49 protein-coding genes and 1 pseudogene (1 of these 50 running past the window's edge) are annotated in these 57,671 nt (G+C 66.7%); 25 read left to right on the top strand and 25 right to left on the bottom strand.

The features are described from left to right. Nucleotides 1–75: the 3' end of a TetR/AcrR family transcriptional regulator gene (locus QM572_RS00880; RefSeq protein ID WP_415089030.1), read on the top strand. It extends 570 nt beyond the left edge of the window; only the last 75 of its 645 coding nucleotides appear in the window; the start codon falls outside the window, past its left edge; its stop codon occupies nt 73–75. Nucleotide 76: 1 nt separating this feature from the next. Here QM572_RS00880 and QM572_RS00875 read toward each other — a convergent pair whose 3' ends face one another. The 8 genes from QM572_RS00875 to QM572_RS00840 all read right to left on the bottom strand — a co-directional run bounded on the left by QM572_RS00875 (nt 77) and on the right by QM572_RS00840 (nt 8,557). Beyond that, complete coding sequence (locus QM572_RS00875) at nt 77–1,027, bottom strand: patatin-like phospholipase family protein (protein ID WP_415089028.1); 951 nt, start codon at nt 1,025–1,027, stop codon at nt 77–79. Continuing rightward, nucleotides 1,024–2,061, bottom strand: coding sequence for a 4-hydroxy-2-oxovalerate aldolase (dmpG, locus tag QM572_RS00870; protein ID WP_415089026.1), 1,038 nt, complete (start codon nt 2,059–2,061; stop codon nt 1,024–1,026). Before dmpG ends, QM572_RS00875 begins: the two co-directional genes overlap by 4 nt. Beyond that, nucleotides 2,058–3,002 (bottom strand): acetaldehyde dehydrogenase (acetylating), encoded by a 945-nt coding sequence (locus tag QM572_RS00865; RefSeq protein WP_415089024.1) that lies wholly within the window; start codon nt 3,000–3,002, stop codon nt 2,058–2,060. Before QM572_RS00865 ends, dmpG begins: the two co-directional genes overlap by 4 nt. Before the next feature lie 123 nt (nt 3,003–3,125). Further along, nucleotides 3,126–3,938 carry a 2-keto-4-pentenoate hydratase gene (locus tag QM572_RS00860; protein ID WP_415089022.1) on the bottom strand — a complete coding sequence of 271 codons (813 nt, stop codon included), beginning with the start codon at nt 3,936–3,938 and terminating at the stop codon, nt 3,126–3,128. Then, the gene (locus QM572_RS00855; protein ID WP_415089020.1) at nt 3,935–4,966 is read right to left on the bottom strand and encodes an amidohydrolase family protein; all 1,032 of its coding nucleotides are present in this window, start codon (nt 4,964–4,966) and stop codon (nt 3,935–3,937) included. The genes QM572_RS00860 and QM572_RS00855 overlap by 4 nt, the downstream gene beginning before the upstream one ends. Next, complete coding sequence (locus QM572_RS00850) at nt 4,963–6,648, bottom strand: bifunctional 3-(3-hydroxy-phenyl)propionate/3-hydroxycinnamic acid hydroxylase (RefSeq protein WP_415089018.1); 1,686 nt, start codon at nt 6,646–6,648, stop codon at nt 4,963–4,965. Before QM572_RS00850 ends, QM572_RS00855 begins: the two co-directional genes overlap by 4 nt. Continuing rightward, nucleotides 6,645–7,658, bottom strand: a complete 1,014-nt coding sequence (locus tag QM572_RS00845; protein ID WP_415089016.1) for a VOC family protein — start codon at nt 7,656–7,658, stop codon at nt 6,645–6,647. Before QM572_RS00845 ends, QM572_RS00850 begins: the two co-directional genes overlap by 4 nt. After that, the gene (locus QM572_RS00840; protein WP_415089014.1) at nt 7,655–8,557 is read right to left on the bottom strand and encodes an alpha/beta fold hydrolase; all 903 of its coding nucleotides are present in this window, start codon (nt 8,555–8,557) and stop codon (nt 7,655–7,657) included. The genes QM572_RS00845 and QM572_RS00840 overlap by 4 nt, the downstream gene beginning before the upstream one ends. Before the next feature lie 210 nt (nt 8,558–8,767). On the opposite strand from QM572_RS00840, the gene mobF reads away from it, so the two are divergent. Beyond that, nucleotides 8,768–12,325, top strand: a complete 3,558-nt coding sequence (gene mobF / locus QM572_RS00835) for a MobF family relaxase (protein ID WP_415089012.1) — start codon at nt 8,768–8,770, stop codon at nt 12,323–12,325. 464 nt (nt 12,326–12,789) lie between these two features. On the opposite strand, the gene QM572_RS00830 is transcribed toward mobF, so the two are convergent. Both QM572_RS00830 and QM572_RS00825 read right to left on the bottom strand, forming a co-directional pair. Continuing rightward, the gene (locus tag QM572_RS00830; RefSeq protein WP_415089010.1) at nt 12,790–13,707 is read right to left on the bottom strand and encodes a DAPG hydrolase family protein; all 918 of its coding nucleotides are present in this window, start codon (nt 13,705–13,707) and stop codon (nt 12,790–12,792) included. 37 nt (nt 13,708–13,744) lie between these two features. Further along, nucleotides 13,745–15,331, bottom strand: a complete 1,587-nt coding sequence (locus tag QM572_RS00825; RefSeq protein WP_415089008.1) for an MFS transporter — start codon at nt 15,329–15,331, stop codon at nt 13,745–13,747. A gap of 948 nt (nt 15,332–16,279) precedes the next feature. Between QM572_RS00825 and QM572_RS00820 the strand changes: the two genes are divergently transcribed. Together QM572_RS00820 and QM572_RS00815 are read left to right on the top strand one after the other, a co-directional pair. Further along, entirely contained in the window at nt 16,280–17,923 is a 1,644-nt protein-coding gene (locus QM572_RS00820) for an FAD-dependent monooxygenase (protein WP_415089006.1), read from the top strand. A 267-nt stretch (nt 17,924–18,190) separates the two neighbouring features. Next, complete coding sequence (locus tag QM572_RS00815) at nt 18,191–18,550, top strand: alpha/beta fold hydrolase (RefSeq protein ID WP_415089004.1); 360 nt, start codon at nt 18,191–18,193, stop codon at nt 18,548–18,550. A 220-nt stretch (nt 18,551–18,770) separates the two neighbouring features. On the opposite strand, the gene QM572_RS00810 is transcribed toward QM572_RS00815, so the two are convergent. Beyond that, nucleotides 18,771–19,394 carry a TetR/AcrR family transcriptional regulator gene (locus QM572_RS00810; protein ID WP_415089002.1) on the bottom strand — a complete coding sequence of 208 codons (624 nt, stop codon included), beginning with the start codon at nt 19,392–19,394 and terminating at the stop codon, nt 18,771–18,773. Between the two features lie 119 nt (nt 19,395–19,513). Here QM572_RS00810 and QM572_RS00805 point away from each other — a divergent pair, with 119 nt between their 5' ends. The 5 genes from QM572_RS00805 to QM572_RS00785 are packed head-to-tail and all read left to right on the top strand — an operon-like array spanning nt 19,514 to nt 25,581. After that, entirely contained in the window at nt 19,514–20,716 is a 1,203-nt protein-coding gene (locus tag QM572_RS00805; RefSeq protein ID WP_415089000.1) for a VOC family protein, read from the top strand. Further along, nucleotides 20,713–21,675, top strand: a complete 963-nt coding sequence (locus QM572_RS00800) for a fumarylacetoacetate hydrolase family protein (protein WP_415088998.1) — start codon at nt 20,713–20,715, stop codon at nt 21,673–21,675. Before QM572_RS00805 ends, QM572_RS00800 begins: the two co-directional genes overlap by 4 nt. After that, nucleotides 21,672–23,672 carry an acyl-CoA synthetase gene (locus QM572_RS00795; protein ID WP_415088996.1) on the top strand — a complete coding sequence of 667 codons (2,001 nt, stop codon included), beginning with the start codon at nt 21,672–21,674 and terminating at the stop codon, nt 23,670–23,672. Before QM572_RS00800 ends, QM572_RS00795 begins: the two co-directional genes overlap by 4 nt. Next, nucleotides 23,669–24,022, top strand: coding sequence for a DoxX family protein (locus QM572_RS00790; protein WP_415088994.1), 354 nt, complete (start codon nt 23,669–23,671; stop codon nt 24,020–24,022). The genes QM572_RS00795 and QM572_RS00790 overlap by 4 nt, the downstream gene beginning before the upstream one ends. Nucleotides 24,023–24,024: 2 nt before the next feature. After that, the gene (locus QM572_RS00785; protein ID WP_415088992.1) at nt 24,025–25,581 is read left to right on the top strand and encodes a bifunctional 3-(3-hydroxy-phenyl)propionate/3-hydroxycinnamic acid hydroxylase; all 1,557 of its coding nucleotides are present in this window, start codon (nt 24,025–24,027) and stop codon (nt 25,579–25,581) included. Nucleotides 25,582–25,901: 320 nt separating this feature from the next. On the opposite strand, the gene QM572_RS00780 is transcribed toward QM572_RS00785, so the two are convergent. Continuing rightward, a complete protein-coding gene (locus tag QM572_RS00780; protein WP_415088990.1) occupies nt 25,902–27,086 on the bottom strand; it encodes an MFS transporter in 1,185 nt (394 codons plus the stop codon). Continuing rightward, nucleotides 27,083–27,751, bottom strand: coding sequence for a GntR family transcriptional regulator (locus QM572_RS00775; protein WP_415088987.1), 669 nt, complete (start codon nt 27,749–27,751; stop codon nt 27,083–27,085). Before QM572_RS00775 ends, QM572_RS00780 begins: the two co-directional genes overlap by 4 nt. 156 nt (nt 27,752–27,907) lie before the next feature. Here QM572_RS00775 and QM572_RS00770 point away from each other — a divergent pair, with 156 nt between their 5' ends. From QM572_RS00770 to QM572_RS00740, 7 genes are all read left to right on the top strand, one after another. Next, the gene (locus tag QM572_RS00770) at nt 27,908–29,011 is read left to right on the top strand and encodes an Ldh family oxidoreductase (protein ID WP_415088985.1); all 1,104 of its coding nucleotides are present in this window, start codon (nt 27,908–27,910) and stop codon (nt 29,009–29,011) included. Further along, entirely contained in the window at nt 29,008–29,310 is a 303-nt protein-coding gene (locus QM572_RS00765) for a putative quinol monooxygenase (RefSeq protein WP_415088983.1), read from the top strand. Before QM572_RS00770 ends, QM572_RS00765 begins: the two co-directional genes overlap by 4 nt. A gap of 16 nt (nt 29,311–29,326) precedes the next feature. Then, nucleotides 29,327–29,758, top strand: a complete 432-nt coding sequence (locus QM572_RS00760) for a cupin domain-containing protein (RefSeq protein ID WP_415088981.1) — start codon at nt 29,327–29,329, stop codon at nt 29,756–29,758. After that, the gene (locus QM572_RS00755) at nt 29,755–31,149 is read left to right on the top strand and encodes an aldehyde dehydrogenase family protein (protein WP_415088979.1); all 1,395 of its coding nucleotides are present in this window, start codon (nt 29,755–29,757) and stop codon (nt 31,147–31,149) included. Before QM572_RS00760 ends, QM572_RS00755 begins: the two co-directional genes overlap by 4 nt. Next, nucleotides 31,146–32,342 (top strand): phosphoglycerate dehydrogenase, encoded by a 1,197-nt coding sequence (serA, locus tag QM572_RS00750; RefSeq protein WP_415088977.1) that lies wholly within the window; start codon nt 31,146–31,148, stop codon nt 32,340–32,342. Before QM572_RS00755 ends, serA begins: the two co-directional genes overlap by 4 nt. Before the next feature lie 127 nt (nt 32,343–32,469). Continuing rightward, a complete protein-coding gene (locus QM572_RS00745) occupies nt 32,470–33,858 on the top strand; it encodes a CitMHS family transporter (protein ID WP_415088975.1) in 1,389 nt (462 codons plus the stop codon). Continuing rightward, nucleotides 33,855–34,253 (top strand): universal stress protein, encoded by a 399-nt coding sequence (locus QM572_RS00740; RefSeq protein WP_415088973.1) that lies wholly within the window; start codon nt 33,855–33,857, stop codon nt 34,251–34,253. The genes QM572_RS00745 and QM572_RS00740 overlap by 4 nt, the downstream gene beginning before the upstream one ends. Before the next feature lie 87 nt (nt 34,254–34,340). On the opposite strand, the gene QM572_RS00735 is transcribed toward QM572_RS00740, so the two are convergent. Next, nucleotides 34,341–34,841, bottom strand: a complete 501-nt coding sequence (locus QM572_RS00735) for a hypothetical protein (RefSeq protein ID WP_415088971.1) — start codon at nt 34,839–34,841, stop codon at nt 34,341–34,343. Nucleotides 34,842–35,219: 378 nt separating this feature from the next. Here QM572_RS00735 and QM572_RS00730 point away from each other — a divergent pair, with 378 nt between their 5' ends. Together QM572_RS00730 and QM572_RS00725 are read left to right on the top strand one after the other, a co-directional pair. Beyond that, on the top strand, nt 35,220–36,356 hold the full coding sequence (locus QM572_RS00730) for a lactonase family protein (RefSeq protein WP_415089161.1): 1,137 nt from the start codon (nt 35,220–35,222) through the stop codon (nt 36,354–36,356). Then, a complete protein-coding gene (locus tag QM572_RS00725) occupies nt 36,353–37,705 on the top strand; it encodes an SLC13 family permease (RefSeq protein WP_415088969.1) in 1,353 nt (450 codons plus the stop codon). The genes QM572_RS00730 and QM572_RS00725 overlap by 4 nt, the downstream gene beginning before the upstream one ends. A 283-nt stretch (nt 37,706–37,988) precedes the next feature. Here QM572_RS00725 and QM572_RS00720 read toward each other — a convergent pair whose 3' ends face one another. After that, entirely contained in the window at nt 37,989–39,515 is a 1,527-nt protein-coding gene (locus tag QM572_RS00720) for an SIR2 family protein (protein WP_415088967.1), read from the bottom strand. A gap of 153 nt (nt 39,516–39,668) precedes the next feature. Next, a complete protein-coding gene (tcmP, locus tag QM572_RS00715) occupies nt 39,669–40,778 on the bottom strand; it encodes a three-Cys-motif partner protein TcmP (RefSeq protein ID WP_415088965.1) in 1,110 nt (369 codons plus the stop codon). Nucleotides 40,779–41,235: 457 nt separating this feature from the next. Here tcmP and QM572_RS00710 point away from each other — a divergent pair, with 457 nt between their 5' ends. Next, the gene (locus QM572_RS00710) at nt 41,236–42,345 is read left to right on the top strand and encodes a three-Cys-motif partner protein TcmP (protein WP_415089158.1); all 1,110 of its coding nucleotides are present in this window, start codon (nt 41,236–41,238) and stop codon (nt 42,343–42,345) included. On the opposite strand, the gene QM572_RS00705 is transcribed toward QM572_RS00710, so the two are convergent. The 5 genes from QM572_RS00705 to QM572_RS00685 form a co-directional block, all read right to left on the bottom strand. Further along, nucleotides 42,342–43,088 carry a DUF5131 family protein gene (locus QM572_RS00705; RefSeq protein ID WP_415088963.1) on the bottom strand — a complete coding sequence of 249 codons (747 nt, stop codon included), beginning with the start codon at nt 43,086–43,088 and terminating at the stop codon, nt 42,342–42,344. The genes QM572_RS00710 and QM572_RS00705 overlap by 4 nt on opposite strands. A 232-nt stretch (nt 43,089–43,320) precedes the next feature. Next, on the bottom strand, nt 43,321–44,307 hold the full coding sequence (locus tag QM572_RS00700; RefSeq protein WP_415088961.1) for a hypothetical protein: 987 nt from the start codon (nt 44,305–44,307) through the stop codon (nt 43,321–43,323). Nucleotides 44,308–45,004: 697 nt separating this feature from the next. Continuing rightward, a complete protein-coding gene (locus tag QM572_RS00695; protein ID WP_415088959.1) occupies nt 45,005–45,907 on the bottom strand; it encodes a nucleotidyl transferase AbiEii/AbiGii toxin family protein in 903 nt (300 codons plus the stop codon). A gap of 112 nt (nt 45,908–46,019) precedes the next feature. Then, nucleotides 46,020–46,697: a DUF6088 family protein gene (locus tag QM572_RS00690; RefSeq protein WP_415088957.1), complete on the bottom strand. Its 678-nt coding sequence runs from the start codon at nt 46,695–46,697 to the stop codon at nt 46,020–46,022. 185 nt (nt 46,698–46,882) lie between these two features. Beyond that, the gene (locus QM572_RS00685; RefSeq protein ID WP_415089156.1) at nt 46,883–47,935 is read right to left on the bottom strand and encodes a helix-turn-helix domain-containing protein; all 1,053 of its coding nucleotides are present in this window, start codon (nt 47,933–47,935) and stop codon (nt 46,883–46,885) included. A 312-nt stretch (nt 47,936–48,247) separates the two neighbouring features. Here QM572_RS00685 and QM572_RS00680 point away from each other — a divergent pair, with 312 nt between their 5' ends. The 3 genes from QM572_RS00680 (at nt 48,248) to QM572_RS00670 (ending at nt 51,162) form a co-directional block, all read left to right on the top strand. After that, nucleotides 48,248–48,670 carry a hypothetical protein gene (locus QM572_RS00680; protein WP_415088956.1) on the top strand — a complete coding sequence of 141 codons (423 nt, stop codon included), beginning with the start codon at nt 48,248–48,250 and terminating at the stop codon, nt 48,668–48,670. An 8-nt stretch (nt 48,671–48,678) separates the two neighbouring features. Continuing rightward, nucleotides 48,679–49,791 carry a hypothetical protein gene (locus tag QM572_RS00675; RefSeq protein WP_415088954.1) on the top strand — a complete coding sequence of 371 codons (1,113 nt, stop codon included), beginning with the start codon at nt 48,679–48,681 and terminating at the stop codon, nt 49,789–49,791. A gap of 858 nt (nt 49,792–50,649) precedes the next feature. Beyond that, a complete protein-coding gene (locus QM572_RS00670; protein ID WP_415088952.1) occupies nt 50,650–51,162 on the top strand; it encodes a hypothetical protein in 513 nt (170 codons plus the stop codon). Nucleotides 51,163–51,316: 154 nt separating this feature from the next. On the opposite strand, the gene QM572_RS00665 is transcribed toward QM572_RS00670, so the two are convergent. The 4 genes from QM572_RS00665 to QM572_RS00650 form a co-directional block, all read right to left on the bottom strand. Next, nucleotides 51,317–51,661: a sigma factor-like helix-turn-helix DNA-binding protein gene (locus QM572_RS00665; protein ID WP_415088950.1), complete on the bottom strand. Its 345-nt coding sequence runs from the start codon at nt 51,659–51,661 to the stop codon at nt 51,317–51,319. 240 nt (nt 51,662–51,901) lie between these two features. Further along, on the bottom strand, nt 51,902–52,612 hold the full coding sequence (locus tag QM572_RS00660) for an anti-sigma factor domain-containing protein (protein WP_415088948.1): 711 nt from the start codon (nt 52,610–52,612) through the stop codon (nt 51,902–51,904). Beyond that, nucleotides 52,609–53,229 (bottom strand): ECF RNA polymerase sigma factor SigK, encoded by a 621-nt coding sequence (gene sigK, locus QM572_RS00655; RefSeq protein ID WP_415088946.1) that lies wholly within the window; start codon nt 53,227–53,229, stop codon nt 52,609–52,611. Before sigK ends, QM572_RS00660 begins: the two co-directional genes overlap by 4 nt. Nucleotides 53,230–53,270: 41 nt before the next feature. Beyond that, on the bottom strand, nt 53,271–53,912 hold the full coding sequence (locus QM572_RS00650) for a fasciclin domain-containing protein (protein WP_415088944.1): 642 nt from the start codon (nt 53,910–53,912) through the stop codon (nt 53,271–53,273). Nucleotides 53,913–54,097: 185 nt separating this feature from the next. Here QM572_RS00650 and QM572_RS00645 point away from each other — a divergent pair, with 185 nt between their 5' ends. The 3 genes and pseudogenes from QM572_RS00645 to QM572_RS00635 form a co-directional block, all read left to right on the top strand. Continuing rightward, on the top strand, nt 54,098–56,125 hold the full coding sequence (locus QM572_RS00645) for an FAD-dependent oxidoreductase (protein WP_415088941.1): 2,028 nt from the start codon (nt 54,098–54,100) through the stop codon (nt 56,123–56,125). Continuing rightward, nucleotides 56,122–57,408, top strand: coding sequence for a class I SAM-dependent methyltransferase (locus QM572_RS00640; protein ID WP_415088939.1), 1,287 nt, complete (start codon nt 56,122–56,124; stop codon nt 57,406–57,408). Before QM572_RS00645 ends, QM572_RS00640 begins: the two co-directional genes overlap by 4 nt. Further along, nucleotides 57,405–57,671: pseudogene (locus QM572_RS00635) on the top strand (SAM-dependent methyltransferase); the annotation flags it as partial. The gene QM572_RS00640 and the pseudogene QM572_RS00635, both read left to right, overlap by 4 nt.

Genomic DNA, 57,671 nt, shown 5'->3' with positions numbered 1-57,671 from the left:
AGCCTCGGCGTGGAGCCCCACGAAGCGCGTCAGATCTGTGGAAGTCCTCTCCCTGGCGTGCCGCAGCTGGCTTGACTCAGCGGGTCACCAGTCCTGCCAAAGAGGCGTGCGCTCGGACTCGAGCCTGCGCGAGGGCTTGTCGAAGCACGTCTTGGTCACGCTCCAGACGCGACGGGATCGTGTCGCCAGCGCTTGGGCTGAGCACCAACGTTCGTGCGTGAGGGTGCTCGTCACTGTGGGATAGTGCAGCGTTACTCAGGTAGGCAGCCGGCCGACCGCGGTAGGCAACGCCGAGGGCCGGGTTGTGGCGGTGGAGGTATCGCTCGACCAGCCCGTCCATCGGTGTCCTTCTAGGCGAAGTGGCGGGAGGCCGAGTCGCCAGCACCAAGACGTGCGTGGCGCCCAGGCCGGTCGCAGCTGCTACAGGAATCGGGTCGACGAGCCCGCCGTCGAGCCAACGGTCGCCACGTAGTGACACTGGTGCTCCGCCGACCAGAGGTAGCAGGCCGGAGGCCGCGAGTGATCCCAGGAAGTCGTCTTCATCATTGAAGTCCGTATGCGGGACCGCCTTCCCGGTACTGATGGAGGTAGCGACGAAAGCGATGGGGAAGTCGTAGCGATGGTCTGTGAGGCTGACCCCGAAGGCGTTCGAGGTGTGGTCGATCAGCCGATCCATGCGCACGACCGGCCGGTTGAGCAGCATTCGCCGCGAGTCAATGAAGTACCGGCTACTGAACGTGTCGACGTAAGCATCAGCGAAGGCCGCGATCTGACCTGCACGAAGCGCGGCGGCGTTGACCGCGCCCGCCGAGGTGCCCACCACCAAGTCGAAGGCGTCGATGAGACCGAGTTCCTCAACGACGGCCGCCATGCCGGCTGAGATCACGCCCCGGAGACCACCGCCTTCGAGCGCCAACGCGATCGTGTGAGCGTCACTGCGATGGCCACGCTTGGAGCCTGTGACGGTGCGTTGACGCAGCGCGTCCGAGACGCTGACCGAAGAGCGGGAGCAAGTCTCAACTGTCATCGACATTCGCCGGCGCTGGAAGGCTGAGCGGCCTTGTCGAGCGCGATGTCGATGATCATGTCCTCTTGGCCGCCGACGAGTTTGCGGGCACCGACCTCGGTGAGGATTGAGCGTACGTCTACGCCGTACTGCGCTGACGCCCGTTCGGCGTGGCGCAGGAAGGAGGAGTAGACGCCCGCGTATCCGAGAGTGAGGGCTTCTCGGTCCACTCGTACCGGTCGGTCCATCAGGGGGCGGACGAGGTCGTCGGCAGCGTCTTCGAGTGCGAACAGGTCGGCGTTGTGCTGCCAGCCTTCCAAGTTCGCGACCGCCACGAATGGTTCGATCGGACAGTTCCCTGCACCGGCGCCAAGCCCTGCCAGGGATGCGTCGACGCGGGTGACACCGTTAGCGACGGCGACGACGCTGTTGGCCACCGAGAGAGACAGGTTCTCGTGCGCGTGGATGCCGATCTCGGTGGCCGGGTCAAGGACATGCCTGTAGGCGCGAACGCGGTCGACGACCCCGCGCATCGTCAGGTGACCGCCGGAGTCGGTGACATAGACACAGTGAGCGCCGTAGGACTCCATCAGCCTGGCCTGTTGCGCGAGGTCTGCAGGGTCCGCCATGTGGCTCATCATCAGGAACCCGGAGACGTCCATGCCGAGTTCGCGGGCGTAGGCGATGTGCTGGGCGGCGACGTCGGCTTCGGTGCAGTGGGTGGCGACTCGGATCGAGCGCACGCCGATGTCGTAGGCGCGTTTGAGCTCGTGGGTAGTGCCGATGCCGGGCAAGATGAGCGTGGTCAGCCGGGCGTTGGTGATGCTGTCGGCGGCGGCTTCGAGCCAGTCCCAGTCGGTGTGGCTGCCGGGACCGTAGTTGAGGCTGCCTCCGGCGAGACCGTCGCCGTGGGCGACCTCCAGGGCGTCGACGCCGGCTGCGTCGAGGGCGGCGACGATGCGGCGTACGTCGTCGGTTGAGACTCGGTGGCGCAGGGCGTGCATCCCGTCGCGGAGGGTGACGTCTTGAAGGAAGACAGTGGTGCCGATGCTCATGCGTGCGGCTCCTTGGTACGTGCGGCGACGGACTCAGCGACCCGCAGTGCGGCCGAGGTCATGATGTCGAGGTTGCCTGCATAGGCGGGGAGGTAGTGTGCGGCGCCTTCGACTTCGAGGAACACGGTGACCTGGTGGGTCACCGGGTCCGTCCAGCCGTCCGGCAGCAGGGTGTGGATGGGTTCGTCCGGTTCGAGCTTGCGGAACTGGACTTCCTGCTTGAGTCGATAGCCGGGCACGTATGCGGCTACGCGCTCCACCATCTCGGCGACCGACTGCCGGATCGCGTCGTGGTCGGCGTCGCCGACGAGCGCGAGAACGGTGTCGCGCATGATGAGCGGTGGCTCGGCGGGGTTGAGGATGATGATGGCCTTGCCGCGTGCTGCGCCGCCGACCTTCTCGATGGCGGCCGAGGTGGTCTCGGTGAACTCGTCGATGTTCGCCCGCGTTCCCGGACCGGCGGACCGTGAGGCGATGGAGGCGACGATCTCGGCGTACGGCACCGGCGTCACAGAACGGATTGCCGCGACGACGGGGATCGTGGCCTGGCCGCCGCAGGTGACCATGTTGACGTTGTCTGCATCGAGGTGCTGATCGAGGTTGACCGGCGGCACGACATAGGGACCGATCGCGGCGGGGGTCAGGTCGATCAGTCGCTTCCCGTACGGTGCGAGCTTGGCCGCGTTGGCCTCGTGAGCCTTGGCCGAGGTGGCGTCGAAGACAATCTCGATGTCCGCGAAGTCGGGAGAGGCGATGAGGCCGTCCACGCCGGTGTCGATCGCTGCGACGTCATGACGTCGGGCACGAGCCAGTCCGTCCGAGGCCGGGTCGATCCCGACCATCGCGGCCATCTCCAAAGTGGATGAGAGGCGTAAGACCTTGAACATGAGATCGGTGCCGATGTTGCCCGACCCGATGACGGCGACCTTGATGCGGGTCATGGAAGGTTCTCCTTCAGAACGATGACGGGGACGACTTCCTCGTCGCTGTGGCCGGTAATGGACGCGCAGTGGAGCTGCCCGGCGCGGCTGCTACCCACGGCTGGGAGCTCGTGGTCCACACAGTTACTGCCCCGCCTCGGAGAACGTCGCGGTAACTGTTCCCAAGCCAGAGATGTCGGCAGACACGACATCGCCGGGATACACCGATGCCATCGGCCCGAGCGCACCCGACAACACCAGGTCGCCAGCCCGCAGCGGGTTCCCGACCTCCTGCGCCTTGCGTGCGAGCCACAGCAGAGCTAGCAGCGGATCTCCAAGACAGGCCGACCCATCGCCGGTGGAGGCCACCTCGTTGTTGACGCGCATCGTCATCGTCACGTCTCGGGGTTTGATGTGGTCCAAGGTGACGTGGTCGTTGCCGACCACGAACAGGCCGCTGGACCCGTTGTCGGCGATGGTGTCGGTGATGGTGATGTCCCAGTCGTCGATGCGACTATCGACAATCTCCAGAGCCGCGACGGCATAGGCGACTGCGTTGCGGACGCGGGCGTACGCATCCAGGCTCCTCAGGTCGACGTCCAGTCCGTTCCTGAGGCCGAAGGCCACCTCGGCTTCGACCTTGGGTTGCAGAAGTGTGGACGTGGAGATGGTCGAGCCCGACCTGTATTCCATATCGGCGAACAGGACGCCGAAGTCTGGTTGGTCGACACCGAGCTGCTTCTGCACTGCCGGGGAGGTCAGCCCAATCTTGCGGCCGACGATCCGTCCGCCGCGTGCCACCCGGAGGTCGGTGAGCTCGGCCTGCACCGCGTAGGCGACGGCGAGATCGCTGTCCCCAATTAGGTCGCGGACCGGGGCGCACGGCCTGATCTCGACGGCGGCGCGGTCGAGTCGCTGGACGGCCGCTGACGTGCTGGGCACGGCCGGGGCGCTCATCTTGTCCTCCGGCCGAATCGGCGCTTGGTACGGACCGGGGCGGCGGCGGCCGTTCCGCTGGTGGCAAGTCGGGGAAAGAGCTGCTCGGCATTGCTTCTGTCGATGCCGGAGCGCAGGGCGGGGTCGAGCGGGTAGTCCTCGTACTCGGCGTTGATGAATCCCACGGCCCGGTCGGGCATGAACGGGTAGTCGCTGCCGTAGACGACCTTGGTCGGATCGGCTGTGGCCAGCAAACTGGGCAGCGCTGCGGGTGTGGCCGAGATGGCGGTGTCGAACCAGAACCGTCGCAGCGTCTCATCCAGGCGCTCACGAACGGCTGCCTTACGTCGGACCAGTGCGGCAGCCTGGCTCAACTTGGACTCCTCGCGCAGTTGGGTGAGCAGGACCCGATATGCGATGTAGGGCAGCATCCCGCCCGCGTGGGCGAGGATGAACTTGATGTTCGGGTAGCGGTCAAGCGCGCCGGTGAGGATCAGCCCGATCGCGGCGCGAGTGGTGTCGAGCAGAAAGTCGGCCGTGAACGTCGGGATGCCCTCCACCGGCTCGGCGGGGAGCTCGCCCGGATGGACGAAGACGACGGCACCTCGTTCGTTGAGCAACGCCAGCAGCGGCTCGTTGCGCTTGTCATGGAGGTAGACGCCATCGGAGTTGGCGAGCAACACGACGCCGTCAGCGCCCGCGTCGAGCGTGCGCTGGGCCTCGCGGACCGCGCCGTCGACGTCGGGCAAGGTGAGTGTCGCGAAATAGCCGAACCGTGCGGGGTCATCAGCAACGAGGCCGGCGGTGTAGTCGTTCACCTCGCGTGCCAGGCGGCGCGCTTCGTCGGCGCTTCCGAACCAGACGCCCGGTGTGGACAGCGAGAGGATGGCGGTCGCGACCCCTGCCTGATCCATCAGCTTCGCCGCCGACCTCGGGCTCCACTGGGGCACCTCGATGCCGCCGGGCATCAGATGACGCGAGCGCAGCAAGTCCCCGTACGCCGGTGGGACCACATGGTGATGAACGTCAATGCGTCGTGGGCTGCTCACTGCGAAAGTCCCATCTGGCTGGTCAACGCCGTATCCAACACCTGCGGGTCGCGGGAGGCGCCGAAGACGAACTTGTCGGGACGAAGCACCACCAGCGAGCCAGGCTTGATCCCGGCGCGGCGTAGCCAGCCGGTTAGCTCGCCCGTCGTGTCCTCGAGGTCGATGAGTCCAATGCGGCGGCGCCCGTCGCCGACGGTTCCCTGTGGGCGCGATCCTGGTGCAAAGAGGGTCGTGTAGGTGGCATCGACGCGTTGCCATAGGGCCGTGTCGATCAGGTCGCGTGGGTCGACCTCGACGCCGATGACGGTCCAGCCGATCCCGACTGCGTCATCGAACCGGATGAGTCGTCCGTCGTAGCGGCGGACCTCGGGCTGGGGAAACAAGGTGCCCTCGACGCCGCGGTGACTGCGGGCAAGGCCGAGGTAGGCGCTCTTCTTGAACACCGGCTTCGGCTTCATCCCTGCGCGCCGGACCCAGGCGCCCAGGGCCGGAGTGCGCAGCGCGGCCCACATCCCGAGGTCACGAGCCTTGGCCGCACGCGGGTCATGGATCGAGACGAGTGACTTGTTGAAGACCGAGAGGTCGATCATCGCCTTCGCATGCGGAAAACGCTCGGTCTGGTAGGTGTCGAGGATGTCGAGCGATGCCCCGTGTTGCAGGATCGCCTGGATCTTCCACGAGAGGTTGTCGGCATCGCGCACGCCGGCGTTCATGCCCTGGCCGATGAACTGGGGTGTCATATGGGCCGCGTCGCCCGCCAACAGCACCCGGCCATCGCGCCAGCGGTCGGCCAGCACAGCGTTGAAGGTGTAGACAAGTTGGCGCAGCACCTCGACTTCGTCGGGGTTCACGTAGCGCCCGATCAGCGACCGGACGGTGGCGTCGTCCTCGAAGTGGGCTTTGTCGTCCTCGTCGCTCAGCGCGAACTCGAAACGGTGATGGCCACCGGGTTGGGGGCAGCTGACGGTCGGCATGGTCGGGCTGCACACGAAGTCGAAGTAGGGCAGGTGCCGGAAGGCGTCGATCAGGCCGCCGCCGGGTGCGTCCTTGGCCTTAAGGTCGACCACGAGCCACCTCTCGGGGTAGCTCTTGCCTCTCATCTCGATCCCGAGCTGGGTGCGTACGACGCTGCGGCCACCGTCGGCGCCGATGAGGAATGACGCGCGCACGCTCTCTGCTGTGGCCTCGTCCAGGGTGTTCTCGCGCTTGCCGTAGTCAGAACCAGTCGCGGCGGCGTGGACGACATCGACCCCGTCGTCGTCCTGAGTGAACTTGACGACTTCGCGGGCGCGCCTGATCTCGACGTTCGGGTAGCGGTCGAGTAGGTCGGCCATCCTCGTCTCCAGGAAGGGCTGGTAGAGGAAGTTGGTGATCGGCCACCACAGGGGGCGCTCATGGTTGCGGAACTGCGTCAGGATGCTCCCGTCCTCGCGCACCCACTGGACGATCGAATCGACGTTCATGTCGGCGTGGATCTCGTCGGCCACCCCGGCGGTCTGGAAGACCCGGAGCGCTTCGTCGTCGGTGTAGACCGCGCGGGCGAGACCGTAGAACTCTGGCTCCCGCTCAAAGATGAGGACGCGCATTCCTCGACGACCGAGGAGATGAGCCAAGGTAAGGCCGGTTGGGCCGAGACCGGCCACGACAACGTCGTAGGTGTCCTGGGTGTAGGTGGTGTTCATCGGGATGCCTCGCTGAGCTCGGGGACGGTCGTCTCGCGTGAACGGAAATGGCGGACTGACTGCTGGAACTGGCCCATCAGGGTCGCGGCGGCGTTGCCCTGTGGGGTGTGGCCCCAGATCGAGATCCCCTTATAGGTGGTGGGCTCCCAGGTCGACTCCAGCTCGGGGGTGATACGTACGGGGTTCCAACCGACCTCCAGCTCGAAGCCCGAAGGCGTGACGCTGTAGTAGGACAGTTCGCGGTCGTTGGTGTGCTGGCCGACGCTCCAGGCCATGTGGAACCCGAGTTCCTTGACGCGCTGGAAGGAGGCGAGCATGTCCTCCAAGGTCGCTACCTCGATGTTCATGTGCTGGATCGTGGTGCGGATCGGCTGGATCGGGACGCCGCGCAGGTTGGCGATCGCGATCGAGTGGTGTCGCTCGTTGACCCGCAGGAACTTGATCTTCAAGGTCAGGCCGTTGATGTTCTCGTCGATGAAATCGGTAATCCGAGCGTCGAAGACGGTGTTGAAGTAGTTGCGAAGCTGCTGTGGCTTGACGGTGGTGATTGCCAAGTGCCCCATCCCGGACTCACCGGTGACGAACGCTGTATTGAGCATCCGCAACGGCGAGGGTGTCGTCCACGCGGTGGTGAACACCTCGGTAGCGATGCCCTTAGGTCCGGGGAATCGCCACAGCCGCTCAACCCCGCGCAGGGCACACTCCTCGGCGCTTCCCTCGGTGATCGGCACACCCCGGTCGGCGACTCGGCGCAGAATCTCATCAAACGTCTGGTGGTCATCGACCTGCCAGCCGGCTGCGATTAGATCCTCGCGGGGTCCGTTCTGGATCAGGAACCGGCACTCGTGATCGTCGAGGCGGAACCGGAGCGTCTCGCGGTCGAGCTCGTCGACGTGGAGGCCGATGGCGTCGGCGCCGAAGCGATGCCATTCGTTGTGCTTGCGGGACTCGACCACGACGTAGCCGAGATGAACTGCACCGAAGACCTCAGTGCTCGACGGGGCGCTCATGCGTCGCCTCGGGTGAGGAAGTCGATCGTGAGCTGGTTGAACAGCTCAGCCTGCTCCCACTGCACCCAGTGGCCCGTCTGCGCGATCATGTAAAGATCGCAGGTCGGGATCGCCTCATAGAGCGCCTGACCGCCCGAAGGTCTGTTCACCCTGTCCTCGGCACCCCACAGCACCAGCGTCGGGGCCTTGAGCTTGTGGAGCCGCTTGTCGCGGGTGAAGTCCATCTTCAGCAACGTCCGAAGCGCTGTCGGTCCCGAGGGCCGACGAAGAGGCGGATTGGCCACCACTTCTGGGTCGATGCTGGCTTCGTAGCGCCGCTGGATCAGCTCGGCGGGCACCGAGTCCCCGTCGTAGACCAAGTAGTCCCGGACAAACCGGTCGAGCTTGTCGTACGACGGCCCGTCGCCGCCGTAGTAGTCCAGCAGTGCGTTCAAGCCCTTCGTGGGCAGGCCCCTGGTCGTCCCGACCCCGCCGGGTCCCATCAGCACGAGCCGGTCTACCTTGTCCGGTCGATCCAGCGCACACCGGAGAGCCGCCGCGCCGCCGTACGAGTTCCCGACCAGATGTGCTTTCTCGATGTCGAGAGCATCCAGAAGGCCACGTACGAACATCCCTAGGTCGCCGAACGGGTCGGCGCGGTCGACGCCCTTGGTCGAGCGTCCATAGCCCGGCATGTCGGGCACGATCACCCGGAAGTGTGCAGCCAGCGGCGCGACGTTCCGGCTGAAGTTCGACAGGCCAGAAGCTCCGGCGCCGCCGCCATGCAACAGCACCACGGCGGGACCAGTCCCCACTTCGGCCAGAAAGATTTCGCGAGCGCCTACGCGTACGAACCTTTCCTCGACGCCGGTCGTGCTCGTATCTGTAGCCATGTTTCCTCCGATGAGTGATGAAATCATCAGAAACGACTTTAGCATCATTTGGTGATGACGATCACCCGACCCCTCAGGAGCGTCGATCTTCGGTTATCGCAGGGGGCGGCTACACGCGTTCTGCCTTGGGCACCGTCCTCCGTATAAACGTCGCCCGACGTCGTGCGCGGCTCCATGCTCCGCGCCGATCAGGTCCGAGTGCCTGCTAAACGTCTGGCAGATCGAGGGGGCTTCAGTGTGCACCTGAGCTTCGTGACGGTTTCGATGCGCGTGATGAGCGCCGGAGATGGCTACGAGTACTTGCTGCGCTCAGTCGTGGCCGGGGACGGGAACCGCTCACTCTCGACGCCGCTGACCCGGTACTACGAAGAGGCAGGAACCCCTCCCGGCTACTGGCTCGGCACAGGCATTCACGTCTTCGGCGACGGCCAACTGACGCGCGGCGCGACGGTTGAGGAGGACCAACTCGCGTTGCTGCTGGGCCACGGCCGCGACCCGATCACGGGGGACCAGTTGGGCCGGGCGTTCCCGAAGTACCAGTCCATCGGCGAGCGGATCACCGCGCGAGTCGGCGAACTCGATGCCGGACTCACTGCCGAGCAACGCGACATCGAGGTCGCCGGGATCGAGGCTGAGGAGGCTGAGAGGGGGAGTGGCAAGCGTCGTGCCGTAGCGGGCTACGACTTCACGTTCTCGGTTCCGAAGTCGGTCTCGGTGCTGTGGGGCGTCGCAGACGCGGGCACACAGGAGATGCTGGTCGCGGCCCACCACGCCGCCATAGAAGGGGTGGTCGCGCTGTTGGAGCGCGAGGTTGCCGCCACTCGCGCAGGTGTTGCGGCCCATGACGGGGCGGTTGCACAGGTCGCCGTGGCGGGTATCGCGGCGACGGCGTACGACCATTGGGACTCCCGCTGCGGTGACCCGCAACTGCACACTCATGTCGTCGTCAGCAACAAAGTGAAGACCCTGTTGGACAGCAAGTGGCGCAGCCTGGACAGCCGCCCGATGCACGCCGCTGTGGTTGCTCTCTCAGAGCACTACAACGCGGTGCTGGCCGACAGGCTCACAGGCACCTTTGGGGTCGGCTGGGAGCAGCGAGCCCGTGGCGAAGACCGCAATCCATCTTGGGAGATCGTCGGGGTTCCTGACCGGCTCGTTACCGAGTTCTCCGCGCGCGGCCGAGCCATCGAGATCGAGAAGGAACGTCGCATCGCGGAGTACGTCGCCCGCTACGGACGACAACCCTCACGCACCACCGTCATCAAGCTCCGCGCGCAAGCCACACTCGCCACCCGCCCTGAGAAGCACGTCCATTCGCTCGCCGACCTAACGGCATCGTGGCGCACCCGCGCCGCCCGGCTACTCGATGAGGACCCGACGCAATGGGCACGCAACCTCACCACCGGGCCACCGGCACAGGTGTTGCGTGCCGGCGACGTGCCGCTCGACCTGATCGGCGACGTCGGCGCGCGAGTGCTCGCCAATGTCAGCGAGAAGCGCGCCACTTGGCGGCACTGGAACCTCTGGGCAGAAGCCGCGCGGCAGACGACGGGCTGGCGGTTCGCCACCATAGAGGACCGAGAGGCCATCACCGCGATGATTGTCGAGGCAGCCGAGGGGCGCTCCATCGCTCTGACCCCGAGCGAAGTCGCGCTCAGCCCGACCGAGTTCCGCCGTGACGACGGCACGAGCGTCTTCCGTCCCCGGCACTCGGTCGTCTACTCCTCGCTGGAAACCCTCGCTGCCGAGGGCCGGCTGCTCGACCTGGCCTGCGACCGCACGGCAGCCGTGGTGCCGGCCAAGGTCGTCCGCGCGGTCGCTGCCCTTCCCGTCCACGCTCAACAGCTCAGTGACCAGCAAGCAGCAGCACTGAACGCTATCGCCACCTCCGGGCGTCGGATCGACCTGCTCGTCGGCCCGGCGGGAGCGGGCAAGACCACCGCCATGCGAGCCCTGCGGTCGGCGTGGAGCATCGAGCACGACACCAACAGCGTCGTCGGACTCGCCCCGTCAGCCGCCGCCGCGCAGGTGCTCGCCGACGACATCGGCATCGCGTGTGAGAACACCGCCAAATGGCTGCACGAGTACGACCAGGGACGGGCAGGGTTCGCCAAGGACCAGCTCGTCATCGTGGACGAAGCCAGCCTCGCCAGCACCCAGACCCTTGACCGACTCGCCGCCATCGCAACCTCCGCCGGGGCGAAGCTGCTACTGGTCGGCGATTGGGCTCAGTTGCAGTCCGTGGACGCCGGCGGAGCATTCGCCCTGCTCGCATCCGCCCGCGACGACACCCCAGAACTGCGCGACATCCACCGCTTCACCCACGAATGGGAGAAGACCGCCTCCCTCGACCTCCGCGACGGCAACGTCGAAGCAATCGGCATCTACGCCAGCGAGAAGCGACTCCGCGAAGGCACGACCGACGAGATGATCGACGCCGCTTACCTTGCCTGGCGCGCCGACGCCCAAGCAGGACTCGCCAGCGTTCTCGTCACCGACTCCAGCGAAGCCGTCGCAGCACTCAACGCCCGTGCGCGAGCCGAGCGCATCCTGGATGGCGACACCGACGCCACCCGCGACGCGGTCCTTGCCGACGGGGCCCGAGCCTCCGTCGGCGATCTCGTCATCACCCGCCACAACGACCGCCGACTCCGCTCACTGCGAGGTGGCTGGGTTCGCAACGGCGACCGCTGGAAGATCACCGACGTCCGAGACGACGGCACCCTCGTCGTACGCCGCCAAGGACTCCGCTGGTCAGCCACCGTCGCCCTGCCGGCCGACTATGCGGCCGAGCACGTCGACCTCGGCTACGCCATCACCGCCCACCGCGCCCAAGGCATCACCGTCGACACAGCCCACGTCGTCGTCTCGGCCTCCACAACGCGGGAGAACCTGTACGTCTCCATGACCCGTGGCCGCGAATTGAACACCGCCTACGTCGCACTCGACAAGCCCGACGACAGCCACGCCGCGCCGCACCCCGACGACGTGAACGCCCGCACCGTTCTCTACGGCGTCCTCCAGCACTCTGGCGTCGAGCTGTCGGCCCACCAAATGATCGAAGCCGAGCACGAGCGCTGGACATCCATCTCCCAGATCGCAGCCGAGTACGAGACCATCGCCGCGACTGCACAGCGTGATCGCTGGGCCACTCTCCTGGATGCCAGCGCACTCACGCCGGAACAAGTCGAGGCGGTACTCGCCTCAGATGCATTCGGGCCACTCACCGCTGCCCTGCGGCGAGCCGAAGCCATCGGGCACGACGTCGACCAACTCCTCCCACGACTCGTCAGCCGCCGCAGCCTCGACGGTGCCGTCGACCTGGCCGCCGTACTCCAGCACCGCGTCGAGGCCAGTGCGAAGCAGCCGCCCGGCGGCCGACGCCGCAAGACTCCCAAGCTGATCGCCGGACTGATTCCCGAAGCACAAGGCGACATGAGAGCCGAGATGCGCACCGCACTCGACGAGCGCCACGACCTCCTCGAGACCCGCGCCATCGAACTTGCCGAGAACGCTCTCGCGGAGCGAGCGCCGTGGCTGAAGAAGGTCGGCCATCCGCCGACCGGCGCACACGAACGCCGGCGGTGGCTCCAGCAGATCGCCACCATCGCCGCCTACCGCAACCGCTACGGCATCACTTCTACCTCCATGCTCGGCGTACAACCGGAGAGCGAAGGAGAGCGTAACGACGCGAACCATGCCCGGGCCGCAGCAGTCCGGGCAGCGGACCTCGGGCGCCGCGGCGATCAGGCTACGCGGGGCAAGGCACCCGGTGTAGAAACGCCATCGATCTGAACCTGCGACACATGCCCGGCCATGATGCCTCAAACGACACGGCCCAACGCATACTCGACTTAAGTGAAGCGTAGATGTGCGATGGGCGCCCTCGGCACTTCGTCTCAGCTGACGCAGTCGACCCTAGCTCCGTGTGGCCGCCGGGGTGCAGGTCGGACTCATCGATGAAGCGAAGGAGAGCATCGATTTTGAGAGCCCGTCACTCTTTGGCGGAGCGGCACGTAACTTCGCGTACGGACGCTGCCGTCCCCAAAACATCATCCCTAGATGACTTGTCTTCGGTGGTCAGTGGTCGTAGGCCGTCAGTGAAGCTAGGACTGGTGCGCCGATGCGGTCGTTGTGCCAGACGGCGGCGGTGACGGCGAGGACGCGTGGTGCGACGCGGGTCACGACGTCAGTGACAGTATTACCGGCTTCGTGATTAATCACGTGCGCAGGCGCGGTGCGCGACTCGCGCTGGTCGTTTATGGAGCAGGACTGAACTCCTGATGGAGTTCGGGGAGAAAGTTGGCCAAGTGGTTCATCTCCGCAGCACAGTGAAACATCATGTCGGTACCGATGGTCGATGGCATCAGACGCGAGGTCACCCGAGGAAGAATCGGGGAGAGCAGGCGCCGGGCCGTTGATGTCGGGAGCAGGCGGGCCGACGCGCCTGCGGCTGAGAACGCCGCCAGAGGCAGATTGAGGATCTCGGGCGTGTTGAGGAAGAATCGGCTGCGCATCTCTACGCCTCGCTCCGTCGGGCGGACTTGGTGGATCAGCCAGCCGAATGCCAGTGGAAGCGTGGACAGTGAGACGCGGGCACAGATGTGGGTGCTCTCAGGTGCGGGGTCAATGCCAATCGTGCGGGGATCGACGAAGCGAATGGCCAGGGGCTGTGTCACCCCACCTATGTACTCATCAACATAGGAGACGTTGTCGATGTAGCGCTCGCGGTCGCTTAGTCCCGGATTCGCGCTGCGGTCTTCGCCCATGACGCAGAATTGGTGCGCCTCTGGATGCCATAGCTTGTAGCGCGTGGTCTCGCCGCCGTGCCAGCCGAACCACCAGTCCCACATCGCCGCGCTCACGCCGGGCATGTCGGTTCGCACCGCCACGAAAATGACCCCGGACTTCAGCTGGGTCCAACCGTTTTCAAGGACGTCGTGACCGGGCGCTGCGAGACGCTCGGCGGCCGCCTCGATTGGGTAGCCATACTCGGTGGGCGCCATGCCTGCAGTGAGCGTCCGCTGCACATCGTCCTGGATCGGCGAAGTGCGGGGAGAGAAGAACCTTGCGTATGGCTGGTCGAGATCGGCGTCGCGAAGGCCGAGGTAACGCGCCTCCTGATGGTAGCGGGCGGGTAGGGGCCGACGGTCCGCCGCTGAGACGTGGTACTTCACTGGTCTGAGCCGTCGGTCATGGCGTAGTGGTCATTCGTCAGTCCTCAGTCGCGTCGCGATCAGCCGCCTCGCGATTGATTTCCGCTTGATTTGCCTCTGCTTGATCGGCGTCCGCGGTGAGCGGGGCGCGCTTTGGCGCGCGGACCAGGGAACCAAGAGCCGCGACGACCAGGATCGCCGAGACGACTACGAGTGACGAGGAGAGCCCGTCAACGAAGGCCTGCTCAACCGCTGCGGCGAGGTTGTTGCCTGCAGTGCCCAGTTGCTCCGCGGCGGCGAGGCCGCCGGCGGCCGAATCTTTCACGGCGTCCGCCGCCGACGTGGGCAGTGCGCTGAGGTCGGGTAGGGCGGAGCTGTATTGGTTCGAGAAGATCGAGCCCATAATGGCAATGCCCAGCGCAGCACCGACCTCGCGAGATGCGTCGTTCATCGCCGAGGCGACGCCCTGCTTGCGGGTCGACAGCGAGCCGACGATCGCGCTGGTTCCAGTGGAACTGGTCAGGCCAAACCCGACGCCTGCGACCAGCAGTCCGCCGAGGAAGAGCAAGTAGCCCGACTCGGTGGTGACGAAGGAGACCCAATACAGGCCGGCTGCGATGAGCAGGAGCCCGACGCTCATGGTCAGTTTCAGCCCGATACGCGTGACGGCGCGTGGGGTCAGTGCTGCGACCGGCAGGACGATGAGTCCGACGGGTACCAGGGCGACCGCGCTTGTGAGGGGACTGTAGTCGAGGATGAGTTGCAGATACTGCAGTCCGACGAAGAAGAAGCCGAATAGGGCGAGAAACTGAACAACGATCGTGATCGCCCCGGCCCGGAAGCCGGGCAGACCAAACAGTCGTGGATCCAGCAGTGGCTGGTCGTTACGCAGGCCGGCGAGTGCGTAGGCCGCGAAGGCCGTTGCTGCCACGGCACCACTGACGAGGGTCGTGGGCTCGATCCAGCCCTTCTCGTTGCCCTCGATGATCGCGAAGACGAGGGTACCTACGCCGGTGGCGGTGAAGAGGGCGCCGAGGATGTCGAATCGGGGGTGGTGGGAGTCCCGGGTGTTAGGTGCTAGGGCCAGCGCCGCGACGGCGGCTACCGCCGCGACCCCGGCGCTGGCGTGGAAGATTGACTCCCAGCCCCAGTATTCGAGGAGCGCTCCGGCGCCTAGCATCCCGATGATCGCGCCGGCCGCGGCGAAGCCGGACCAGATCGCAACGCCGCGCGCCTGCTTGTCGGCAGGAAAGGTGGCGGTGATGGTCGAAAGAGTGCCGGGCATGATCATCGCTGCTCCCAGGCCCATCATCACGCGCCATGCGATGAGGGTGTCGGGGCTGGTTGCGCTAGCGGCGGCTAGGGCTGCAGCGCCGAATACGATGTTGCCGACGATGAGGACGTTGCGTCGGCCGATACGGTCGCCGATGGCGCCGATCGGCAGAACGAGGGCTGCAAGAGCGACGGTATATCCGTCGGCAATCCAGGTGAGGTCAGAGTTGTCGGCGTCGAGACTCGTCGCGAGATCGGGCAGCGCGAGGTTGAGCGCAGAAACGGACGCGACGACCAAGACGAGTGAGAGACACATAGCGAAGAGGACGCCGGAGTCTCCGGCGCGTCCGGTCATTCTGGTGGTGTGCGTCATGTTTCGCTTTCGTGAGATAGGGCTCGGAACGTTGTCGTGCTGGCCGCGCTCGAGCACCGCTCGGCCCGGCTCGGGTGTCGGTGGCGTCGTCGCCCGCGAATTGAAAGGTGAGCGCGAAAACCGCCGTCGGACGGCTCAACACCTTGGCGAGGGTGTTCGGGGAAGTACCGCGCGGTCTCCGGATGGGTTGAGCCGCAGCGCTGAAAGAGCTGATCCTTGGCATCACACTGGTCGTGGTGCGATCCATTGCCGATCGGCGCCTCAGGAGTGATGTTGAGGACCGCGATGCCGGTTTTGCCCTCTGTGACCGGCATCTGAGCGGCACGCATCAGAGCGGCTGTCGCGCAGATCTCGCACTGGTCCACACCGAACGTCGCCGCTCCCGCGGCGGCGCGAGTTAACACGGGTACACCGAGTTGGTGGGCGACCGCTTCGTCGCGAGCCTAACGTCGCACTCTTCAGCCTTCATACCAGCACGATAGCACTTCTGACGATTTCGTCAGAAGTGCTTGACCTCGTGAGTTGACCTTGTGACGATGGCGTTAGGAAGTGAGGCTGACTGCATGAAGAACCGTCGCGATCGACACGTTAGGACTTCGCGCGTGCGCGAACGTTGAGATCGATGAGTTCGAAAGCCGAGGCGGCCACGGTGTCGCCGGCTCTCACTACACGTTCTTCACCCACGAGTTTCTCGATCCGGGCCACGAGCGGGGGATTTATCGACGTCATGGTGCGCTCCCGCGTGTCGATCAAGCGTCCCCCGGGCTGGGGCTCGGCGAGCACCACGCTCGACGCGGCCGCGGTTGTTGGGCCCAACAGCCCGGTGCAAGTAGTGGGGCTCTCGATTGAGGAGGTCCATGCCCGCCTGTCGGCGATTGACTATGCCCGTCCTGAACGTGAGACCGCTCCCTCCATTCACCCCTCTCGATGCTCTAGCTAGGAACAAAAATGCCTTTCGAAGCACATGTCGTTGTCGTCGGCGCCGGACCGGTCGGCACCAGCCTGGCTATCGACGCCGCCATGCGCGGCCTCAACGTTGTTGTGATCGAGCAACGCGCGGCTGATGATCCGGCCGACGCGAAGTGCAACACGATCGCCGCGCGCACGATGGAGACGTTCAGGCGGTTCGGCATCGCAGACGAGGTCCGCGCCGCAGGCCTGCCCAGCGATTACCCCACCGACACGCTGTTCGCTACCAGCTTGTCGGGCCCCGAGCTCACTCGGATCAAGTTGCCTTCTCGCGCCGAGCGCCAGCACGCGGGATTTGTCGACAGCGAATGGCCGAGCCCAGAACGAATGGTGCGCCAGAGCCAGCTTTGGCTGGAGCCCATTTTGCGACGCAGGTTGCTGTCGCTGCCGAACGTGCGGCTGGTCGATCGGACCTCAGTCACTAGCTTCAGCCAAGACGAAGAAGGGGTGACGGCCCGGTGCATACCAGTCGGCGCCGGTGCGGCCGAAGCATTCGACATCAGGGCGTCCTTCCTTGTCGGCTGCGACGGCGGAGCTAGCACGATACGCAAGCAGCTCGGTGTCCGGCTGGTTGGTGACGCGGAGATTGCCCGCACCCGAACAACGCTGATCAACTCCAGCGGCGTTCGGTCCCTGTTCGGCGAGCGGCGACCGGCATGGATGACCTGGGTCGCGAACCACAACATCCGCGGCAATGTCGTTGCCATCGACGGACAAGAGCTCTGGCTGGTCCATCGAGCGCTTCCCCAGAATGCCACCGACTTCACCGCAATCGACCTCGATCAATCGATCCGCGACGTCCTCGGCGTGGACGGCGAATTTGACTTCGAGATCGTTCGCCACGAGGACTGGATAGGGAGACGCCTCGTAGCGAGTCGATTCCGAGACGGCCGCGTCTTCCTGGCGGGCGACGCCGCGCACCTGTGGGTGCCCTACGCTGGCTACGGCATGAACGCAGGCATCGCCGACGCCACCCATCTCGCCTGGCTGCTATCCGCGGTGCTGCGGGGCTGGGGCCATGAGGGGATCCTCGACGCATACGAGGCCGAGCGCCTGCCCATCACCGACCAAGTCTCGCGATTCGTGATGGCCAAGATGGAGGAAAACAGCCGCGCTCTGGCTGATCGGGCGATTCCGAAGATGTTGAGTTCAAACCATTGGCCCGGGCGTCTGCTCCGTCGACGGATTGGCGCGAGGATCCACGCGATCAACGTCGAGCAGATGGCGCCAGAGGGACTCAACTTCGGCTATTTCTACGATGACTCGCCAATCATCATACGCGGGGCCGACGAGGAGCCGCCGGCGTATTCCATGGGAGCACACACCGCCTCTACGATCCCCGGGTGCCGTGTTCCGCACTTCATCATCGACGGCGTCAGCATCATCGATCTTCTTGGCCCGGACTACACTCTGCTCCGGTTCGACCCCCGCGTCGAGATCTCCGGCATGCTCGACGGCGCACTACCCATGACATTGGTCGACGTCCCTGGACCTCCCTCCGAGGAGTTTGAGCACGCCCTCCTCATTGTTCGAGCAGACGCGCACATAGCCTGGCGGGGTGACTCGCTACCCGCACGAAGCGACGACCTGATCCAGCAACTGCGTGGCCAACACACGGCATAACCGTAGGCGCATGCCCGGCGTCTGGAGATAGTGCCTACGCGCTGTCGGTGGCGCGAGTGGTTCAGCCGCCGTCGAGTTCGATCCATTGTGCGAGAGTTCGTTGTGATTCGTGCCCTACGATTGCGGCAGGTCGTAAGCCCATGGGGTCGGGCCGGCGGCCCCGCTCGCGGCATCGTGATCCGTGCCGCGAGACGTTCCGATTCCTGGCGCCCGGTGTTGGTGGCCTCACCGTCGTCCGTGTGCGCGGCCCGCTGGTCCCGTACTGCAATGCGGGTCGTCACTATCGGGCGCCGCGAACTTTTCGTGACCGGGGCCGGCACCGGCGATCCGGTGGTGCTGGTGCGCGGCGGCGGCCCGGGCGCGACGGGTGCGTCGAACTATGTCCGCAAGATCGACGCCTTGGTGCAGCACTTCCGGGCGCTCGTCCCGATATGCCGGGACACGGGACGTCGTCGGAGGAACTCGACTTCTCCGATTCGTTCGGTGACCTCCCCACCCACGATCCGGATGATGCTCGACGAGGTCGGCATCGAGAAGGCCCACCTCGTGGCAACTCGTACGGCGGCGCCGCCGCCGCGCTGCGCTTGGCACTCGACCGGCCGGACCAGGTCGACCGGGTCATCCTAATGGGCCCTGGCGGGATTGGGGTGACCTTGCGCCCTGTCCGCTAGGAGACTCACGCCCTGCTCGGCTATTACGGGTGCAAGGGTCCGAACCAGCAGAAGCTCGAAGACTTCGTTCTCCACTACCTTATGCATGAGTAGATGCGGCCACCTCTGAGCGCGAGGTTAGGCGAGGGCCGCCGCGCTGTAACCACGTGCAGCAACGGGGAAGCGGGCGAGAGATCTCACCTCAATGCGGGCAAGGGCAACGCCACGAGTCTCGCTGCTTCGTCATCAGAGAGGCCGAGCATGCGGAGGATGTCGGCGGTCAGGACGTCGCTCGCCGCGTCGACATCGCGCTCTGGCTCGGCATGGAGTAGGGCGCCCAGGGCAAGGATGGCGCCGCCCACGGCGGTCAGGGCCACGTGCGTATCGGCCACTCGGAAGCGCCCGACCGCGACCCCTGCCTTGATGTCGCGCAAGGCACGCGGCCCGAGGCCGTGGTCCAGCAGAATGAGGTTCAGGCCGCTGTTGAGTAGTACCTGGCTGAGTTCCGGCTCGAGCCGGTAAAGCCGGCCAGTCAAGCGGAGGCTGTGCGCGAAGACGACCGCGGGGTCGTCAATGGATGCGGTGAGCTCGTCCAAGAGAGCTCCATGGCGTTCGAGTGCGTCCTCGACAGCCGCGTCGAACAACTCGGCCTTGTCGGTGAAGTGGTTGTAGAAGGTGCCCTGGCCGACGTCAGCCAGCTGTGTGATCTCCAAGACGGCCGCGTGGGTCCGACCCTCCGCGAGCAGGACCTGAGCTGCCGCGACTAAGGCTGCGCGAGTGCGCTCGCGTCGACGATCAGCACGCGACGGGGCTGCGGTCATGGACCAAGTATGACACGTATTCAGTTGTGACGAATACTTCACACTTGGCGCGATGCGCGCTATCGTCAAATGTGCCGATATCGTCACAAGCCGGTTTCAGACTCGCTACGGAGGTCACAGTGACGCACGCCTACGAGGTTCCTACCGCCCACCAACGCGGACAGCTCCGGCCCAGCGAGGCACCGAGCCCCGCCAGTGATCACGGCACCCACAACGACCTGCACAGCGACGAAGGACGCCTGCGAGGTGAGCACACCGGGCGAGCGCGCAACCCGGTGGTCAAGGTCCGCGACATCGCGTGGCTCGAGTTCGCCAAGCCCGACCTCAAGGCCGCCGAGCACTTTGCCCACGCCTTCGGCTTCATCACCTCCGCCTCAGCCCCCGGGGAGGTGCACCTGCGCGGCACTCGAGCGGGCGCGCCGTGCGTCATCTTGCGACAGGGACCGCGGTCGAAGTTCCTCGGTCCCACATTCCACGCCGCTGACGCCTCGGACCTGGTCCGCTTGGCCGAGGCGAACGGCACTCGGGTGACGCGCATGCCCGAATCCATCGGCGGCCTCGGCGTCGAGCTGGTCGACCCCAGCGGCCTCCCCGTGCGCGTGGTTGCCGACACGCACCAGCTCGAGCAGCTCCCCGAGCAAGACTCCCTGACCTACAACTTCGGCAATGAGCTTGCCCGAGTCAACGCGACGCAGCGCCCGCCTCGCCAACCCGCCCAGGTCCAGCGTCTCGGCCATGTGGTGCTGCAGTCCACGAAGTACGTCGAGGCGCTCGACTGGTATCTGGAGAACCTCGGGCTGATCGTGAGCGACTTCCTCTACTTCGAGGGCCAGCGCCACCGTGGCCCGACGATGAGCTTCATCCGCTGTGACCGGGGCTCCGAGCCGGCCGACCACCACACGCTCGCCATGACACTGGGTCCCTCCAACCGCTACGTCCACTCCGCCTACCAGGTCGCCGACATCGACGCGATCGCCACCGGCGGTCAGTTCCTCCTCGACGAGGGCTACCACCGCTCGTGGGGCATCGGCCGGCACATCCAGGGCAGCCAGATCTTCGACTACTGGCGCGACCCGGACGGCTTCCTGGTCGAGCACTTCAGCGACGGCGACATGTTCGACTGCAGCCTCGAACCCGGCTGGGCGCCCATGACCGCATCCGGACTGGCCCAATGGGGCCCACCGGCATCGAAAGACTTCCTCGGCATCGCTCCCGGCAAGGAGTCACTCGCCGAGGTCCGCTCCATGATCCGATCCCTGCGCGAAGACAACGAGTGGGACCTCGAACGTCTGCGCGGCCTACTGAAAGTCGCCTCCTCATGAGCATCAACATCCTGCGCACAGCCGACGCCTGGTGGGTCTCCGGACCCGACGGCACCGCCGTTCCCATCGACACCACCGCCAGCACCACGGCTGAGATCCTCGCCGACCGCGACTCCGTGGAGGCCGCGGCGGCACAGATCGACGATGCCACCGGCGCCTCGGCCCGAACCTCGGTCAGTGATCTGCAGCTGATCTCCCCGGTGACCGCTCCGTGTCGCGTGGTCGCGCAGATGACGAACTACGTCAGCCACGTCACCGACTCCGGGATGAACCCCGACACCGTCCCCCTTACGTTCTTCCGCAAGGCATCGGGCTCGATCAGCGGACCCCATGACGACATCGTCTCCCCATCACACGTGCGATTCCTGGACTACGAGGTCGAACTCGGCTTGGTGATCGGCCGAACCCTCGAGGTCGGCACCCGCGTCGATGACAGCAATTGGTACGCCTACGTCGCCGGTTTCGTCCTCACCAACGACGTCTCAGCGCGCGACGTCCAGCTTCCCCAAACGCAGTTCTACGAGGCGAAGTCCTACCCGACCTTCACCCCGACCGGCCCCGCCCTGGTTCTCCTGGACGCCGACGAGCTCGACGCCTTCCCCGATCTGCGCCTGCAGTTGAAGGTCAACGGTGAGACCCGGCAGGACAGCACCGGCGCAGACATGATCTACAGCCCCGCTCAGGCACTCGCAGCGCTGTCGCGGTTCCAGAAGCTGGAGCCCGGAGACCTCATCTTGACCGGCACACCCGGTGGAACTGCCCTCAAGGCACCGCCGAAGCCGATCGAGATCATCGGCTCCCTCATGCCCACGGCACTGAAGTGGAAGTCGTTCTTCAAGTCCCAGGCGAAGAACAAGAAGTACCTCCACGACGGCGACTTCGTCGAGGCCTCCATCAGCACCCCCGACGGCTCGATCGACCTCGGTTCCCAGGTCTGCGTCGTCAGGAAGCCCCGATGAGCACCACCAGCACCACTGCAGACGCGGCCGGTGCTGGAGCGTCGCGGGGCGTCGTGTGGCCCGAGTCCTACAACTCAGCCGACGACCTCCCTGTCGTCGAGCAGACCCCGCTGGCCGAGCGCAACCTTCCCGCCTCGACCTACGAGATCCTGGTGCAGGCAGCGGAGCAGTGGCCTGAGAAGATCGCGACGACCGTCATGGTCGACGCCGAGCACTGGGACACCCCGGTCTCCAAGACCTACCGCGAGCTGCTCGGCGAGGTTCACCGCTACGCCAACACGCTCCACAGCCTCGGCGTACGACGCAACGACACGGTGGCATTGCTCTCACCGAACTGCGATCAGCTGATCGCGGCCACGCTGGCCGCCGAGCTCGCCGGCATCGCCGCGCCCATCAACGGGTCGCTCTCGATCGAGCACATCCGCCATCTGCTCACCGTCTCCGGGGCACGAGTTCTCATCACCGCCGGGCCGGAGCTCGACGAGGCCATCTGGGCCAGCGCCCGCACACTCGCAGACACCGGTGCCGTCGAAACGGTTCTCACACTGGACCCGACCCACGCAGCTGAGCCCGCCGCCAACAAGGCGACCCAGCCCGCACAGGACGCGCGGGTAGACGCCGCGGCAGGAGCGGGCAGCAACGCGCGCTTCCTTTGCCTCACCCAGGCCGCCAGCACTCTGGACGCCCATGCTTTCGTCGGGCAGCCACCTGCCGCGGATGACATCGCCTCCATCTTCCACACCGGCGGCACCACCGGTACGCCGAAGCTCGCCGCGCACACCCACCGCAACGAGGTGTTCGACGCGTGGTCGATCGCGGCCAACACCGCCCTCGATCAGGACGCCTCCCTGTTCGCCGCGCTGCCCCTCTTCCACGTCAACGCCCTGATCGTCACCCTCCTGGCGCCGATCTTTCGCGGGCAGAGGTCGGTGTGGGCAGGTCCGCTGGGATATCGAGACTTCAACCTCTATGGCTGCTTCTGGAAGCTGATCGAGAGCTACCAGATCAGCACCATGAGCGCCGTTCCCACCGTCTACGCCGTGCTCGCCACGGTTCCCGTGGATGCCGACATCAGTCGCATGAAATTCGCTCTCGTCGGTGCCTCGGCGCTCCCGAACGGCGTGCGGACCGCGTTCGAGCAGCACACCGGCGTCAATCTCCTCGAGGGATATGGACTGACCGAAGCCACCTGCGCGAGCGCACGCAGTTTCGTCACCGACCCGCGGCCAGGAACCGTCGGGCAGCGCCTGCCCTATCAAAACCTCAAGGCAGTCCAGGTCGACGACGACGGAACCTGGATCGACCTCCCGTCAGGCCAGAGCGGGAACGTCGCCATCAACGGCCCGGCCGTGTTCGCCGGGTACGTCACCGGCCGCCAACCCGACGGGGGTCTCACCTTCGACGGACTCGGCAAGCTCCGCGACGGATGGCTCGACACCGGAGACCTCGGATTCGTCGACTCCGAAGGCTTCCTCCACCTCACCGGGCGAGCCAAGGACCTCATCGTCCGCGGCGGCCACAACCTCGATCCCGCCGTCATCGAAGAGGCACTCCTCAGCCATCCCGACGTCTCGGCCGCCGCGGCCGTCGGCATGCCCGACGCCCACGCCGGCGAGGTCCCCATCGCCTATGTCACCCTCACTGGGTCGGCCACCGAGGACGACCTCAAGGCGTGGGCCACAGCCCACGTTCCCGAGGCCGCCGCGGCCCCGAAGGCCGTCCACATCATCGACGCCATCCCTGTGACCTCGGTGGGCAAGATCCATAAGGTGCCTCTCCGCACCGACGCCGCACGCCGCGCGGTGATCACAGTTCTCGAACAGAACAACCTGCATGGCCAAATCATCGACGTCACCGTCGAGCAGACAGAACACGGCCCCCTGGTGAGGATCACCGCGACAAACGAAAGCCTCTCGCCCGACCTCGAAGGCCTGCGAACTGCACTCGACTCGGCGCTCGGCGCGTTCGCTCTACGTTGGAAGCTCGAACTCCCATGACTGCCACCCAGACCCTCACCGCCGTCGCCGCAGCGTGTCCCTTCGCGCTCTTCGGAACCGCGAAGCTCACCAGCAGCGCTGGGATGTCTGAACGAGCTGCTCACCTCGGGTTCACCAATACCGCCTACAAGCGCATCGGCGCACTCGAGCTCGCCGGCGTCGCAGGCCTCCTCGCCGGGCTCGCGTTCCCCGTACTCGGAGGGAGCGCATCGGTTGGGCTCCTCGCGCTCCTTGCCGGGGCGGTCATCGCCCATGCCCGAGCCGGCGACCACTTCCAGGCGACGCTCCCTGCGCTCGTTGCAGGCGGCCTCGTTCTGCTGAACTTGGTGGCCCTGATCGGAGGATGGTGACGATGTCGAACAACGCCCCGCGCTCCCCCAGGAACCACCACGCACAGGCTCCCGACCCCAGCGTCGTCATCGTCGGGGCAGGTCCGACTGGAGTGGTCGCGGCCTCACTCCTAGCGCAATACGGCGTGCCATGCCTGGTCCTGGATCGATGGACCGAGGTCTACCCGCAGCCTCGTGCCGTCCACCTCGACGACGAGATCTATCGCATTCTCGGGCGACTCGGGCTGGCCGAGGACTTCGCCGCCCTCTCCCGACCAGCGCTCGGACTGCGACTGATCGACAAGAACCACCAGACCATCGCTGAGTTCGGCCGCGACAAGCTCGTCGGAGTCCACGGTTTCCCCCAGGCCAACATGTTTGACCAGCCCGACCTGGAGGAGCTGCTGCGCAAGCACATGGCCACACTGCCCTCGGTCAGGTTCCAGGGCGGAGTGGAGGTGACCGACGTGCGCAACATCGCCCACCACCTCGCCCGGGTCACGTATCGCGACACGCAGTCAGGGACCGAGCACCACGTGAAGACGCAGTTCGTCCTGGGTTGCGACGGCGCCAACAGTCTGGTCCGCTCCTCCATCGGAGCCCAGATGAAAGACCTCGGATTCGAGCAACGCTGGCTCGTCGTCGACGTCGAGACGAACCTCGAGCTCGACGCATGGGAAGGGGTGCATCAGCTCTGCGACAGCTCCCGCGCCGGCACCTACATGAGGATCGGCAAGACCCGATACCGCTGGGAGTTTCAGCTGCACGACCACGAGACCACGGCGGACTTCAGCACCATCGAGCGGCTGGCCCCCCTCATCGAGCCCTGGACCGGGCCGACGGCTCCCACCGAACTCAAGCTCCGCCGGGTCGCCGAATACACCTTCCACGCCAAAGTCGCCGACCGCTGGCAGGACCGGCGAGTCTTCCTGCTGGGAGACGCAGCACACCTCACGCCTCCCTTCATCGGCCAAGGCATGGGCGCAGGCCTACGCGACGCAATGAATCTCACCTGGAAGATCGCCGGGGTTCTGTCCGGCGACTTGGGCGAGGACTGGCTCGCCACCTACGAAGCCGAGCGCAAGCGTCATGCCACCGCCCTCATCCGCACTGCCATTTGGATCGGCCGGGCAATGACCCAAGGCGGCCGCATCGGCGATCTCGCCCGGCGGGTCATCGCGCCACGCTTGACCGCCGTCCCAGGGCTCAAGGCGTTCATCGTCGAAGGCTCTTCACCCAAGCTCCAAGGCCGCACCGTGGCACTCCACACACGACCGACCCGCGTGGCGGGGTCGCTGTGCCCGAACGTGGAGGCCCACGTCGGCGACGCCAGCCGGATAGACGTCGGCGCCTCCGCCGGCAGGTTTGCCCTCGTCACGAACTCAGCACTCAGCCAGCACGACCGCGAACTCGTTTCAAGCCGAGGTGGCGTCGTCCTCGCCGTCGCTGGAGATGACCCACTCAATATCTGGCTTACAGGACACCACCTCTGCGCCGCGCTCGTCCGACCTGACGGCGCTGTCGCCGTCACCGGCGAGGCGAGTCACTTAGCCAAGGCCATTCCACGCTTCGTGCCCTGAGGGGCGCCGATGGTGCGGGCCATTCGTCTAGGCGGGATAGCAGGCCTGCTCATGGTCGTCGGCGGACGTTCGTTGGCATCGGCGACTTGGCTCTCATTGCGCCATATCGTCACTCATATGACATATGTTCGGGGGACACCCCCGGCCAGACAATGGGGGACGGGGCCACGTCGAAGTCGATCATCGAGCGAGGTCGCCGCGATCGGCTAGCTGCTGGCCAGCATGATCGAGAGGTCGGAGTGGCGCCGCTGAAGCTATGCCCTCGCCCCGTTTGCCGGCGCCGTGCTTGTGGACATGCGGGGGTTCACTGCGCAGCTGGATCAGCCGTCGAGGCGTACGCTCCGCGCGATGCCGAGCGTGGAGCCGAGGAGGGCCGCGGTCGCGACGAGCGCTCCCGCGGCCCCGGTGCCGGCGGCAGCGATCCCGAGCGCGGAGGGCAGCAGGATCTGGCCGAGGCGGTTCCCTGCCAGCCGGAGGGACAGGGCCTGGCCTCGGCGGCCGGCCGGCGCCTGCTGCGTCACCCAGGACATGGTCAGCGGTTGTCCGACGCCGAGCCCCAGGCCAAGGACGGCGACAACGATCACCATCAGCCAGACCGGCATGGGCACCGGGAGCGCGGCCATACCGACCGTCGAGAGCACGAGACTGAGTGCGAGCAGGCGGCCCCGGCCCAGCCGTCGCGCGCTGGGACCGAGCACCACACGCGACGCCATCGAGAAGAGGGCGCGTACGGTCAGCAGGGCGCCCACGAGGCTGCTGCTCATCCCCCGCTCGGTGCCGAGCGCGGGCAGGTAGACGACGGTAAGGTCGACCGCGGCCAGCACAATCGCGCTGGTGGTGATCGCCTTGGTCAGCCCGGGTACGCGGAGCAGCTCGACGGCCCGCTGCCGGGGCGCGGGGGGCGCCCCGTCCGAGTCGGCGTCGCCCTCGGAGCGTCCCACGCCCGGCATCGCGAAGGTGGAGCCGAGTAGGGTTCCTGACAGGATGAGCGCGGCGAGGAAGATGGGACGGGTGGTGGGGTCGACGGCGCCACCGCCCATCACGGCGATGAGCGCCGGTCCGGCGGCCTGTCCGAGTGATGCCGCGAAGGTGTAGTAGCCGAACGCCGAATCCAGCCGGACGCTGGTGAAGCTATTGGCCACCGAGGTCTGCTGGCTGACGATGCAGCCGAGGTGCCCTGCCCCCAGCGCTCCGTTGGCGAGGATGAGGGCGCCTGCCGAGGTCGGCGCAAGCACCAGCAGCACGCAGGAGACGACGACGAGGAGGGCGCCGGCGAGGTGAAGGCGGCGCTCGCCGACCCGGTCGACCCATCCGCCGACGGGCACGGCGAGAAGGAGCGGCACGACGGCGAAGGTCGCGCCGACGGCACCCAGGGCGGCGTTGGGCAGGCCGAGGGCCAGCGCCTCGTAGCTGGTGGTCGGCCGTACGACGAATGCGACTGCCTGGATGAGTGCCGACTGCAGCAGTAGGAGACCGAGGAGCCGCGGATGCGACGTCGCGCTCACCTGGTCGTGGTCAGTTTGTGCTCGATGCTGCGCAGGGCCTCGTCCCGGGCGTTCATCACGTGCCTGCGTGCGGCTGCGGCAGCTCGCTCGGGGTCACCGCTTCCCACGGCCTCGACGATGTCGCGGTGCTCGGCCAGCGCCGTGTCGCGACGGTCCTGGGCGCTGTTAGTCAGTCGCTGGTAGCGCCGCATCTGGTTCGTGATCTGCTCGTGGAGCCTGACGGACCAGCTGTTGTCGGCGATGACTGCAATCTTGTTATGGATCGCTCTGCCCGCGTTCATGGCGTCCTCTGCGAACCCCACGAGGGCAGTGTTGCGGTCGAGCAGGCCGCGGAGCTGCTCGAGGTCGGCCGCTGTCGCCTTAACGCAGGCGGAGGCCGCCATGGAGGACTCCAGGACGGCACGCACGTCGTAGAGCTCGGCGATGTCGCGGGCGTCCAGCCGGGGGACGACCACGCCGCCGGTCGGTTGCTGCTCGAGCAGGTTCTCCGAGATGAGGCGTCGCATCCCTTCGCGAAGAGGGGTCCTGGAGACTTCGAGCTCGATGGCCAGCGCGGGCTCGTAGAGCCGCTGCCCTGGCTCGAGATCCAGGGACAGGATCCGCCGCTTCAACTCCGCGTACACGTACTCGCCACCTGAGACGCGGCGCTGCGCCCTCTCGCTCATCCTCGTCACCCCTCTGTGTTGGTATGCCCATTGTGCACATGTGTACGTGATCGTTCGACTCCCTGTTCGCAGTTGGGCCGGAATCACGACGTGTGACAGGGGACACAGATCCTGGTATCGTGTATACATGTACACATCAACGTGTGAGGAAACCATATGAGACGAGCGAGCGCCGCGGAGCTCCGTCGCTTCGCCAGTTCTGTCAGCCAGTCCCACGGGGTGCCCCCGGACGAGGCTGACCTTCTCGCCGACACGCTTGTCGTGGCCGAGCTGTGGGGCCACGCGTCACACGGGATGCTCCGCCTGCCCTGGTACGTCGACCGAATCGTCTCCGGCGCGACCGAGCCGGCGTGCCACGAGAGCATCCCGCTCGACCACGGCGCAGTGGTGGTGCTCGACGGCAATAACGGCCTCGGCCAGGTCGTGTCCCAGCGCGCCGTTGGTGTGGCGATCGAGCGGGCCCGGGAGCACGGGATCAGCGCCGTCGGCGTACGGAACTCGGGCCACTTCGGCACCGCCGCCTACTTCACCCGCCAGATCGCCGAGGCCGGCTGCGTGTCCATCCTCGCCACGAACGCCAGTCCGGCGATGGCACCGTGGGGAGGCCGGGAGAAGCGGATCGGCACCAATCCGTGGTCGATCGCCGCTCCGGCCGGCGACGCGGGCGTGACCGTCTTGGACATCGCCAACACCGCGGTAGCCCGCGGCAAGATCTATCTGGCCGACGAGAAGAACCTCCCCATCCCCGAGGGCTGGGCGGCCGACGCCGATGGGGCCCCGACGACTGACGCGAAGGCCGCGATCGACGGCCTGATCCTCCCCATGGCCGGACACAAGGGCTACATCATCTCCTTCATGATGGACGTGCTGGCCGGCGTGCTCACCGGCAGCGCGTTCGGTCGCGACGTGGTCGGGCCCTACCACCAATCCGGCCGCAGCGGCGTCGGGCACCTGTTCATCACCATCGATGTCGCGTCCATGCTCGACGCCGACGACTTTGCCGCCCGCATGGCCCGCCTGATCGACGAGGTCAAGTCGACCCCGCTCGCCGCGGGCGTCGAGGAGATCTTCTACCCGGGTGAGATCGAGGACCGAAATGCTGCCCGCATCGAGCGGCAGGGCATCGCAGTCGCCGACGACACCTGGACCTCGCTGGAGGAACTGGCCGTCCGCACCGGGGTCCCCCTGCCCGCCGAGCTGCCCATCGAGCTGACCGCCGAGGCGGCCGGCACCATCGCCGATTCACGGGAGTCCGCATGATCGCCCTCGTCGTGTCCGTCCAGATCGTCCAGGGCCACCGCGAGGATTTCCTGGCCGCGATCGAGGCGAACGCCCGGGCCTCGTTCGAGGACGAGCCCGGCTGCCTCTGCTTCGACGTTGTCTGCGACCAGGCCGACGACCATCACTTCTTCTTCTACGAGCTCTACACCGACCAGGACGCCGTCGCCGCCCATCGCGCCGCCCCGCACTTCGCGACGTGGCGCGAGGCCGCGGACAAGTACGTCGTCCCCGGCTCCCAGGTCAACTGCCTGGCCGACCAACTCTTCCACCACGCCTGAGTCCCAGGAGAAACCCGTGTCCGAGCAGCCCATCGACCCCTGCATGCTGATCCGCCCCGACGACGTCGTCCCGTTCGACCGCGGCGGCGGCGTGCGGACCATCCCGTACGTCGGGAAGTGGAACAGCGAGCAGAACCTCGTCACCACCGGCCAGACCGTCTTCGACGTCGACCGTGGCCTGCCGCTGCACAGCCACAACGTCGAGGAGTCCGTGCTGATCCTCGAGGGCCGGGCGACCGCCCAGATCGGCGACGACTACTTCGACCTCGAGGTCGGGGACGCCTCCTGGGTTCCGGCCGGCGTCCCGCACCGGTTCTTCAACCGCGGTGACGGTGTCATGCGGATCTACTGGGTCTACGGCGGGCGGTACGTGACCCGCACCATGACTGAGACCGGCGAGACCTTCGAGCATCTGTCCGACAACGACAAGGGAGCGCGCGACAAGTGAGCACCACCATCCCGTCCATCGCCGTCGTCAATCCGGCCACCGAGCAGCTGCTGGCGACCTATCCGACCCACGATGCGGACACCATCGAGCAGCTGGTCGCGCGCGGCGCCGCCGCCGCCCAGGCTTGGTCCCGGGTGCCGGTCGCCCAGCGTGCCGCCGCCGTCGACCGGCTCGCCGAGCAGCTGCGCGCCGACGCCGACAAGCTGGCCGAGCTGATCGTCCGCGAGATGGGCAAGCCGTTCGCCGAGGCCAAGGGCGAGCTGGCGAAGTCCGCGACCACGGCCGACTACTACGCCCGCCGCGGCGCCGAGCTCCTCGCGGACGAGCCCGTCGACGTAGAGCCGAGCCGCGCGTGGGTGTCGTATGAACCCCTCGGCCTGCTGCTCGCCGTCATGCCGTGGAACTTCCCGGTCTGGCAGGTCATGCGGTTCCTGATCCCCGCCCTGACCGCCGGCAACGCAGTCCTGCTCAAGCACTCGCCGAACGTGACCGGATCGGCGCTGGAGCTGGAGCAGGTCCTCGCCCGGGCCGGGTTCCCCGAGGGACTGCTCACCACCCTGCTGGTGGCTGAGCCCGAGGTTCCAGCGACGATCGAGGCGCTCATCGCCGACGATCGGATCGCCGCGGTCACCCTGACCGGCAGCAACCGGGCCGGCGCCGCCGTCGGCGCCGCCGCGGGGCGGCACTCGAAGAAGTCGGTGCTCGAGCTCGGCGGCTCCGACGCCTTCGTCGTGCTGGCGGACGCGGACGTCCCCGCCGCCGCCGCGGCGGCCGTGAAGGCTCGCTTCACCAACGGCGGCCAGAGCTGCGTCTGCGCTAAGCGCTTCATCGTGCACGCCTCGGTCGCTCAGGAGTTCACCGCCGCGTTCGTCAAGGCGACCGAGGCCCTTGTGGTTGGCGACCCGACGCGGCTGGGGACCGACGTCGGGCCGATGGCTCGCGACGACCTGCGCGACGCCGTGCAGCGCCAGGTCGAGGAGTCGGTCGCGGCCGGAGCGGAGCTCCTGGCCGGGGGCCACCGGATCGAGGGGACCGGGTACTTCTACGCGCCGACCGTCCTGGCAGGAGCCCGCCCGGGAATGCCCGTCTTCGACGAGGAGACCTTCGGCCCGGTCGCGGCCATCGCCGTGGCCGACGACGACGACGAGCTGGTCGCGCTGGCCAACCAGACCGAGTTCGGACTCGGACTCAGCGTCTGGTCCGCCGACCCCGACCGCGCGCTCGCGGTCGCCCGTCGCGTCACCAGCGGCGCGGCCTTCCTCAACGCCACCGTCGCCTCCGACCCGAGGGTGCCGTTCGGAGGAACCAAGAAGAGCGGCTACGGCCGCGAGCTGGCCGCCGCCGGCGTACGGGAGTTCACCAACATGCGCACCTACTGGGTCGGAGCATGAGCCGCGCGCTGCTGCTGGAGAACATCCACTCCAGCGCCGTCGACACCCTGGAGGCCGCCGGCTACGAGGTCGAGCAGCGCGCCGGGTCGCTGAGCGAGAGCGAGCTCGTCGAGGCGCTGAGGGGTGTGACGCTCCTCGGCATCCGCTCCAACACCCGGGTCACCGAGAGCGTGCTCCGGAACGCGCCGGACCTGGAGGCGCTCGGCTGCTTCTGCATCGGCACCAATCAGGTCGACCTGAAGGCGGCCGCCGAGATGGCGATCCCGGTGTTCAATGCGCCCTACTCCAACTCGCGCAGCGTGGTCGAGCTCGTGATTGCCGAGATCATCGTGCTCTCCAGGCGCCTGACCGAGAAGTCCCAGCGCATGCACGACGGCCTCTGGGACAAGTCCGCCAAGGGCAGCCACGAAGTCCGCGGCCGCACGCTCGGCATCGTCGGCTACGGCAACATCGGTACCCAGCTGGGCGCCCTCGCTGAGGCTCTTGGCATGCGGGTCGTCTTCTTCGACGTCGCCGACCGGCCGGCGCATGGCAATGCCAGGCGCTGCGCCAGCGTGGCGGACCTGCTCGCCGTGGCCGACGTGGTCAGCATCCACGTCGACGGGCGCTTGGGGAACGCCGGCCTATTTGGCGCATCCCAGTTTGCCGCGATGAAGCCTCGCGCGCTCTTCATCAACGCCTCGCGTGGAATGGTCGTCGACGACGTCGCGCTGCGCGACCACCTGAGCTCGGGCCACCTGGCCGGCGCGGCCCTCGACGTGTTCCCGGTCGAGCCGAAGGCTCAGGGCGACGACTTCGTCTCGGATCTGCGCGGGCTTGACAACGTCATCCTCACCCCCCACGTGGCGGCCTCGACCGAGGAGGCCCAGGAGGAGATCGGCTGGTTCGTCGCCGGCAAGCTGGCCGGCTGGGCCACCGACGGCAACACCGGGCTGTGCGTGAACCTCCCCGAGGTGCAGATCCCGCGGACCACCCCCGTCCGCCTCACCCTGCTCCACGCCAACATCCCCGGTGTACTCGCGAGCATCAACGACCTGCTCAGCCGCGCCGAGCTCAACGTCAGCAGCCAGCATCTGACCACCTGCGACCAGCTCGGGTACGTCGTCACCGACCTCGACGCCACACCCAGCTTCGAGATCCTCGCCGAGATCGCGGCACTCCCCGGAGCGCTCCAGTCGAGAGTCCTCGGCTAATCGCCCTCACGACCCGGCGCTGATACCGGCGTCGGGCTCCTCATCCCCGCCTCATGGGGACATCCGCCGCGCCCAACGGCGCGGACGTCCTACCAGCGCGCCCTCGACCGGATCACCTAGGAGAGCCATGCTCGTCGTCCTCGGTTTCGCGATGATCGCGACCTTCATGTACCTGATCATGAGCAAGAGGGTCACCCCGGTGGCGGCCCTCATTCTCGTGCCCATCGTGTTCGGCATCGTGGCCGGAACCGGCCTGGACCTCAACGACGCCATCATGGACGCGGTGTCGTCAGTGGCCCCCACTGCCGCGCTGCTGTTCTTCGCGATCATCTTCTTCGGCACCATGATCGACGTGGGGCTCTTCGATCCCCTCATCCGATGGCTCCTGCGGATCGTGAAGAACGATCCGGTCCGCATCGTCATGGGCACCGTGCTCCTCACCACGCTGGTCTCGCTCGACGGCGACGGGTCCACGACGTTCATCATCGTGACCTCCGCCTTCCTGCCGATCTACCTCCGGCTCGGCATGAGCCCGGTCGTCCTCACCGTGACCGCGGCCCTGTCGAACGGCGCGCTCAACACCGTGCCCTGGGGCGGCTCCACCGCCCGGGCGGCCGCCGCTCTGCATGTGGACCCGATCGACATCTTCGTGCCCATGATCCCGGCCATCGCCCTCACCCTCGTCGGGGTCTTCGGGCTGGCGTACCTCATGGGCCGCGCCGAGGAGAAGCGTTTGGGCGGCTCAGTGACCCTACGTGACGGCGTGCTCATGGAACGCGTGCCTGTCTCCGCCGGCGCCGTCCGGAGCACGGCCGCCGCGGCCGGCTCCGGTGCCGACGCGGTCGACAGCTTCGAGGACTCCCCGATCCGCAGCGACGGCACCATCGTCCGCCCTCATGCCCGACCCAAGCTGGTGGTGCCCAACCTCCTCCTCACGCTCGTCGTGATGACCGCGCTGGTCCAGGGGACCCTGGAGCCCGCCGTCATCTTCTTCGCCGGCGTTGCCGTCGCCCTGGTGATGAACTTCCCCCGCGTCGCCGACCAGGCCGATCAGATCAAGGCTCACTCCGACGCCATCGTCGGCGTCGTCGGGATGGTGTTCGCGGCGACCGTCCTCACCGGGGTCCTCAGTGGCAGCGGCATGGTGGAGGCGATGGCGGACTGGTTGGTGGGCATCATCCCCGACTCCCTGGGGTCCCATCTGCCGGTCATGACGGGTCTGCTGTCGATCCCGCTGACCTACTTCACCAGCAACGACGCCTTCTACTTCGGGGTGCTGCCGGTGCTCAACGAGACGGCGTCGGCGTACGGCGTCTCGCCGGTGGAGATGGCACGTGCCTCCCTGGTGGGCCAGCCACTCCACCAGTCCAGCCCCATCGTCGCCTCGTTCCTGCTGTTGATCGGCCTGGTCAAGGTCGAGCTCGGGGACCACCAGAGGAAGGCGCTCTGGCGCGGCATCGCCCTGGGTCTGCTCATGCTGCTGGCCGGCGGCCTGACGGGAGCGTACGTGCTGTGAGCACCGTCGTCCTGCTGACCCATCCCGCCTCCGCGCAGGCAGCACTGGCCTGGGCGGTCCAGTTCGCCACCGAGCACCGTCACCACCTCCACGTTGTCGTCACCGGAGCGGACACACCAGGGGCGCCGTCGTACGTCTCGCCCAGGGTCCTCGCCGAGCTCGACCAGGCCCTGGTGGCCTCGGGACTGGCGTTCACGGCCCACGTCGAAAGTCGCGACCCGGCCGCCAAGGCGGTTGCGTTGACCGAGGAGCACCAGGCCGACGTGCTGGTGGTCGGCATCCGGCGACGGTCGGTCACGGCGAAGTTCCTGCTGGGCAGCGCTGCCCAGCGCGTCTCACGCGATGCCGACTGTCCGGTCGTACTCGTCAAGGGAGAGCACCTGAGCGGCCCGTGAGGACGTTTCCGACGGTGGTGCCCAGGCGCGGCAATCTGAGCGCGACGGAACCCGACGGCGTCTTTTGCTACGCCTGACCGACGTAGGTCAGCAGGATGCGCTCGGCAAGCCTGGTCTCGGCGGCGGCTCGTGTGCAGGGAGCACGACCGTCGGGTCGGTGCTCGCAACGCCCGCGATGCGGTCCATGTTGCGCAGCGAGTTCGGCAGGTCGCCTGCAGGGCTGTCCACGACGCGCTGGAGGAGGAAGTCCTGGTCGAAGGTGCCGTCGCCAGCGAGAAAGTACGTCACCTCGCCGGTGCGTACGACCACGGAGAGGTAGCCGGGCGTGGGTAGGGCGACGACGGTGCCGTCCTCGGTGAGCGAGATGCTGCCCCCTCGAAGCCGGTCACTGGCGGGCCGTCGAAGCGCCGTCGCACTGGTTCGAACCTGTGGGCCATTGCTGAGGGACAGCGCCGAGGAACGATCCATGGAGGTCCTTGGAGGCTTGGTAGTCCTCATGGGAGACGAGGATCTCGGTGCCGTCGAAGCGCTCGTGGCCGTCCAGCGGGTCGTGGTGAAGGTGGCCAGGAAGAGGGCCTTGAGGTCCATCGCTCGCTGTATGAGGGCGTGCCACTACGCGGGAGGAGCTCGTGAGCGAGGTCGCGCCGCCAGCCCACGAGGATCAGACGCTCGTCGTGCTCGACGAGGTAGGTGGAAGCGGTAGATGTCAGCGGTCGCGGGCGTGAGGTTGCCGGCCAAGGGATATCCGAACGTCGTCAAGGGCCCGGGATGTTTGTCACCCACATTTGATCGGTCCCATCCGAGTGGCAGCTCGCGTCCGGCTGATCCGACTTCGTGTGCAGCGCAAAGAGGAACCTCTGGCGTGTACGCAAATATACATGTATACATGATGTGACGACCGTCTCCTGTGATCTCGCTCGCACCTCGGGCATCCACGGTCGCCGTGAATCTGGAAGGACCACCGGGATGACTTTGGCTGAGGAAGAGGCGGGAACCGTGAAGATGGCTCCGCACGGCGCACATGTCCATGCACGGCGCGCAGATGCGCCTCACGTTCACTACGTCGGCTGCCGTACGACGCAAGAGCGTCAAGCCCTCGGCCAGGGCATCACCGTTTGGAGCCCTCAGGGCGATGGGCGGTGGCGTCACCTCCAGACTCTGGTGACTACCAACCCGTCGTGGCTCGTCCTCAACGAACGGGGCGAGTTCCTCTATGCACTGCACGGCGACGGCGGCACCGTGACCGCCTACCGCATCCTGCGCGGTGGCGACCTCGAGGAGCTCAACACCGTGTCGAGCGGCGGGACCAACCCGGTTCATGCGGTCATCGACCATCGTGGGCGCCTCGTGATCGCCAACTACGCCAGCGGCACGGTGGCGGTGCTGCCCCGAGACGAGCGCGGAGCTCTGGGCGAGCCCACCGCGATCTTGTCCCTCCGCGGCGAACCGGGCCCCGACCCGGTGGGGCAGGCATCCTCCCACCCCCACCAGATCGTGCTCGACCCACGCAGGCGCGTGGGCTATGTGCCCGACAAGGGGCTCGACGCGATCTTCACGATCGACCTCGACCGCGACACCCCGGCCGTGGTTCATGCGGCACCCACGGCTTCGGGCACCGGTCCTCGCCACGCGATCCTGGCAAACGGCGGCGGCACCGACCTGCTCTACGTGGTCGGCGAGCTCGACAGCACTCTTAGCACCTGGGTGCTGCCCGATGGCGGTCCCGAGTTGCACCGGCAGTGGTGTGCGAGCACGCTGTCGGCGCGTGCGGGGAGCAGTACGGCGTCGGGCATCACCGCGTCGGCCGACGGTCGCTTCCTGTACGTGTCGAACCGCGGCGACGACACCATCGCCTGCTTCGCCGTGGCCCCGTCAGGAGAGCCGCGCCTGATCGAGGTCGTCGACTGCCTGGGCGCCTACCCCCGGTTCATCCGGTTCGACCCGAGCACGGGCTCGCTCGTCGTCGCCAACGAGAACAGCCACGATGTGGTCGAGTTCGGTGTCGATTCTGACAGCGGACGACTGTCTCCCGGGCGCGTCCTCGCGCAGACCGGGAGTCCGGTCTGCGTCGTGAGCCGCGGGGGACGGGAGTCGGTCCGATGACCTTCGTGCAGATCCTCTCGCTGGCCCTGCTGCTCGCCGCCCTGGTTCTGTCCATCAGCCGGCGCATCAACATCGGCCTGCTCACCCTCACCGCAGCGCTAGTCCTGATGAAAGCGAGCGGTACCGACGTCAAGACTGTCTTCGCGGCGTTCCCGGCCCAGCTCGTCGTGCTGATCATCGGCGTCACCCTGCTCTTCGCCCACGCAGAGCGCAGCGGCGCCGTCCAGTGGCTGGTCGAACAGGCGGTCCGAGTCACGCGCGGGAACCGGGCGGTCATCCCGTGGGCCGGCTTCGCGATCGGCGCGGGGATGTCCACGATCGGCGCCTTCCCCACAGCCCCGATCAGTCTCCTGCTGCCGATGCTCGCGCTCCTGGCCAAGCGCCATCGACTCAACTACACGATGCTCGCCGTGGTCTGCGTCCTGGGCTCCAACGCGGCAGGCCTCTCGCCGCTGAGCCCGGCCGGGGCGCTGATCAAGACCATCGCCGATTCCAAGGGCATCACGTACTCACCATGGAAGCTCTACGGCGTGGTCCTCGCGCTCCACGTCGTCGTGTGCGCGGTCCTTCTGGCCGGCGATGCGACACGCTCCCGGCTGCGCCCGCGCGAGGTTTTCGCCATGAGTGTTGGACACGCCGGCGCCGCGTCTCGGAGCGACGGGCCTGCGACGCCTCATTCGGCAGGCTCGAGCAGCACGCACGCCACCGGTGGCGATGAGGCTCGGACCCCGGCGGCCGCGGCGCCGGACGACGCGCCATACCTGCTGGCGTCCCTGGCGTCGCTGGTGGCCTTCGTCGGCCTCGTGCTGGCCTTCAAATTCGACGTCGGTCTCACCGCTTTGGCGCTGGCGCTGCTCCTGCAGGTGGTCTTCCGCGCCGACGAGAGGCAGCTGATCGCCGCGGTGCCTTGGAACGTGGTGATCCTGCTGTCCGGCTTGGTCGTCTACTTGGGTATGCTCGACACGGTCGGGACCTTGGACTCGGTGGAGTCGTCGTTGAGCAGCATCGGCAGCCCCGTCCTCCTCGTGTTCGTCCTGTGCTACGTCACAGGGATCATCTCGAACATGGAGTCCTCGACCCTGGCGGTCCTCGGAGTCATGGTGCCCGTAGGCCTCGGCGTCACGAGCGGATCCTCCAGCGACGCGTTCGCGGTCATGGTGGCAGTCACCATGTCGGCCGCGGTCGTGGTCATGAACCCGTTGCACATCGCGGGTGCGCTGATCATCTCCAACACCGAGGAGTCACGGCAGCACGCCCAGTTCCGCAACCTCCTGCTCCTCGGGATCTCGTTGACTGCGGTGGTGCCAGGGCTCATTGCCCTCTACCCAGTTCTCACGGGTGTTGGCTGAGCACGAACGTTCGCCGCCGCCCGCAAGCCCCAGAACCGGGAGAGGTGGAGTCTCGCCGATCGCTTTCCAATATCCGCATGGCGGAATGACAGAAGCCCGAGCGATACCTCAAAACGGAACTGGGGTCTCCACGCCACAGACTCTGCCCCACGTGGATGCGTCAAGCCACGCCTTTCGCTCACCATGGGCGTCCTACGGCGGCCGGGGCTACGCTCTATACGCGCGGCGAACTCACCTGGCATGCGCAGCACCCGCTCGAGCCGCACGGCCCTGACTCCCGCAGTCAGGAGTCACTGCGGCCGTAACGCATCCAGTCGTAGGCCACTGCGGCCTTGCCGTACTGGGTAGCCCACCAATCTTGGGACCGCCTGGCCTTATTGCGGATGAGGAACTCCCGAAGACCTTCGACATCATCTGTCAAGGACGGCAACTTCGTGGCATTGTTCAAGATGCCTTCCACCCCTATGTCCGCTTCCAGTTCGGCCACCGCGACTAGTTTCGGCTCCAGCTTGAGCTTGCCGAACATCCCCGCGTACTTGTCCGCCCGCTTCCTAGCCGCCGCGTTCACGGTGACCTTCGGGATCCATTTGCCGTCCTTCCAGAGGCCGGCGCCGACGAGGAATTTGAAGACGGGCACGTAGGTAGTGATCGCGTGCTTTCCCAGTGCCTTGCCGACGACCAGGTCGCAGGGCAGGTTCCGATCGGGACTTTGAAGCACCTCGTCCATGAGATCCCACCGCGTGAGGCCGACAACGCCGACCGCGGTCATCTTCGCGCCGACGCCAAACACCACATCTAGGGTGTCGCGGTCGTCCTCGATGGCGGAGACGGCAACCAGACGTCCGTCGGGGTCGTTGCTCTTCACCAGCTCGAAGACCTGCTCCTTCAGGACACGGAGGATGCGTGCCGGCATTGCTCGGTCTCGGGCGCCGAGCGCTGTAAACACTTCGGTGAAGTCGGGCACCGTGGCACGGATGATGGGCAGCGATACGCCGCTCACGTTCATCACCGTGGTGGCGATGTCCGGCGGCTCCGAGGGATTCCACTCCACGAAGATGAGTCGATCCTGCAGTTTGGAGACGTTCTCGGGTCTGAGGCCGGTGATCAGCGACTCCAGCAGCGCCTGGATATTTGGGTCGCCGAGACTGTAGCCCAAGAAGACAACTGGGTGCTCTACGAAGATGGTGGCCAGTTTGGCCGCGAGGTAGGCGTTCCGGGCGTTGTAGTCCGCATAATCTTCAGCGGTAAGGATGAGCGACTCAGGTCTGCGCTCCGACCCATGGATGTAGTAGATCTCCGCAATGCCCTGTGTGTCGGAAAAGAGCAGCTCGTCCTGCCCTACGAAGGGCCGAAAGTCCGGGAATACCTCAAGCAGCAGCCGATCGTAGTTCGTGGTGATGATGCCGTCGATCACGGTGTCTTTGAGCAGTTCGAGCTCGGATTCAAGGTCGGGCGGGACGGAGAAGGCATCCATCGCTGTGCGGGTGTACTTCGCTACCTCATACTTCAGGGGCGAGTCCCGGGCGGCGACCGAGTCCTTCCAGTCCTTCACCGAGTCCGCGAACACCGGGTCACTCCACCACTTGTCGTAGAAGGCGTCCGCGATCATGGACGCGGCCTTCGGGTAGTCGTCGCCGGCCGCGCCGCGGTAGTACTCGAAAGGTTGGCCGGTCATGTCGGCGAAGTGACTGAGCAGGCCCTTCCAGTCGCCCAAACCGACGTAACGGCGCGAAAGTCCTGCACCGACGAAGAGGTACGGACCCGCCAGAGAGTGCAGGTGCTTGCGCAGGTAGTCCTCGACCTTGGCCATGTGCCCGACCCTAGTGCCGCTCACTGACGGTTGGCGGCACCTCCGCCCGAGCGGTACCCGCGATGTGCGGCGACATTGAGTCCTGGTTGCCCTGTGCGGAGAGGCCACGTCCCCGACTAAGCACATTCGTGGAGGCGCTTGGCAATTGGTCCCTTAGGGCAGCCGGACGGAATCGCCAAACGAGAGTGCCGCGGAGCCGGCGATACTGTCGGCTCGGACTAGCAGCCCGGCCGTGACCATCTCCTTGACCACAGTCATGGCCTGGCTTTCCTTAAATACGGTGTTGAATAGAGCGAAGCTGCGCAAGTCACGGATGACCGCCCCCTTGTCGGGGAGTGTGCTCAGGTAGTCCATGATCAGGCGCTTGAGCGGCGCAGTGTTTGGTTCGAACTCGATCGCGAGGGCCTGCTGATCTGGGTCGCGCGGATCGCGGTACCCGACGCCGGCGACGTCGTCGACCTCCCACATGGCCTCTTTCATCTTGATCAAGCCTTTGCGGTGAGTAGTCCCGAAGACAAGGAAGAGCGACTGTCCGCGCTTGTCGATGAGCTCGAAGTCGAGGACGAACGGAAATCCGGCCGCCTTGATGCTGTGGCGATAGCGCTGGAGGAGCCAGCGATCCTTGGCGGCCGAGGGCTGTTCGGATACGGCACGCCACTGGTTGTTGCCGAACACTCTGTCGCCGTGGGTGACCTCGTCCGCGATGGCGAAGCGGGCGAAGTACTGGGGCTGCATGGTGATGATGACTTCGCTGCCGGGGTTGTCCGCGATCCGCTTGACGAGGTCGAAGGAGACCGCACCGCCCCAGGTGTCGAGTACGGCGAGGATGGGGCGCTGCCAGGCGTTCTGGGCTGTTAGAACCCGCTCCAGGTCGGGCTCGCATCTGCCCTTCTCGATGGCGAGGTGTACTCCGTGGGTGGCGAGGTCGTCGAGCGGGACAGGGGACGCAGCTTTGCTGAGTTCGCCGGGAAGCATGTCGATACAGCGCTGGTCGTGGTCAATGAACACGAACCGCAGGCCGCCGTTCTTCACCTTGGTGCGCATATCTGGATCGTTGACGAGGGTTCGCATGGCGATGACCGGTGATCCTGGGGAGCCGTCGAGATATACCCCCGGCCCGGAGAAGCCTTCGGCGTAGGTGATGTTGGCTCCCCAGCCGTTCACCATGATCGGCATCCACTTGCTCAGGTACTGCGCATACAGGGCGTGCTTCGCCTTGGTGTGCTCGTCGGCATCCCACGGGACCGGATTCGTGCCGGGCATCGAAGTGCTCCTCCCTCGCGCCAGAGACCGGGCTTCGTCAGGGAAACGGCGCGGCCTCCCTCAGATTGCCCGACATGGACGCCCTTTACGTGCGTTTTGCGAGACTTGGCGCCGAGACAGGCGCAACTCCCGACGCGGTCGGATTTAGAAGTCCCCCATCCGTTCAGCAGACCCTATCGTTCGGACGGGCCATTACGGCAGCGGCAAGAGCAGTGTGCTGAGCTGATCGTGCGCAAGCACGGGGGTCGCGCGAGCAACATGCCACTGTCTTCTGTGGGCCCCTGCTGCGCTGACATTGACCGCGTCCTCGCGTCGGTCCTGGCGAAAGGCGCCGGAAACGCGCGGCTGCAGTGAATCGGTCATCTCGCCATTCGTGGAGGCGATTTCGCCCCATCCGCGCTGTCTGTAAGGCAGGATGCGGACGCCGCGGCTTTAACCGACCGGGAGGGAAGTGACGATGCCGAAGCGTAGAGACAGGCTGCCCACGAGGTGGACTCGGTGGCCGCACACGAAGGCGAAGCACGATCTCCTCGTCCGCTACCTGCAGGCGTGGTTCCCAATTATGGGACGCACCGCGGGCCGGGCAATCGTGCTAGACGCTTTCGCTGGCCCTGGGCGCTATGACCACGGTGAGGACGGGTCTCCTGTGCTCGTGCTGGAGACGCTCCTCGGCCACAACGACTTCGACAACTGGTCGTGTGAATTCGTCCTGGTCTTCAACGAGCTCGACCCGGAACGGTTTGAATCGCTGGGCGGTGTGCTAGGCGAGATCCGCGAGGACAACCAGCCGTGGCCGACCAAGGTCACGCTCCTCGATCCCAGGAACCAGTCCTTTGAAGACCTCGGTAACGACATCCTTCAGAGCCTGGAGGGCGCCAGCCTGGCACCGACCTTCGCGTTTATCGATCCCTTCGGTTACATGGGGCTTCCCCTTGACCTGATCGCCCAAATGTTGAGTTTCGAGCGCTGCGAGCTCTTCATCTATTTCGACTTTAATTCGGTGAATCGGTTCGCCACTGCCGGGAATGTCGATAACCACTTCGAGCGGCTCTTCGGCACCGATGAGTTCAAGGACGCACCGAGCGCCGGACCAGAGCGGCAGCAGTTCCTTCACGACCTATACGAGCGGCAGTTGAAGAGTGTCTGCAACTTTGCCCATGTTCGAAGTTTCGCTATGGTGAACCAGGCCGGGCACATCGGGAATTACATGTTCTTTTGCACCCGCAACCTTCAGGCGTTCGACCGCATGAAGGAGGCGATGTGGAAGCTCGCCCCCAGTGGTGATTACCGCTTCGAGGACCGACTCGCGGACCAGCCCGTACTGTTCGACGACGAGGACGCGACTGGCCCGTTGCGGGACTACCTGCTACTGCACTATGCAGGTCAGACGGTCCCGATAAGGCAGCTCGTCGACCACGTCGTCGCCGAGACGCCGTTCCACAGCACGCAGGTCCGGAGAGCGACGCTGAAGCCGATGCAGGATGACGGTCTGATCCAGGCGCTGGGGCAGACCCGAAAGGGCACCTATAAGGAAGGCGTCGTGTCGATCGTGTTTCCGGGCGCCTAGGCTGACGTCAGTGTTGGCATCTCGTCCCACGTACGGCCGTCGAGCTCACGTCCATTTGCCTTCGGTGTGCGCCCTCCCCACTGCTTGAAGAAGAAGGCGACGCCGGCGTCCCCGCACTGATCGCGGAGGTCGGTAATCCAGGCGGGATCCATTGCCCGGGCGTTCGGTCCAGATTCACCGCCAGCGATGACCCAGTCAATGTTGGTGAGGTCGAGGTTGTGCAGCGCGGATATGAGTGGCTCGCAGGACAGGAATCGAACGGCGGCGGGCGTGGCCCGGAGGTGATCGATGCGATCGACGGCGTCGAACGACTCCACCGAGACGCCCATCCAAAGGTTGTCGGGCCAGTCGAGCTGGTCAGCGAAGCGCGCCATCCTGTGAGCTCGCTTGGTGAGGACCTGATAAGTGTGCTGAGGCGTATCCCGGATTACATCGAAGATGTCGCGCACGAACGCGATCGGCACCTTGGCGTGGAAGAGGTCGCTCATCGAGTTCACGAACACGACCTTCGGCGACTTCCATTTGTAGGGCTGCTCGAGAGACCCAGGATGGATACTGACTCCGAAACCCGGTCCTGAGGTCCTGGGGTCACCGTCGTTCTGGTACTTCTCGGCGCCCATGGCCTTGAGCCTCTTGGACAGCGCCAGCGCATAGCAGTTGTCACAGCCCGCTGCGACGCGGTCACACCCAGTGACCGGGTTCCAGGTGGCCTCGGTCCATTCGATCGCGGTATTCGCGGCCATGTCGCGCACTCCTTCCGGTTCGAACGTACGTTCGATTTATGGCGAGTATGTCGGGTCTGGCAGCAGGCTAACGGCATTTCGAGAGGCTGGGCACCCGTGTGTCATTGCGCCGCGGTGCGGCCACGTCGATCCGTCGCGAGAGCGAGCCGTGTGGCGCAAAGTCGTCGAAGCCTCCTCGGCGGCCGGCGGGGTGAACAAGCGCCTGCGATGGAGGGTGGGCGAAAGTTGGCGGCTACCACGTCTCCGGACCTGCGTCGGTGAGTTTGCGGCCGGCGCGCTCCTCAACGGCGAGAACGATCGGGTCCCGCTGCGGCGCCAGTCCTAAGATCTCCAGTAGTTCCGCGGTGACGTCGCCACGCGAGCCCACCCACCGGTCCCGGGTCAAGCGTGCGAAGATTTCGCCGTCAATCGAACGCCAATCACTCACCCTGTGCACGACACCGCCAGCAGGGCCCGTGGTCGGCACATCGAGCATTTTCGCGACTATCTCGACCGGGTGGTATCGCCCCGAGAGCTCCACGCTGCGGCTCGAGAGCGCACGTTGCTCACTTGGGTCCACGAACTTCACGAATCCAACGCCGTCTCCGAGCCTGACGTCCGAGGTGACCCGCGGGGGTTCGACGTTGCGTCCGAGGTGAAGCATCTTCTGCACCTGACGCGAGAGCCGTCTGTCGGGGCGGTAGATGAGCTCGTCGGTCGACTTTAGGCGCTCGAGCAACTTGTATTGCACCAGAACGACCGCGGCCGGGTTGGCCGAGACATAGACCAGGTCGGCGCCCGTCTTGGCTTCGGCAGTCGACACGTTGATGTTCTTGACCAGGAGCTGACGTTCACCCTCCTGAAATTCAAACCAGCCGCCATTGGACGGGCTGCGGAGTTCCCAGTCGAGAAACCGGGTCGCGTCGTCGGTGATGAAATCGTTCTCGCTTGCGCGCGCGAGCAGTTCGACCCGGGCTGCAACAACAGAGCCGGGAACGTCTTCTCGAGTGGGCTCGATCTCGTGCCACTTGCGTGTGAACAGCCTGAGTGCCGTCTGCCCCGCGTCGATCAGTGGCAGGTCTGCTGACGGCACGAGGCGCCGTTTGGGAGAACCCGGTTCCGGCAACTGGTCCCACAAGTCGGCGAAGTCTGGGACGAGTTCGCGCATGCGCGCGGTGACCTCTTCAGCCGTTGCCGGGGGAAATGCCCGGCTTTCCTCGGCTTCGATGATTCGGTCCACATGGCTCCTAAGCCGGGTTCGCGGTCGCAGGGAAGAGACGCGGAGCGGAGTCGCGAACAGTAGCCATGGTCCTACGTCCAGGAGCGCGGTCTGTTCAGTGTCGTACCGTGCGCGAGTTGTCACGCTCGCTACCCCGATGACGTGGGCGTCGCCCCGGTGCCCCAAGTCCCGCGCGACGAGCACTGCCCGATATCGGGAGCGCCGGCGCCAGTCGGAGGACGGAGCGCTGACCGGAAACGTCGGTCTTTTAGGGCGTCCATCGTCGTAGTCGTCTCGGTCCCTGATTCGGCGGGCGTCGAATGGGGTCAGGAAGATCACGTGCACAGAACGAGTAAACCCATGCAGTCTGGAACCCCGCAACGACCAGCGATCCCCGGCCCAAAGGCGACCCCCGCGGCGGGCCCAATGTCCAGTAGGGAGCTTGGCCTCTTCCTATCATCGAGATCCCCCATGACCAGTGCGTCTATCCGCCCATAAAGACGCGCGGTGAGCCAGGTCCGCGGATTGTCTATGGGCGCGCTTCCGGGTCTGTCAGATCAACGGTGTAAATGATTCCTGGCTCGACGCGCCGACCGGGTGGTTGGCGGAATGCCCGAGGCCGTCTCGGCGCCGGTAGCTGGTTGGCGCGGAGTAGCTGAGCTCAGGGCAGGAGCTCCACAGGTAGCGAAGCCGGGGTCCGGGTGCTTGGAACGCTCGGTCACTGGCCAGTCGCGCCGTTGATGGCGCTTTCGACGGATTGCACTCGCGTGACGAGTTCGTCGAAGGCCAACGGCTCTTCAAGCATCTGCGCTTCGACCATCTTACGGTAGTCGTTTTCAAGCAGCGCGATGCCAGCCGTGTCTGGTAGCAGAGTCGCCTTGCCCTCCAAGCAGAGTTCGTACTGGGCGTAGCCGGCGTAGTAGAAGCGGTTCTTCACTCGGATCACGTCACGGAGCAGGTCGATGTCCAGCAGCGCGTCATGTCCGATCTGGTGCTGCGAAAGCACGGCAATGTCGTACCAGTGACGTGATGTCCGCTCCACGTTCTTGAACTCAGGCCTCCGGCTGTCGGCGTGCGCGAGGGTTACCTTCTCCCAAAAGGTTCGCATGGGCGACAGGACGTGGACCTGGCCGGCGGGAAACGTGAAGCCTGTGAACGACGCCCGCATGTATGGCTCTACGACGTGGGTCTCGTTCGGCTCAATCATGTTGCGGCCGCCGAACTCGACCTTCACACTTTCGCTGTAGTACGGGTCCCTGTCGTCCACGGCGTGCGGGTACCGAATGTTGAGCTCTTCGCCGTTCTTTTCGACCTCGAGGAGGTCAGCGGAATGACCAAGTGCTTCAAGGCAGGAACGCAGGTGCGGCACCACCACATCACGCGAACGCTCACACAGCAGTTCGCCGAGCGCGACAGTATCGCGGCCTTGCTGCTTGCGGCTGACGTCCGAGGCGTATGGGTCCAGGTCCGGCGCGAGGCCTTTGTGGTCCACCGTGACGTCGATGTCTTCGGAGAAGCGAGCGATCGCGTTGAAGACCTTTGACAGGGACGTGCCGCCCTTGAGGCCATGTCCGGCATATCGGGACATCCGAATAAGGCCTCCAAGGCCCAGCACACCCACACGTCCTTCTCCAGGACGGTCGCGGAGCGACCCAGTTCAGTAGCGCCGATGAGATAGGCGTCGTACTGGTCTTCGAGCGGAAGCTCGAGGAACCTAGGCAGGTCTGTTTTGGTCATGCGGACAGTGCTGTCCGAGTCCGAGTGGCTGATTGTGTGCCAGCGACTTCGTACAGGCTGTCAGAGAGCCAGGACGGCATCGCGGTGGTCGCAGCAGCAGACCTCAGCGCCTCGAACTGCTCTTCTCCCAGCTTGGTACGGACGGCTTCTACGACGCTTGGAGTGACTTCGCTTCGCCCGAGGTATAGCAATGCGCTCAAAGCCTCGCCTGCTGGCGTTCCCGCCAATCCCATGCGGCTCGGAGTTGAATGCACGAAAGTCACCTTGCCGGTAGGCAGTTCGACGCTGCGGCTACGGCCCGTGGTGGCATAGACCTTCCTCATGGGCACCTGGGTAGTGAGACCGAAGCGACGTGCAGCCTCGGCTCCGTGAACGTTGACACGGGCTCCCGCGGTGCGGGCGATAGCTGCAACTATTTTTTCCGGCGCTACGGGCACGGCGCGTCCGAGCCGCTCGTTGACCTGCGGTCGGGCGTAGAAGCCGCGCGCGACCCGTTCGATCTCTCCTCCGCGAGCCATGCGGGACAGCGCTTGGTCGATCGATGCGCGGGGCCCAAGCCCCAGCAGCTCCCGGACGCTGAACGGCTCGCCGAGCGACATGCGCGAAACGTGAGCGCGCACGCGCTCAGCGACAGAGACTTCCGGTGTCTCACTTTCGTTTCGTGCCAGATTCATGTCAGAAACTGTACTTCAACTTCTGACAAAGCTGAAGCAGAAGCCAAGGTTGGACAGAGACTAGTTCTGCGACACGCAACAAGGCGGTCCCGGCTCCGCGAGCATGACTGCGACGTCGACTTCAGCCCAGATCGCACGTCAAGCGGCACGGGAGGCCGCGCATGCGACCGGTGCCGCCGGTTGCGTCAGACCTGGATGGAAGGCCGAGCGTCAGTTGACTCGGTGAACAACTCAGCAATCATCGCTTCGGGCCATCCCGTCGCCCTGCTGACATCTGCGGCGGCGAACGGCGTAGCCGCCAGCGCGACGTTGAGCAATGACGGCGCCTCGGCGGCGGCAACTGTCCCCGGCTCATCCTTGCGCCACCCGCGCACGCTCATCGTGCGGACTGCTTGGGTGTAGGTCGCGTCCGTCATGATCCCCAGCGACTTCGACTTGTACAGCAGCGCAGCCATCGACACGCCCCACTTTTGCTTGAGTTGAAGCAGTCGCGGCCAGTCGACCTTCGGCGACAGATCACGCGAGATGCCACTAGTGGGCATCAGAAACTCAGACGCGAACGTGTCGGCCTGCCGCTCGTGCTCTTTGGAGGCAAGGCGTTGGCCCGGCTCGTGGAGCACAAGGTGTGCAAGTTCGTGACAGCTAGAGAACCTGTCGCGGTCACGCTTGGCCTCGCGCTGCTGCTGGAGGACGAGGAACGTGCGGTTCTCCAACGGGACGCTAAACGCAGAGACGTCTGCCGCGTCCATCGGATATCGAGCGCAGACAATGCCGCGTCTTTCGAGGAGGCGTAGTACCTCGTCTACGGGGCCGTCGCCTTCAATGCCCAGGTCGGTCCGCACCTGCGCTGCGGCCTCGGCGATCTCCTGAGGCGACGTCGCCGAGTACTTCGGAACATCCAACCGTGGAAGTAGCACGTGCGCCTCGAGAAACGCTGTGACGTCTCGAAGCAGGTGCGTGACAGTGAGGACCTGGCGGCGCCGGGTGGCAGTGACTGAGCGCAGCGACCGGAAGTGGCCGAAGCTGTCAACGAGTTCCTCTCCCGCCTCTTCCGTGGTCGACTGGAGGGTCGCAGTCGAGAAGAAGGATGGCGCGAACCCCAGGACGTTTGAGAGCTTTGCGACGGTCTTGGGGGTTGGGCGGCTTTGGCCGAGCTCGAACTGCGAGAGCGCTGCCGCAGAGATATCGAGGCGGCCACTGAGGTCGCTCTTGGTCATGCCCGTAGCCTGCCGTGCCACCTGAAGCCGGTAGGCCGAGAAGAGCCTGGATGCCTCGACTGCCTCAATAGAAACCTCGGTGAACTCATCAGCCGACACAGCGCACCTCGTGCTGGCGAGCGCGCAACTCGGGCCTCACGTCCTGCCGCAGCTCGTCGCTAGCGCCAGGGCTCTGCTGGGTGATCACGGCTCCCACCTTCCCATAGCGCGGCGACACGGCAGAAACGACGCACGGCAAAGGCTTGCGCGCGGTTCAAAACCCTGTAAGCATGATCATGCTTAAATCTAAAGTAGATCTACGGCTTCGCGGTTTTGAATCACAAGATTCAAGTTATGAGTGCGGGAGACCAGGGCGAGATCAACAAGCGCGCGGCCCCGGCGGCCTTGGTCGCACCGGCCAGCGAGAGCAAGGAGCACACGATGAAGAAAAAGCCCCAGAAGACCGTGACGGTCGAGGTCAACGAGGTCCCGGTCGCGACGCCGAAGGAGATGACGCCCCGAGCGGCGCTGGTTGCGGCCGGTCGAGACCCTGCCGGCCGCCAGCTGATGCGGGTCAAGGGCAAGCGCCAGGAGTCGTTCTCGGGCCCGTGGATGGCAGCGGGTGCCGCGTGGCCGCCGAGGGTGGGCGTCGCAGGGCGCGACGCACGGCCGTCGATCCTGCTGAAGTCCAGTCGGAACCGTAATAGCAGAAGTGCCGAAAAGGTCAACAACCCACAAGATGCGCCGCCCCTTCGGCGTGTCGAACCGAAGATGTAGGGGCTGGAATGCAGGATGCGACCATGGGCCAGGATTGGGTCGACAAGCTCCCGGTGGGTTTTGTTGCGTCCGAGAAGAGCCTCTGCAACGAATTGGAGTTGTCGGCCGACCACTGCGCCAGCACCGGGCAGGTCCTCGTGGTCAGCGATGACAAGGCTGTACCGCTCGCCGTCGACCTCGCTCGTCGCAAGCCCGGCCTCAGGATCCGCGCCGACATCGGCGCCTGGCGCCACCTCGGCGCGACCGAGAACGAGCCTCTTGCGGACGTCGACAACCTCTTCGGGATCGAAGGCTGGTACGAGCAGAACTTTCCGCTCGGCGGCTCCGTCACGGGCTACACCCCGTCGAAGTTCCTGCGTGCCGGTGACCGAGCCGCGCTGCGCGCACTCCTTGGGGCGACCGCGTCCGCGCCGGCGAACATTGTGACCCGCATCGCGATCGAAGCGGTCGTGCTGGAGGCCACGTTCCGCGACGACTTCTTCGACGACCTCGCGCTGCACCAGGGACGGAGGTTCTCCTTCGTCTTCGCCGACAAGAAGGACCCGCTCGCCGAGTTCCAGCGCCTCGACGGTCTCCGCCGCCTCCTCAACTTGCACCCGGGCAGCGAAGTTGACCACGTCGACCCCCTAGTTGCCGCCGATGCTTTGGCCAACGGCGCCAGCTTCGTCGCAGTTGGTGCGTCCAGTGGCCGCCGGATGCCGAAGCGTCCCGGCGATCCCAGCGGTGGCCGCAATGCTGCCGGCTACTTGCCCGGTTTGTTCAACGTTGAGCTCCTTGAGCTGCGTAGCCCGATGATCTACGCCGACTGGTACGCCAACTCCCCCTCGCCGTACTGCTACACCTGTGGCCGGGCGCTGGACGTCTTTGAGACCTCAGTGGCCGACAAGTCGGTGATCATCGGTCACAATCTCCACCAGACCTCAGCCCACATCGCCGATCTGCTGGCGCAGCCTGCCTCCGACAGGCTGTCCTGGCTGCGCGATCTTCGGCTCGACGCACACGCCAGTCACATGGCGCTGAACCCGCAGGGCGACATGGTTCTGCACCGCAGCCTCCACAAGTTCCTCGAGCTCGACGACCCGATGATGCGCGAGATGACCCGCGCAGGCGTCTGGAAGTAGTCGCCTCGCTGGACGAGCACCTGCCTACGTGCGAGGTCGCTTCACCGATGTTGATGGCGTGGCGTGCCAACCTCTGCGGCAAGAGCGGCAAGAGGGGCAAGAGCGGCAGGGGTGCTTAGCAGCAAGCGCAGGCGGCGAGACCGCGAACGAGTCCGGACTCGGCCGCTGCTCCGAGTGCGTTCTCAGCGAACCGCCAACCGGCCGCCTTGACGTAGCTCGGCACAAACACTTCCGGTGCCAGGTGTTCGCGCCGCACCCCTTCGGAGTCCTCTTCCCAGATCCCGACGCCCACCAACTGGGCCTCGAGGACCTCAGACGACTTCGGCTCCCGCGGAAGCACAACGATCCGCTGCGTAAAGGCGGAGAACGCGGCGGTTCGACGCATTGCGGTCCTCCATCGCGTTCCGTGAACGAGGGCTGCTGCGACTGTCGCCGGCACGCGCACCGTCCGCGCGACAGAGTGACCGTCTGACGCGAGACAGCCGTCGCTAGCTTCTCGAAGAATCCGCGTCTCTCGTTCAGAGAGGTCAGCAGTCCGAACTTTCACGCCGAGTGGAAGATCAAGTAGCACGTCGAGGAGCGCCAGGGACCGCACGGCCCCCATGCCAGCGGCAGAGCGTCGGTCTGTCTCAGCCGGGTCGAAGCGCACAGCGGCGTCGGCGCGAGTGCCCGCCGCGATAGCGCCGTCAGGCACGAGGACCAACTGCCCGTTGCATAGGTCGCCCGGACGTACGGGCACGCGCCAACGCATCGGGTGGTCGGAAATGGGAAGAGCGACCACGTCACACATAGTCACATATATGCACAGTTATGCGTAGTTGATAGCGGTGTGTCGGCAAGTTGTGCGAATCTTGCCCGGTGAAAGACGAGGTTCCCGACCGGCTCCACGCGCTGATGTCGCGTGCTGCCTTGGCCACGGAAGCCGACGTCTCTCCCGCCACGCTGAAGAGCTGGTCTGAGCGCGAGAGCGATCCGCTCCCGACCGCCCCAGCGCCGGGCGGAAGGTCCCTGTACACCTGGCTCCACCTCCGCGACTTCTGTGTGGGTAACCCGAATCTCACTGCTACTCGCCAGGTGCTCCAGCGTTACCGCGAACTGTTCGTCGACCCGTCTGGTCGTCCGAGCCAATCAGTTGCGACGGTTGGCGCCGACGTCCCGACCAGAAGCCAGCCCACCTCACCGGGAACTGCCCTCAACAATGGCGCGACACTACGCTCCGCACTCGCCGATCTGAAGGCCCAGGTCCAGGAGAACCAGTCCGTGGTCGCCGCGGCGACCCAGTTGGCGCTCGATGCCGACAGGGCTCAGAGGGCGTTGCTGACACGCGTCGAGCACCTAGAGTCGGCCGTCGCGAGCGCGACAGAGTCGTAGCCACTCGGCCGACGCCTGCGCCTGTGAGTCGTCCAACTGCGCAGGCGCGTAGACCAGCCCGCCAGAATCGGGGTCTGCTGCACGAGTTGGTGTCGCCAGACCTAGCCCATTCGCCCGCGATCGCGGCGCGGCCGGTTGGTTTGATGTCGAGGAATCAGGTTGTCCAGGGCGCAACTTCGCGGTGTCTGTGGCGAGGTCCTGCGGGCCGTCGCAACACACCTGCCTTCGACATGATGCGCCCAACGGTGCGCTGGCTGACGCCGAACTCTCGGCCAATTTCCTCCAGCGTCCACTGCTGCTTGACGTAGAGAACTACCACTTGCGCGGCCTGTTGGGCGCTCAGACCGCGAGGACGTTGGGCGCTTCGACGGCGTAGGTGGGCGGTGACGGTATTGCGATGGATCCCGAACCGCGTTGCCAGCGAGGCGACCTGCTCACCAGCTTGATACCCAGCAACGAGGTCGTCGACCTGAGCCGCGCTCAGGAGGGTTTGAGCCATCCCAATCTGTCGCACGATCCGCCCAGAAGGCGGGGTCAGGGCCGTCGCGGCGGTCCGAGGGGACCGCTCCACGGTCACTGCTCCCCGCACTGACCTGCGGGAATACACTCCGACGAAGGCGTCCGAGGGGTTTGAGAACTCTCTACCAAGGCTCGCCAACGACGAAGGTCCGCCGAGCTGTGAGAGCAGCCCGGCGGACCTTCGCCTTTCGCGGGCGTCCCCACAACGCCCGCCCGTCGCTCAGGTCGAGGAGAATGCGAACAGAGCGACCGGATCCGAGGTCGGCGCCGCCGACCCTCCGGCGGGCTCGACGGTGATGCCGGCGGCGGTGGCGGTGGCCGCGTCGCCGTCCAGCACCCGGCGTACGGCGGCGCCGGAGTCGACCAGGGCGGCGGGCTGCATCGTGCCCGTGTCGTCCTGGAGCCAGATCTCGTAGATCTTGCCGTCGTCGAGCCTCGGCATGTCCTCGGCGACGAGGGCGGCGCGGCCGAGGTCGGCCGAGCGGTAGAGCGTCACCGTCATGCTGCCGACGCTCTCCTCGATCCGCTGCACGTCGGCGGCGGCGATGATCCGGTCGACGCCGTCGGGGCTCTCGCCGGTCCAGGGATGCCAGACGAGCGAGGCCACGACGAGCGCCGCCGCCACGAGCAGCGTGGGCAGCCGCCACCGGCGTGCGGCGGTCCGACCGGCGCGGCCGAACGGGACGACCACCGGAGGCTCGGGCGGCAGCGGGCGAACCGTGGCGATCGACGCCAGCAGCCGCTCCCGGACGTGTGCCGGCGGCGTCACCGGCGCGATCTCGGCCAGGGCGATCGCGGCCTCGCGCAGGCCGTCGACCTCGGCCTGGCAGCTCGCGCAGCCGGCGAGGTGCTCCTCGAAGGCCGCCCGCTCGGCATCGTCGAGGGCGTCGAGGGCATAGGCCCCCGAGAGCGTGTGGATGTCTGCGCTCATCGTCCGCCTCCCACTCCCAGGGTGTCACGCAATCGGATCATCCCGTCGCGGATCCGCGTCTTCGCGGTGCCGACGGGGAGCTCGAGGAGCTGGGCGACCTCCGTGTGCGTGTAGCCCCGGAGATAGGCCAGCTCGACCGCCTGTCGCTGGACGGGCGTGAGCGTGTCGAGCGCTCGGCGCACCCGGTGCGCCTCCATCGAGGCGTGGGCCGCCTCCGCGGTGGCGTCGTGGCTCACCGTCTGGTTCCTCTCGTGATACGTCCGGTCCCGCCGGGTCGCGGCCTCGCTGGCCCGCACCCGGTCGACCGCCCGCCGGTGGAGGATCGTGAGGATCCACCCCAGCGGGGTGCCGCGCCGGGCGTCGAAGCGCGACGCCGTACGCCAGACCTCGAACAGCGCCTCCTGCACGACCTCCTCCGCCTGTGCCGGATCCCGTACGACGGAGAGCGCGAGCCCGTAGGCACGGGAGGCCACCGCGTCGTAGACGGCGGCGAACGCCTCCTCGTCGCCCCGCGCCGAGCGGCGCAGGAGGTCGGCGAGCTCGGGCTGCTCGGGGCGAGCCGCGCCCGACGGGTCGCCCGCAGGCGATCCGTCGGGCACGGGCTCGAGGTGGTCCATGACTCTTTTCGGTCAGACTCGGTGAGGACGCGGCGCCGTGGTCAGCTCGGCATCAGGACGGTGTCGATGACGTAGACGGTCGCGTTGGCAGTCGGGATGTTGCCACACACCACGTTGGCGCCGTCGACGGTCATGCCGTCGGTGTCGCCCGCGACGGTGACGGTGTCCTCGTTGAGCGTGTCCTGGGTGCCGACGACGGCCGTCGGGTCGAGCTGGCCCGCGACCACGTGGTGGGTGAGGATCTTGGTGAGGAGGTCCTTGTCGGCGAGGACCTTGTCGAGGTCGGCCTTCGGCAGCTTCGCGAACGCGTCGTTGGTGGGAGCGAAGACCGTGAGGCCGTCGGCGCCGTTGAGGGTGTCGACCAGGCCGGCCTTCGTCACCGCGGTGACGAGTGTGCTGAGCAGCGGGTTGTTGCTCGCGGCGGTGGCCACCGGGTCCTGGACCATGCCGTCGAACGAGCCGGCGCCGCTGGTGGGGATCGCCGAGCAGCCGGGGCCGAAGGTCTGGTCGCCGGCGCTGGAGGTCATGGCGGACGACGACTCCGACATCGGCGAGCTGGCGGTGCTGGAGGTGTCGGTCGCCGCCGTGCCGTCGGAGTCGTCGCTGCCACACGCGGCGAGGCCGAGGATGAGGGCGGTGCCGGCGGCGGCGAGGCCGGTGTTGCGGAGGAGCTTGCTGGTCATGGGAGATTCCTTGTCCACGGGGCCGCCCTCGTCCGGGAGGCGCTGTCGGGGGATGTTCGGCGCGCTGCGGGAAACGGATTGGTCCATCACCGGAAACCCGCTCCCGGGATACTGGCGGGACGCGACCTGGAGGAGATGCGGTGCACGGACCAATCCGATCGAGGTCGGGCTCCGAACCAGCGGGTATGACCGACGCCCTGCACCCGCTCCCGCGACGCCCGCGCGTGGCCGTCGTGGGCTCCGGGGTGGCCGGCCTCACGGCCGCCTACGCCTGCTCGGCGGCCGCGGACGTGACGCTCGTCGAGGCCGACGACCGCCTGGGCGGCCACGCCGACACCCACGACGTGGTCGAGGACGGCCGCACGCTGGGCATCGACACCGGCTTCATCGTGCACAACCGGCTGACCTACCCCACCCTGCTCGCGCTCTTCGAGGAGCTCGGCGTGGAGACGCAGCCGTCGGAGATGTCGATGTCGATCGTCGACGAGCTCACGGGCCTGGAGTGGGCCGGGGCGCGCGGGATCCGTGGCGTGCTGCCGACGTGGGAGCGGGTCCGCGACCGCGACCACCTGCGGATGCTGGCCGAGATCCCTCGCTTCCACCGAGCCGCACGACGCCATCTCGCGGCGATCGACGCTCGCCCCGAGGATGCGGAGGGGCAGGAGGACCTGACCACGCTCGGCGACTTCCTCGACCGCCATGGCTTCAGCCCGACCCTGCGGCACCAGTTCGTCGAGCCGCTGATCGCGGCGGTGTGGTCCTGCGACCCGAAGCGCGCGGGCGACTACCCGGCGTCGTACCTCTTCCGCTTCCTCGCCCACCACCGGATGCTCACCGTCACCGGCAGCCCCACCTGGCGCACCGTGACCGGCGGCTCGAGGGCGTACGTCGACAAGCTCGCCGCCCGGCTGCGCGAGCGCGGCGGCGAGATCCTGCTGTCGTCTCCGGTGGACTCGGTGCGCGAGCGGGCGCACGAGGTGGAGGTGACGCTCGCCGACGGCACCGCGCGCGAGTTCGACCGGATCGTCATCGCCACCCACCCGCATCAGGCGCTGGCGATGCTCGCCGAGCCGACCGGGCTCCAGAGGGAGGTCCTCGGGGCGATCACCTACTCCTCGAACCCGGCGGTGCTGCACACCGACCAGCGGGTGATGCCGAGCAGCGACTCGGTGAGGAGCTCGTGGAACTTCCGGCGCCGCCTTGACGACGACGGCCGGGTGACGGTGACGTACGACCTCACCCGCCTCCAGCGGCTGCCCACGACGACGCGCTATCTCGTCACGCTCGGCGGCTCGGACCTGATCGACCCCGCGACGGTGATCGCCGAGATGGACTACGAGCACCCGCTCTACACCCCCGAGAGTGTCGCGGCGCAGCGCCGGCTGCCGGAGATCGAGACCGAGCGGATCCTCTTCGCCGGCGCCTATCACGGCTGGGGCTTCCACGAGGACGGCGCGCGGTCGGGCGCCGAGGCCGCGGGGCGGCTCGGCCTGAGCGGGCTCGCGGCGCGCTCGGCCTCGTCGGCCTCGTCGGCGCCGGAGGTGTTCGAGACCGACATCGAGCACGTACGCCGGAAGCCCTGGCGTCGCCGCTTCCGGCACCGCTCCTATCTCTGGGTCGTCGACCTCGACGCGCTCCCGCCGCACTCATGGCTCCGCGGCAGCATCGAGGCCCGCGACCACCTCGGTGACCCCGCCCGCCCGATCCGCGACAACCTCGCCGCCTTCCTCGCCGGCGAGGGCATCGAGCTCGGCGACGCGATGGTCCGGCTCGCGGCCCACCCCCGGGCGTGGGGTCACTGCTTCAACCCGATCAGCGTCTTCTGGTGCACGGCCTCCGACGGCCGCCCGCTCGCCACCGTGGTCGAGGTGCACAACACCTACGGCGACCGGCATGCCTACCTGCTGCGCCCCGGCGAGGGGGAGGTCGAGAAGCAGATGTACGTCTCGCCCTTCCACGGCGTCGACGGCACGTACGACGTCACCGCCCGCCGCACCGACGACACGCTCGACGTGGCGATCCGGCTGCGCACCGCTGACGGCGCCCGCTTCAGCGCGTCGATGACCGGCCGTCGCGTCGAGCGGCGGAGGCTCCGCGCGCTCGCGGCGGGTCCGCGCGACGCGCTCCTCATCCGGCTGCACGGCATCGTGCTGTGGCTGCGCCGGCTCCCGATCCAGCCCCGCCCGACCCACCATCAGGAAGGTGTCCGATGACCTCCAGTCCGGCGACGTCCGACCCTGCACGCACGACCTGGCCGAGCCTCGCCGAGCCGCCCTCGGGGCCGCGCACCCGCGTCGGCGCGAAAGTCGCCCGCGCGGTCTTCCTCCGCGCCATGGCGCGGCTGCCCGTCACCATCCGGCTGCACGAGCCCGACGGCGTACGCGTGGTCGGACGCGGTGGTCCGGAGATGACGATCCACCGGCCCGAGGAGTTCTTCGCGCGGCTCGGACGCCGCGACCTGATCGGCTTCGGCGAGGCCTACCTCACCGGCGCGTGGGACGCTCCGGACCTCGCGGCGTTCCTCGAGGTCCCGGCTGCGCGCCTCTCCCAGCTGGTGCCGCCGGCGCTCCTGCGCGCCCGCGGGTTGGTGGCACCGCGGATCGCCCGCCGCCAGCGCGGCGGCCAGGCCGACACGCAGGCCAACATCGCGCACCACTACGACCTGTCCAACGACCTCTTCGCGCAGTTCCTCGACCCGACGATGACCTACTCCAGCGCGTGGTTCCGCACCGACGCCCAGGGCGTCCCGCTGGTGGGGGACGACCTCGAGAGCGCCCAGCACCGCAAGATCGAGGCGCTGCTCGACCTCGCGGCGGTAGGCCCCGGCACCCGCGTGCTGGAGATCGGCAGCGGCTGGGGCGCGCTCGCCATCGCGGCCGCCGGGCGCGGCGCGACGGTCCGCACGCTGACCCTCTCGGTGGAGCAGCAGGAGCTGGCCCGCAAGCGGATCGCCGAGGCCGGCCTCGAGGACCGGATCAGCGTCGACCTGCTCGACTACCGCCTCGTCGACGTGGCCGAGAACGGACGCTACGACGCCGTCGTCTCGGTCGAGATGATCGAGGCCGTCGGCTGGCGGCACTGGACGACCTACTTCGCCACCATCGAGCGGGTGCTGGCCCCCGGTGGCAGGGTCGCGATCCAGGCGATCACCATGCCGCACGAGCGGATGCTCGCGTCGCGGGACGTGGCGACCTGGATCACCGAGTACATCTTCCCCGGCGGCTTCCTGCCGTCGGTCCGGGCGCTGCGCAAGGCTGCGGGCAGGGCAGGTCTGGAGACGACCCAGTCGGCCAGGCTCGGACTGCACTACGCCGAGACCCTGCGGCAGTGGGACGAGCGCTTCGCCGCCCGCGCCGCCGAGCTCGACGCGCTCGGCTTCGACGCGATGTTCCGCCGGGTCTGGCACTTCTACCTCGCCTACTGCCAGGCCGGCTTCGCCGCCGGGTACATCGACGACCACCAGCTCCTCTTCACCCGCCAGGAGATCCGCTCATGAGCACGACCACCGTCGCCGACCGGCTCGCCTCGGTCGTGGAGCCGCTCGTCGGCGAGCTGCCGGTCCGGCTGCGCGCCTGGGACGGCTCCGAGGCCGGACCGGCCGACGCGCCGCTGCTCGAGCTGCGCTCGCCCGACGCGCTGCGCCGGCTGATCTGGAGCCCCGGCGAGCTCGGCGCCGCGCAGGCCTACGTCACCGGCGAGGCCGACCTGCCCGGCGGCCTCGACGCCAGCCTCTCGCAGCTCCTCGCGGCCGGGCGCCGG

The organism is Nocardioides sp., assembly GCF_047607365.1.
Taxonomy (GTDB): Bacteria; Actinomycetota; Actinomycetes; order Propionibacteriales; family Nocardioidaceae; genus Nocardioides.
Note: the sequence above shows the minus strand (reverse complement) of the source record. Positions and strands in the feature narration are given on the sequence as shown.

What these genes read in the sequence shown, in the direction of transcription:
- QM572_RS00875 (WP_415089028.1), bottom strand. Translation starts at nt 1,027, where the DNA reads ATGACAGTTGAGACTTGCTCCCGCTCTTCGGTCAGCGTCTCGGACGCG.
- dmpG (WP_415089026.1), bottom strand. Translation starts at nt 2,061, where the DNA reads ATGAGCATCGGCACCACTGTCTTCCTTCAAGACGTCACCCTCCGCGAC.
- QM572_RS00865 (WP_415089024.1), bottom strand. Translation starts at nt 3,002, where the DNA reads ATGACCCGCATCAAGGTCGCCGTCATCGGGTCGGGCAACATCGGCACC.
- QM572_RS00860 (WP_415089022.1), bottom strand. Translation starts at nt 3,938, where the DNA reads ATGAGCGCCCCGGCCGTGCCCAGCACGTCAGCGGCCGTCCAGCGACTC.
- QM572_RS00850 (WP_415089018.1), bottom strand. Translation starts at nt 6,648, where the DNA reads ATGAACACCACCTACACCCAGGACACCTACGACGTTGTCGTGGCCGGT.
- QM572_RS00845 (WP_415089016.1), bottom strand. Translation starts at nt 7,658, where the DNA reads ATGAGCGCCCCGTCGAGCACTGAGGTCTTCGGTGCAGTTCATCTCGGC.
- QM572_RS00840 (WP_415089014.1), bottom strand. Translation starts at nt 8,557, where the DNA reads ATGATTTCATCACTCATCGGAGGAAACATGGCTACAGATACGAGCACG.
- QM572_RS00825 (WP_415089008.1), bottom strand. Translation starts at nt 15,331, where the DNA reads ATGACGCACACCACCAGAATGACCGGACGCGCCGGAGACTCCGGCGTC.
- QM572_RS00820 (WP_415089006.1), top strand. Translation starts at nt 16,280, where the DNA reads ATGCCTTTCGAAGCACATGTCGTTGTCGTCGGCGCCGGACCGGTCGGC.
- QM572_RS00815 (WP_415089004.1), top strand. Translation starts at nt 18,191, where the DNA reads ATGCGGGTCGTCACTATCGGGCGCCGCGAACTTTTCGTGACCGGGGCC.
- QM572_RS00810 (WP_415089002.1), bottom strand. Translation starts at nt 19,394, where the DNA reads ATGACCGCAGCCCCGTCGCGTGCTGATCGTCGACGCGAGCGCACTCGC.
- QM572_RS00800 (WP_415088998.1), top strand. Translation starts at nt 20,713, where the DNA reads ATGAGCATCAACATCCTGCGCACAGCCGACGCCTGGTGGGTCTCCGGA.
- QM572_RS00795 (WP_415088996.1), top strand. Translation starts at nt 21,672, where the DNA reads ATGAGCACCACCAGCACCACTGCAGACGCGGCCGGTGCTGGAGCGTCG.
- QM572_RS00790 (WP_415088994.1), top strand. Translation starts at nt 23,669, where the DNA reads ATGACTGCCACCCAGACCCTCACCGCCGTCGCCGCAGCGTGTCCCTTC.
- QM572_RS00785 (WP_415088992.1), top strand. Translation starts at nt 24,025, where the DNA reads ATGTCGAACAACGCCCCGCGCTCCCCCAGGAACCACCACGCACAGGCT.
- QM572_RS00775 (WP_415088987.1), bottom strand. Translation starts at nt 27,751, where the DNA reads ATGAGCGAGAGGGCGCAGCGCCGCGTCTCAGGTGGCGAGTACGTGTAC.
- QM572_RS00770 (WP_415088985.1), top strand. Translation starts at nt 27,908, where the DNA reads ATGAGACGAGCGAGCGCCGCGGAGCTCCGTCGCTTCGCCAGTTCTGTC.
- QM572_RS00765 (WP_415088983.1), top strand. Translation starts at nt 29,008, where the DNA reads ATGATCGCCCTCGTCGTGTCCGTCCAGATCGTCCAGGGCCACCGCGAG.
- serA (WP_415088977.1), top strand. Translation starts at nt 31,146, where the DNA reads ATGAGCCGCGCGCTGCTGCTGGAGAACATCCACTCCAGCGCCGTCGAC.
- QM572_RS00745 (WP_415088975.1), top strand. Translation starts at nt 32,470, where the DNA reads ATGCTCGTCGTCCTCGGTTTCGCGATGATCGCGACCTTCATGTACCTG.
- QM572_RS00735 (WP_415088971.1), bottom strand. Translation starts at nt 34,841, where the DNA reads ATGGACCTCAAGGCCCTCTTCCTGGCCACCTTCACCACGACCCGCTGG.
- QM572_RS00730 (WP_415089161.1), top strand. Translation starts at nt 35,220, where the DNA reads ATGACTTTGGCTGAGGAAGAGGCGGGAACCGTGAAGATGGCTCCGCAC.
- QM572_RS00725 (WP_415088969.1), top strand. Translation starts at nt 36,353, where the DNA reads ATGACCTTCGTGCAGATCCTCTCGCTGGCCCTGCTGCTCGCCGCCCTG.
- QM572_RS00720 (WP_415088967.1), bottom strand. Translation starts at nt 39,515, where the DNA reads ATGGCCAAGGTCGAGGACTACCTGCGCAAGCACCTGCACTCTCTGGCG.
- tcmP (WP_415088965.1), bottom strand. Translation starts at nt 40,778, where the DNA reads ATGCCCGGCACGAATCCGGTCCCGTGGGATGCCGACGAGCACACCAAG.
- QM572_RS00710 (WP_415089158.1), top strand. Translation starts at nt 41,236, where the DNA reads ATGCCGAAGCGTAGAGACAGGCTGCCCACGAGGTGGACTCGGTGGCCG.
- QM572_RS00705 (WP_415088963.1), bottom strand. Translation starts at nt 43,088, where the DNA reads ATGGCCGCGAATACCGCGATCGAATGGACCGAGGCCACCTGGAACCCG.
- QM572_RS00690 (WP_415088957.1), bottom strand. Translation starts at nt 46,697, where the DNA reads ATGAATCTGGCACGAAACGAAAGTGAGACACCGGAAGTCTCTGTCGCT.
- QM572_RS00680 (WP_415088956.1), top strand. Translation starts at nt 48,248, where the DNA reads ATGAGTGCGGGAGACCAGGGCGAGATCAACAAGCGCGCGGCCCCGGCG.
- QM572_RS00675 (WP_415088954.1), top strand. Translation starts at nt 48,679, where the DNA reads ATGCAGGATGCGACCATGGGCCAGGATTGGGTCGACAAGCTCCCGGTG.
- QM572_RS00665 (WP_415088950.1), bottom strand. Translation starts at nt 51,661, where the DNA reads ATGGCTCAAACCCTCCTGAGCGCGGCTCAGGTCGACGACCTCGTTGCT.
- QM572_RS00660 (WP_415088948.1), bottom strand. Translation starts at nt 52,612, where the DNA reads ATGAGCGCAGACATCCACACGCTCTCGGGGGCCTATGCCCTCGACGCC.
- sigK (WP_415088946.1), bottom strand. Translation starts at nt 53,229, where the DNA reads ATGGACCACCTCGAGCCCGTGCCCGACGGATCGCCTGCGGGCGACCCG.
- QM572_RS00650 (WP_415088944.1), bottom strand. Translation starts at nt 53,912, where the DNA reads ATGACCAGCAAGCTCCTCCGCAACACCGGCCTCGCCGCCGCCGGCACC.
- QM572_RS00645 (WP_415088941.1), top strand. Translation starts at nt 54,098, where the DNA reads ATGACCGACGCCCTGCACCCGCTCCCGCGACGCCCGCGCGTGGCCGTC.
- QM572_RS00640 (WP_415088939.1), top strand. Translation starts at nt 56,122, where the DNA reads ATGACCTCCAGTCCGGCGACGTCCGACCCTGCACGCACGACCTGGCCG.